The sequence below is a fragment of the Streptomyces xantholiticus genome (genome assembly GCF_014651015.1).
Taxonomy (GTDB): domain Bacteria; phylum Actinomycetota; class Actinomycetes; order Streptomycetales; family Streptomycetaceae; genus Streptomyces; species Streptomyces xantholiticus.
Window position 1 is genome coordinate 285,449 of the sequence record NZ_BMWB01000001.1, and the last position, 57,671, is coordinate 343,119.

At 71.0% G+C, this 57,671-nt stretch carries 49 protein-coding genes and 1 riboswitch (2 of these 50 running past the window's edge); of the genes, 20 read left to right on the forward strand and 29 right to left on the reverse strand.

Going from position 1 to position 57,671, the window contains the following annotated elements; translation table 11 throughout:
- On the forward strand, window positions 1–949 hold the 3' portion of the coding sequence (locus IE198_RS01315) for an STM4012 family radical SAM protein (RefSeq protein ID WP_189881719.1). Its footprint begins 398 nt before the window's first position; the window shows 949 of its 1,347 coding nt (coding positions 399–1,347); its start codon lies off the left edge, out of view; its stop codon occupies window positions 947–949.
- Between the two features lie 8 nt (window positions 950–957).
- Complete coding sequence (locus IE198_RS01320; RefSeq protein ID WP_189881721.1) at window positions 958–1,887, forward strand: STM4011 family radical SAM protein; 930 nt, start codon at window positions 958–960, stop codon at window positions 1,885–1,887.
- Here IE198_RS01320 and IE198_RS01325 read toward each other — a convergent pair.
- On the reverse strand, window positions 1,848–2,639 hold the full coding sequence (locus IE198_RS01325) for an SGNH/GDSL hydrolase family protein (protein WP_189881723.1): 792 nt from the start codon (window positions 2,637–2,639) through the stop codon (window positions 1,848–1,850). The genes IE198_RS01320 and IE198_RS01325 overlap by 40 nt on opposite strands.
- A gap of 173 nt (window positions 2,640–2,812) precedes the next feature.
- Window positions 2,813–3,760, reverse strand: coding sequence for a M23 family metallopeptidase (locus tag IE198_RS01330; protein ID WP_189881725.1), 948 nt, complete (start codon window positions 3,758–3,760; stop codon window positions 2,813–2,815).
- A gap of 2 nt (window positions 3,761–3,762) precedes the next feature.
- Window positions 3,763–3,921: riboswitch (cyclic di-AMP (ydaO/yuaA leader) on the reverse strand.
- 1,251 nt (window positions 3,922–5,172) lie between these two features.
- Here IE198_RS01330 and IE198_RS01335 point away from each other — a divergent pair.
- A complete protein-coding gene (locus IE198_RS01335; protein WP_189881726.1) occupies window positions 5,173–5,985 on the forward strand; it encodes a tyrosine-protein phosphatase in 813 nt (270 codons plus the stop codon).
- A gap of 9 nt (window positions 5,986–5,994) precedes the next feature.
- Here the strand turns inward: IE198_RS01335 and IE198_RS01340 are convergent, their stop codons facing one another.
- The 17 genes from IE198_RS01340 to IE198_RS01420 form a co-directional block, all read right to left on the reverse strand.
- On the reverse strand, window positions 5,995–6,168 hold the full coding sequence (locus IE198_RS01340; protein WP_373299759.1) for a DUF6126 family protein: 174 nt from the start codon (window positions 6,166–6,168) through the stop codon (window positions 5,995–5,997).
- Window positions 6,168–6,770 (reverse strand): helix-turn-helix domain-containing protein, encoded by a 603-nt coding sequence (locus IE198_RS01345; protein ID WP_189881728.1) that lies wholly within the window; start codon window positions 6,768–6,770, stop codon window positions 6,168–6,170. Before IE198_RS01345 ends, IE198_RS01340 begins: the two co-directional genes overlap by 1 nt.
- A gap of 64 nt (window positions 6,771–6,834) precedes the next feature.
- A complete protein-coding gene (locus IE198_RS01350; RefSeq protein ID WP_189881729.1) occupies window positions 6,835–8,229 on the reverse strand; it encodes an aspartate aminotransferase family protein in 1,395 nt (464 codons plus the stop codon).
- Between the two features lie 42 nt (window positions 8,230–8,271).
- The gene (gene hpnH, locus IE198_RS01355) at window positions 8,272–9,291 is read right to left on the reverse strand and encodes an adenosyl-hopene transferase HpnH (RefSeq protein ID WP_189881730.1); all 1,020 of its coding nucleotides are present in this window, start codon (window positions 9,289–9,291) and stop codon (window positions 8,272–8,274) included.
- 5 nt (window positions 9,292–9,296) lie between these two features.
- Entirely contained in the window at window positions 9,297–9,950 is a 654-nt protein-coding gene (locus tag IE198_RS01360) for a phosphorylase family protein (RefSeq protein WP_189881731.1), read from the reverse strand.
- The gene (shc, locus tag IE198_RS01365) at window positions 9,950–11,986 is read right to left on the reverse strand and encodes a squalene--hopene cyclase (protein WP_189881733.1); all 2,037 of its coding nucleotides are present in this window, start codon (window positions 11,984–11,986) and stop codon (window positions 9,950–9,952) included. The genes IE198_RS01360 and shc overlap by 1 nt, the downstream gene beginning before the upstream one ends.
- Before the next feature lie 168 nt (window positions 11,987–12,154).
- Window positions 12,155–13,231 carry a polyprenyl synthetase family protein gene (locus IE198_RS01370; protein ID WP_189882750.1) on the reverse strand — a complete coding sequence of 359 codons (1,077 nt, stop codon included), beginning with the start codon at window positions 13,229–13,231 and terminating at the stop codon, window positions 12,155–12,157.
- A gap of 38 nt (window positions 13,232–13,269) precedes the next feature.
- Window positions 13,270–14,658: a hydroxysqualene dehydroxylase HpnE gene (hpnE, locus tag IE198_RS01375; RefSeq protein WP_189881735.1), complete on the reverse strand. Its 1,389-nt coding sequence runs from the start codon at window positions 14,656–14,658 to the stop codon at window positions 13,270–13,272.
- A 163-nt stretch (window positions 14,659–14,821) separates the two neighbouring features.
- Complete coding sequence (gene hpnD, locus IE198_RS01380; RefSeq protein WP_189881737.1) at window positions 14,822–15,772, reverse strand: presqualene diphosphate synthase HpnD; 951 nt, start codon at window positions 15,770–15,772, stop codon at window positions 14,822–14,824.
- Window positions 15,769–16,689: a squalene synthase HpnC gene (gene hpnC, locus IE198_RS01385; RefSeq protein ID WP_189881739.1), complete on the reverse strand. Its 921-nt coding sequence runs from the start codon at window positions 16,687–16,689 to the stop codon at window positions 15,769–15,771. The genes hpnD and hpnC overlap by 4 nt, the downstream gene beginning before the upstream one ends.
- 435 nt (window positions 16,690–17,124) lie before the next feature.
- The gene (locus IE198_RS01390) at window positions 17,125–17,898 is read right to left on the reverse strand and encodes an ABC transporter ATP-binding protein (RefSeq protein ID WP_189882752.1); all 774 of its coding nucleotides are present in this window, start codon (window positions 17,896–17,898) and stop codon (window positions 17,125–17,127) included.
- Between the two features lie 13 nt (window positions 17,899–17,911).
- Window positions 17,912–18,841, reverse strand: a complete 930-nt coding sequence (locus IE198_RS01395; protein WP_189881741.1) for an ABC transporter permease — start codon at window positions 18,839–18,841, stop codon at window positions 17,912–17,914.
- Window positions 18,842–18,928: 87 nt separating this feature from the next.
- Window positions 18,929–19,813, reverse strand: coding sequence for a glycosyltransferase family 2 protein (locus tag IE198_RS01400; RefSeq protein WP_189881743.1), 885 nt, complete (start codon window positions 19,811–19,813; stop codon window positions 18,929–18,931).
- On the reverse strand, window positions 19,810–20,589 hold the full coding sequence (locus IE198_RS01405) for a CDP-alcohol phosphatidyltransferase family protein (RefSeq protein ID WP_189881745.1): 780 nt from the start codon (window positions 20,587–20,589) through the stop codon (window positions 19,810–19,812). Before IE198_RS01405 ends, IE198_RS01400 begins: the two co-directional genes overlap by 4 nt.
- Entirely contained in the window at window positions 20,567–21,628 is a 1,062-nt protein-coding gene (locus tag IE198_RS01410) for an iron-containing alcohol dehydrogenase family protein (RefSeq protein WP_189881747.1), read from the reverse strand. The genes IE198_RS01405 and IE198_RS01410 overlap by 23 nt, the downstream gene beginning before the upstream one ends.
- Complete coding sequence (locus IE198_RS01415; RefSeq protein WP_189881748.1) at window positions 21,616–22,353, reverse strand: phosphocholine cytidylyltransferase family protein; 738 nt, start codon at window positions 22,351–22,353, stop codon at window positions 21,616–21,618. The genes IE198_RS01410 and IE198_RS01415 overlap by 13 nt, the downstream gene beginning before the upstream one ends.
- On the reverse strand, window positions 22,350–24,164 hold the full coding sequence (locus tag IE198_RS01420) for a DUF5941 domain-containing protein (RefSeq protein ID WP_189882754.1): 1,815 nt from the start codon (window positions 24,162–24,164) through the stop codon (window positions 22,350–22,352). Before IE198_RS01420 ends, IE198_RS01415 begins: the two co-directional genes overlap by 4 nt.
- A 265-nt stretch (window positions 24,165–24,429) precedes the next feature.
- On the opposite strand from IE198_RS01420, the gene galE reads away from it, so the two are divergent.
- The 4 genes from galE to idi all read left to right on the forward strand — a co-directional run bounded on the left by galE (window position 24,430) and on the right by idi (window position 28,742).
- Window positions 24,430–25,413, forward strand: a complete 984-nt coding sequence (gene galE, locus IE198_RS01425; protein ID WP_189881750.1) for a UDP-glucose 4-epimerase GalE — start codon at window positions 24,430–24,432, stop codon at window positions 25,411–25,413.
- A 151-nt stretch (window positions 25,414–25,564) separates the two neighbouring features.
- Window positions 25,565–26,506, forward strand: a complete 942-nt coding sequence (locus tag IE198_RS01430; protein ID WP_189881752.1) for a cation diffusion facilitator family transporter — start codon at window positions 25,565–25,567, stop codon at window positions 26,504–26,506.
- Window positions 26,507–26,747: 241 nt separating this feature from the next.
- A complete protein-coding gene (locus IE198_RS01435) occupies window positions 26,748–27,992 on the forward strand; it encodes a bifunctional class I SAM-dependent methyltransferase/N-acetyltransferase (RefSeq protein WP_189881754.1) in 1,245 nt (414 codons plus the stop codon).
- Between the two features lie 156 nt (window positions 27,993–28,148).
- Window positions 28,149–28,742 (forward strand): isopentenyl-diphosphate Delta-isomerase, encoded by a 594-nt coding sequence (gene idi, locus IE198_RS01440; protein ID WP_189881756.1) that lies wholly within the window; start codon window positions 28,149–28,151, stop codon window positions 28,740–28,742.
- A gap of 60 nt (window positions 28,743–28,802) precedes the next feature.
- Here idi and IE198_RS01445 read toward each other — a convergent pair whose 3' ends face one another.
- Both IE198_RS01445 and IE198_RS01450 read right to left on the reverse strand, forming a co-directional pair.
- Entirely contained in the window at window positions 28,803–29,279 is a 477-nt protein-coding gene (locus tag IE198_RS01445) for an ATP-binding protein (protein WP_189881758.1), read from the reverse strand.
- Window positions 29,280–29,410: 131 nt separating this feature from the next.
- On the reverse strand, window positions 29,411–30,100 hold the full coding sequence (locus IE198_RS01450; RefSeq protein ID WP_189881760.1) for an HdeD family acid-resistance protein: 690 nt from the start codon (window positions 30,098–30,100) through the stop codon (window positions 29,411–29,413).
- Between the two features lie 82 nt (window positions 30,101–30,182).
- On the opposite strand from IE198_RS01450, the gene IE198_RS01455 reads away from it, so the two are divergent.
- The gene (locus IE198_RS01455; protein WP_189881762.1) at window positions 30,183–30,977 is read left to right on the forward strand and encodes an enoyl-CoA hydratase/isomerase family protein; all 795 of its coding nucleotides are present in this window, start codon (window positions 30,183–30,185) and stop codon (window positions 30,975–30,977) included.
- Here the strand turns inward: IE198_RS01455 and IE198_RS01460 are convergent.
- Complete coding sequence (locus tag IE198_RS01460) at window positions 30,964–31,605, reverse strand: DJ-1/PfpI family protein (RefSeq protein ID WP_189881765.1); 642 nt, start codon at window positions 31,603–31,605, stop codon at window positions 30,964–30,966. The two genes, IE198_RS01455 and IE198_RS01460, sit on opposite strands and share 14 nt — an antisense overlap.
- 28 nt (window positions 31,606–31,633) lie before the next feature.
- The gene (locus tag IE198_RS01465; RefSeq protein ID WP_189881766.1) at window positions 31,634–32,608 is read right to left on the reverse strand and encodes a GlxA family transcriptional regulator; all 975 of its coding nucleotides are present in this window, start codon (window positions 32,606–32,608) and stop codon (window positions 31,634–31,636) included.
- A gap of 122 nt (window positions 32,609–32,730) precedes the next feature.
- Here IE198_RS01465 and IE198_RS01470 point away from each other — a divergent pair, with 122 nt between their 5' ends.
- From IE198_RS01470 to IE198_RS01475, 3 genes are all read left to right on the forward strand, one after another.
- Window positions 32,731–33,594: an SCO6745 family protein gene (locus IE198_RS01470; RefSeq protein ID WP_189881768.1), complete on the forward strand. Its 864-nt coding sequence runs from the start codon at window positions 32,731–32,733 to the stop codon at window positions 33,592–33,594.
- 106 nt (window positions 33,595–33,700) lie between these two features.
- A complete protein-coding gene (locus tag IE198_RS36015; protein WP_268246454.1) occupies window positions 33,701–33,844 on the forward strand; it encodes an LPFR motif small protein in 144 nt (47 codons plus the stop codon).
- A 79-nt stretch (window positions 33,845–33,923) separates the two neighbouring features.
- Window positions 33,924–36,290 carry a Tex family protein gene (locus IE198_RS01475; protein WP_189881770.1) on the forward strand — a complete coding sequence of 789 codons (2,367 nt, stop codon included), beginning with the start codon at window positions 33,924–33,926 and terminating at the stop codon, window positions 36,288–36,290.
- Window positions 36,291–36,339: 49 nt separating this feature from the next.
- Here IE198_RS01475 and IE198_RS01480 read toward each other — a convergent pair whose 3' ends face one another.
- The gene (locus IE198_RS01480) at window positions 36,340–37,977 is read right to left on the reverse strand and encodes an ABC-F family ATP-binding cassette domain-containing protein (protein ID WP_189882756.1); all 1,638 of its coding nucleotides are present in this window, start codon (window positions 37,975–37,977) and stop codon (window positions 36,340–36,342) included.
- 470 nt (window positions 37,978–38,447) lie between these two features.
- Entirely contained in the window at window positions 38,448–39,509 is a 1,062-nt protein-coding gene (locus IE198_RS01485; RefSeq protein ID WP_189881772.1) for an oxidoreductase, read from the reverse strand.
- Between the two features lie 62 nt (window positions 39,510–39,571).
- Between IE198_RS01485 and IE198_RS01490 the strand changes: the two genes are divergently transcribed.
- The gene (locus IE198_RS01490; RefSeq protein ID WP_189881773.1) at window positions 39,572–40,531 is read left to right on the forward strand and encodes an FAD-dependent oxidoreductase; all 960 of its coding nucleotides are present in this window, start codon (window positions 39,572–39,574) and stop codon (window positions 40,529–40,531) included.
- 146 nt (window positions 40,532–40,677) lie between these two features.
- Here the strand turns inward: IE198_RS01490 and IE198_RS01495 are convergent, their stop codons facing one another.
- From IE198_RS01495 to IE198_RS01505, 3 genes are all read right to left on the reverse strand, one after another.
- Window positions 40,678–42,423, reverse strand: a complete 1,746-nt coding sequence (locus IE198_RS01495) for a BCCT family transporter (protein ID WP_229833722.1) — start codon at window positions 42,421–42,423, stop codon at window positions 40,678–40,680.
- 125 nt (window positions 42,424–42,548) lie between these two features.
- A complete protein-coding gene (locus IE198_RS01500) occupies window positions 42,549–43,841 on the reverse strand; it encodes a M14 family metallopeptidase (RefSeq protein ID WP_189881774.1) in 1,293 nt (430 codons plus the stop codon).
- Window positions 43,838–45,799 carry a Xaa-Pro dipeptidyl-peptidase gene (locus IE198_RS01505; protein WP_189881775.1) on the reverse strand — a complete coding sequence of 654 codons (1,962 nt, stop codon included), beginning with the start codon at window positions 45,797–45,799 and terminating at the stop codon, window positions 43,838–43,840. Before IE198_RS01505 ends, IE198_RS01500 begins: the two co-directional genes overlap by 4 nt.
- Before the next feature lie 191 nt (window positions 45,800–45,990).
- On the opposite strand from IE198_RS01505, the gene IE198_RS01510 reads away from it, so the two are divergent.
- From IE198_RS01510 to IE198_RS01525, 4 genes are all read left to right on the forward strand, one after another.
- Window positions 45,991–47,502 carry a M1 family metallopeptidase gene (locus IE198_RS01510; RefSeq protein ID WP_189881776.1) on the forward strand — a complete coding sequence of 504 codons (1,512 nt, stop codon included), beginning with the start codon at window positions 45,991–45,993 and terminating at the stop codon, window positions 47,500–47,502.
- 53 nt (window positions 47,503–47,555) lie between these two features.
- The gene (locus tag IE198_RS01515) at window positions 47,556–48,140 is read left to right on the forward strand and encodes a sugar O-acetyltransferase (protein ID WP_189881777.1); all 585 of its coding nucleotides are present in this window, start codon (window positions 47,556–47,558) and stop codon (window positions 48,138–48,140) included.
- Between the two features lie 4 nt (window positions 48,141–48,144).
- Window positions 48,145–48,705 carry a TetR/AcrR family transcriptional regulator gene (locus tag IE198_RS01520; protein WP_189881778.1) on the forward strand — a complete coding sequence of 187 codons (561 nt, stop codon included), beginning with the start codon at window positions 48,145–48,147 and terminating at the stop codon, window positions 48,703–48,705.
- Between the two features lie 176 nt (window positions 48,706–48,881).
- Window positions 48,882–49,907, forward strand: coding sequence for a LacI family DNA-binding transcriptional regulator (locus tag IE198_RS01525; RefSeq protein ID WP_189881780.1), 1,026 nt, complete (start codon window positions 48,882–48,884; stop codon window positions 49,905–49,907).
- 70 nt (window positions 49,908–49,977) lie between these two features.
- Here the strand turns inward: IE198_RS01525 and IE198_RS01530 are convergent, their stop codons facing one another.
- Window positions 49,978–52,755: a glycosyl hydrolase gene (locus tag IE198_RS01530; protein WP_189881782.1), complete on the reverse strand. Its 2,778-nt coding sequence runs from the start codon at window positions 52,753–52,755 to the stop codon at window positions 49,978–49,980.
- A gap of 236 nt (window positions 52,756–52,991) precedes the next feature.
- On the opposite strand from IE198_RS01530, the gene IE198_RS01535 reads away from it, so the two are divergent.
- The 4 genes from IE198_RS01535 to IE198_RS01550 form a co-directional block, all read left to right on the forward strand.
- Entirely contained in the window at window positions 52,992–54,293 is a 1,302-nt protein-coding gene (locus IE198_RS01535) for an ABC transporter substrate-binding protein (RefSeq protein WP_189881784.1), read from the forward strand.
- A gap of 114 nt (window positions 54,294–54,407) precedes the next feature.
- Window positions 54,408–55,355, forward strand: a complete 948-nt coding sequence (locus tag IE198_RS01540; protein ID WP_189881786.1) for a carbohydrate ABC transporter permease — start codon at window positions 54,408–54,410, stop codon at window positions 55,353–55,355.
- A complete protein-coding gene (locus tag IE198_RS01545) occupies window positions 55,352–56,254 on the forward strand; it encodes a carbohydrate ABC transporter permease (protein ID WP_189881788.1) in 903 nt (300 codons plus the stop codon). Before IE198_RS01540 ends, IE198_RS01545 begins: the two co-directional genes overlap by 4 nt.
- Window positions 56,255–56,301: 47 nt before the next feature.
- Window positions 56,302–57,671: the 5' portion of a GH1 family beta-glucosidase gene (locus IE198_RS01550; protein ID WP_189881790.1), read on the forward strand. 28 nt of this gene lie beyond the right edge of the window; 1,370 of the gene's 1,398 nt are visible here — the first part of the coding sequence; its start codon is at window positions 56,302–56,304; its stop codon lies beyond the right edge, outside the window.

A 57,671-nucleotide genomic window follows, 5' to 3' on the forward strand; every position in this document is an offset into this window, starting at 1 on the left:
GGCGGACCTGACGGCGGTGCCGCTCTCCGTCGAGACCTCCCCGGCGACGGCAACGGCCGACCGGCTGGCCGTGCTCGCCGAGCGCGGCACGACCCGCGTCAGCATCGGCGTGCAGAGCTTCGTCGACGTGGAGGCGCGGGCCGCGGTCCGTCCGCAGCGCCGGGCCGACGTCGAGGCCGCGCTCGGCCGGATACGGGACGCCGAGATCCCGGTCCTCAACATCGACCTCATCTACGGCATCGACGGCCAGAGTGAGCGGACCTGGCTCTCCTCGCTCGACGCCGCCCTCGGCTGGGAGCCGGAGGAGCTGTATCTGTATCCGCTGTACGTACGGCCGCTGACCGGTCTGGGCCGCCTCGGCGCCGCGGCCGACGCCGCCTGGGACGAGCAGCGGCTGCGGCTGTACCGCACGGGCCGCGATCATCTGCTCGCCCGCGGGTACGAGCAGGTGTCCATGCGCATGTTTCGCCGCGCCGGCGCCCCGCCCTCCGGCGCCGACGACCACGCTTGCCAGACGGACGGCATGATCGGGCTGGGCTGCGGCGCCCGCTCCTACACATCTGCCCTGCATTACTCCTTCGACTATGCCGTCGGCATGGGTGAGGTACGGCGCATCATCGACGACTTCACCACCACCATGGACTTCTCCCGCGCGGAGGTGGGCCGCCGGGTCGACGAGGGCGAGGCGCGCCGCCGCCATCTCCTCCAATCACTGCTGCAGGCGGAGGGTATGGAGGTGGCCGGCTACCGCGAGCGGTTCGGCGCCGCTCCCGCCGACCACTTTCCGGCGGAGCTGGAGCGGTTCGCCGCGCTCGGCTGGCTTGACTCGGCCGCCGCCCCCGGCCGGTTGCGGCTGTCTCCGGAGGGACTGGCCCATTCGGACGCCCTGGGTCCCGAGCTGTTCTCGCCCGCGGTGCGCGCCGCGATGGCCGCGTACGAGCCGAAGTGAGCGGGGCCATGGATCTGACCGTGCTGTACCGGGGCCCGCTCGCCTCGTGCGACTACGACTGCCCCTACTGCCCGTTCGCGAAGCGGCGCGACAGCCGGCAGCAGCTTCGCGCCGACCGGGCGGCGCTGGAGCGCTTCACGGCGTGGGCCGCGGCGCAGACCGATGACCGGCTGTCGGTGCTGTTCACCCCGTGGGGGGAGGGCCTGGTCCGCTCCTGGTACAGGAAGGCACTGACCGAGCTGTCGCATCTGCCGCACATCCGCCGGGTGGCGATCCAGACGAACCTCAGCTGCCGCACCGATTGGACGGCGGACGCGGATCCGGCGAAGCTCGCCCTGTGGTGCACGTATCACCCCGGGCAGACCCCTTATGACCGGTTCATCACCAAGTGTCGGGATCTGATGCGGCGGGAGATCCGGTTCAGCGTCGGCATCGTCGGCTTTCCCGCCCACCTCGCGGAGGCGCACAGGCTCCGCGCCGATCTGCCGCCGCACATCTACCTGTGGGTGAACGCGCCTGAGGGCCACGAGCTCTCCGACGCCGAGGCCGAAGCCTGGACGGAGCTGGACCCGCTGTTCCCCTACAGCCGCCGTCCGCACCGCTCCGCCGGGCTGCCGTGCCGCACCGGTGAGTCGGTGATCTCGGTGGACGGCGAGGGGACCGTCCGGCGCTGCCACTTCGTCCGCGCCGAGCTGGGCAATCTCTACGACGGCTCGTACCGCCGCGCGCTGCGCCCCCGGGGGTGCCCGCTCGCCGTGTGCGACTGCCACATCGGCTACGTCCACCTGGAGACGCTGCCGCTGTACGACGTCTTCGCCGGCGGCGTCCTCGAACGGATCCCCACGTCGATTCCCCCGGCGCACTCCCCGGTGCCCCCCGCGCTTGACCTCCTGCGCGCTCAGAGCGGTAGCAGGTCCGGGCGCTTGGCCTCCACATGATCACCGGAGCTCTCGCCGCGCAACCGCCGCCCGATCCACGGCACCAGGTGCTCACGCGCCCACTGGATGTCGTCCCGGCGGACCTCCAACGCCCCGCGCGGGGGCAGCGGCGGCCACGGCTGGTCCGGGTCGGCCGGCACCTCCAACCCGAGGACCTGCGCGGCGCGGAGCGCGACCCGGGTGTGCCCCTCGGGTGACAGATGCAGCCGGTCGGCGTCCCAAGCACGCCGGTCCTGGACGGACTTGAGCGACCACAGGTCCAGCACCGGGCAGTCGTAGCGGTCTGCGATGGCCCGCACATGGGCGGTGTACGTGGCGATCCTGCCGCGCAGATGGCGCAGGACCGGCACATCGCGAGTGTCGAAACCGGTGGTCACCATGACGGTGCCGACCGAGCCCGCGAGGTCGGCGACGGCCCGCTCGAAGCGTTCGGCCACGTCGTCCGGGTCGGAGCCGGGCCGGATGATGTCGTTGCCGCCGGCACAGAAGGTCACGAGGTCGGGTGCGAGCTCGCGCGCCCTCGGCACCTGCTCCTCGACGATCTGGTCGAGAAGCCGCCCACGGACGGCGAGATTGGCGTACCGGAAGGAGTGCTCCGGAATGCGGTCGGCGAGCAGGACCGCGAACCGGTCCGCCCACCCGACGAAGCCTCCGTCGGGTCCGGGGTCGCCCACGCCCTCGGTGAAGCTGTCACCGATCGCCGCGTACGACCCGAATGCGCCACTGTTCTCTGTTCTCGAATCGTCTGCCACGGGAGCACATCTTTCCTTCACGGATGTGACCTACGCGACCGTAAGGAGGGGTTGACGTGGAGTGATCTTTGCCACCCGTCAAGTTTCGACCAAGCCGGAATACGCGGAAGTCCCCGCTCCGCCGGTGCGGAACGGGGACTTCGCGACAATTGCCGGACGGCGTGCCGCAGGTATCAGACGGAGACTCCGTGCTCGCGCAGATAGGCCAGCGGGTCGATGTCCGAGCCGTAGGACGGACCGGTGCGCACCTCGAAGTGCAGGTGGGGACCGGAGGAGTTGCCCGTGGAGCCGGACAGACCGATCTGCTGGCCGCCGGTCACGGACTGGCCGGTGGAGACGGCCAGGGAGGAGAGGTGGGCGTACTGGGAGTAGGTGCCGTCCGAGTGCTGGATGACGACCTCGTTGCCGTACGAGCCGCCCCATCCGGCGGAGACGACGGTGCCCGCACCGATGGCCTTGACGGAGGTGCCCGAGGAGGCGGCGAAGTCCACGCCGGTGTGGTAGCCGCTGGACCACATGGCGCCGGAGGCGCGGTACGGCGTGGTGACGGCGGCGTCGACCGGAGCGGTGAACCCGGAGGAGGACGCGGGGGCCGAGGCCTCCTTCGCGGGAGCTTCCTTTGCGGGAGCCTGCTTCGCGGGAGCCTGCTTCTCCGGCGCCTCGGGCTCGGGCGCGGCGGACCGCGAGTCGTCACGCGAGGGGCGGGTCTGGGACTCCGAGCGGGGCTCGGGGTCGTTCTTCGCCTTGGACTTCGCGCCGATCGTCAGCTCCAGACCCGGGTGGATCAACGAGGGGTCGGAACCGATGGCGCGGCGGTTGTCGTTGAAGAGCTGCTTCCAGCCGCCGCGGACGTTCTGCTCTTCGGCGATCTGCGACAGGCAGTCGCCGGCGACGACGGTGTACGTCTTGGGGGCCTTCTTGGCGGCCGGCAGGGCCGACTCGGCGACTGCCGGGGCAGCGGCCTTGTGCGGCGCGGCGGCCGGAGCCGCCGCCGGGGCGGCGGTGGCGGTCGTGGCGCCGAACAGCGGGAGCGCGATGGCGGCGCCGCCCGTACCGGCGACGACGAAGCCGCGGGTGAGGGGGTTGGACTTGGGACGACGGTGCTTACCCTTTGCGGGCATGGCGCATTCCTCTCCGGCGCCTGCGAGGTGAGCTGTCGGGTTCGGGCTGGAGATGCCCGGTCGCGCATATTGCTCGACTTCACCCCAAGCCGTCCGAATTTTCCGGAATCGGCGTACTACCTGGGTCCCCCGCTCCTGCCACACGTGGGTGGGTTCGAATTCCGGCCGGCGGCAGGATTAGGCGGTCCGTCCGGATTGAGCGTGACCGTAGGTGAGTAGGGCAGTCATGGACAAGCCGCAATTTTCCGCGATCAATGGAAAGCATTGAATCACTCGGGCATTTCCGGTCACCCTCCGTGGACGACGCCCCTTCAATTACCTTGCTGCCCAAGGAATTCATCGCCCGGCTCCCGCCACACAACGTCACGGATATGACGCTGCTCACCAACCGGAACCCATCTCCCCTGCTTACGGGGCACGTTATACCGAACCAGCCAATTCGGACAGAAGCAGCATTTGACCCTCTAGTTCCGTAAAGGGGATTCGGCGAAAACGGATCATCTCCGCCACAGCATCTGGCGCCCGCGACCATCGCACAGCGTGGCGCCGGGATCCCCCTCCAGCTCGGTGTGGAGTCCGTCCATGGCGCAGCAGCGCCCCACCCCGATGGACGGCTCCGGTGTCCACGTATGCGTGAGTGGCCGCCGGGCCGATGGGCCACAGCCGGAGCGCCGGCGGCAGCGCCGTGGCGCAGCGCTTCCAGCGGCGCGAAAACGACCGTCTCGTCGCCCGGACGTACCGCACGGCGCTGGGCCCGCCTCCGGAGTCGGCAGTGGGTACGGCTCGCCGTACGGGAACTGTCCGCATTGACCATCTACGGCTCCGCACGGATGCCGAAATGCCTGCCGGGCGCGTGCACTTCACGGGCGAGCGGCGCCGGCTCTCGGGGAAGCGGTCCGGATTCGGTGTCTGCGTGCGGACCGGCGGCACCGGGCACACGAAGGAGGACCGCCTGCGACGGGGAACTCCTCACGGCGGTCCAGCGGGGACTCGAAGGCCCCCCGGGGCTTCCGGCCCCTGCGCCGCCGGCGCTTCGACGGCGGCACTTCGGCGTCGCCGTCGGCGGGGCGTCGGCGGCGGCGGGGCGTCGGCGGCGGTGACGTGCGTCCCCCGGCGCAGAGGTCAGCTCGTCCACGTCGGCGAGGGGAAAGCGCACTCACGAGCCCGGAGAGGACCCGCATACGCCCCATTTGCCGACGCTCTCGGCCACCCCACCCCTCAGATTTTCACAGAATCAAACAGCCTCGAACATCAGGGCGGGAGCCTGGCAGCCGCAACGCCATGGAGTCGCGGAGGGTGTCAACCCCCTTACCCCAAGGCCAAGATGATTGCCTGATGAATCCGTGTCGTATGGTCGAGGCCGCTCCGTCGTCGGCGAGCAGCGCCGGCCACTGTCCCCCGAAGGAGTCCCCGTGACGCAGCAGCTGCCGCAGGCCCCGTCGTCAGAGCCCGACCTGACCGGTGTGCGCAACTTCCGCGACGTGGGCGGACTGCCGACCGTGGACGGGCGGCGGGTGCGTCCCGGCAGGCTGTTCCGCAGCGGCCACCTGGCACACGCGTCGGCGGCCGACGCCGCGTTCCTGTCGACGCTCGGCCTCCACACGATCTTCGACTTCCGCAACGCCGCCGATCAGCGGCTGGAGGGGCCGGACATCGAGCTCCCCGGCGTGCGCAACATCAATCTGCCGCTGAGCGACCCGGCGGACGGGGCCGAGTTCTGGAAGATGGTCCGCGAGGGGAACCTGGACCAGCTCAAGGCGATCCTCGCCGACGGCAAGGGCGCCGGACGCATGATCACCTCTTACCGCATGATCATCAAGGAGCGGACCGGGGAACACAGCCAGGTGCTGCACGCCCTGGCCGAGGACAGCGTCCCGGCCCTGATGCACTGCGCCGCGGGCAAGGACCGTGCCGGGCTGTCGATCGCCGTCTCCCTCCTCGCCGTCGGAGTGGAGCGCGACGCCATCGAGGCGGACTACCTCAAGTCCAACGACCCGCACCGGCGTTACAAGGTCCGGCGCAGCGACAGCTCGCCCGACGCGATGTCCCCAGAGGTGATGGAGCTGCTCAGCCCGCTCTTCGACGCCCGGGCGGAGTATCTGGCCGCGGCGTTCGACGCCATCGAGGAGCACTGGGGCACGACGGAGCGCTATCTCAGCGAGGGCCTGCGACTCGCCCCGGCGACGCGTGAGCGCCTGCGGGAACGGCTCCTCGAAGAGGGCTGAGCCGAAGGGCTACCGGTTCTGGCCGCCGACCAGGAACAGCAGGTAGAGGAAGCCCGCGATGATGTGGCCCGCGATCAGATAGGCGAAGAGCCTGATCACAAGACCGCGGGGGAACCGCTCCTCATGCGGGCTGTCACCGGCTGAGCCGCGCGGGTCCAAGGGGTCGTGCGACATGTCGTGGATCACTTTCCTTGCCGGTCGGGGAGGGGGTGCAGCTCCGGTGCCTGCAGAAGAGTGTGCACGAACAGCAGTTCCGCACCCTCGGGAGAGTCCGCCGCGATGCGGTGCGGTGTGATCGAGTCGAAGTGCGCGCTGTCGCCGGGGGCCAGTTCGTGGACGGCGTCCCCGAGACTCAGGCGCAGCCGTCCGGCGACGACGTGCAGCCACTCCTCGCCGGGGTGCACCCGCACGAGGTCGCCCTGGACGCCGTGAGGGACGAACACCCGCAGGGCCTGCATCGCCCGTCCCGGGCTGCCTGCCTGGTGGTAGTCCCAGGCGCCGGCCGGCACGGGCTCGCGGTGGCGTCCCCGGATGACCGGTTCGCGTTCCGGTGGCTGTTCACCGAGCAGTTCGGCCACCGTCGTACCGTAGATTCGGGCGAGGGCGAGGAGCATCGGCAGGGAGGGCTGCCGCAGCCCCGTCTCGAGCCGTGACAGATGGGCCGGCGAGAGGCCGGCCCGCCGGGCCGCGGCCTCGAGGGTGAGCCCTCGGCGGCGGCGCAGCTCGCGCAGCCGGGGTGCCATCTCGGGCAGGCCCTCGGCCGCCGATGCGGCTGGGGTCGTCATGGCTCCATTGCGCCAGAGGATTGCCCGCGAGACAAATTTCTTGCCTCACGGGCAAATCCCCTGATCAACGGTGGGCGACCGCCTGCTTCACCAGGGTCTTCCCGAAGTCCCACATCAGACCGCCACTGCCGTGGGCGTCGTCCATCACAGCCGTGAAGGCCGCCACGAAGCGGTCGACCTCCCGCTCGCCGATGATCAGCGGTGGGATCAGCTTGATCACCTCCATGTGGTCGCCGGAGACCTGGGTGAGGATGCGGTGCTTCTGGAGCAGCGGGACCACCACCATCTGCGCGAACAAACCCTTGCGGGCCGCCTGCAGCACCGTCCAGCGGCTGCGCAGTTTGATCGAGTCCGGACGCCCGAACTCGATGCCGATCATCAGCCCGCGCCCGCGGACCGCATGCAGGAGCTCGTACCGGTCGACCAGGGCCGCCAGCCGGGCGCGCAGCAACTCACCGGTCACCCTCGCGTTGGCCACGATGTGCTCGTCCTCCAGCACCGACAGCACGGCGAGGCCCGCCGCCATCGCCTGGGCGCCTCCGCCGAAGCTCGCCGAGTGGACCAGCACCCGGTCCATCGACGAGTAGACCCGTCTGAAGATCCAATCCCTTCCGAGGGTGGCGCCGACGGGCACATAGCCGCCCGACAGGGCCTTGGCCACACAGACGAGGTCCGGCTCGACACCGGCCTCGTACTGGAACCCGTAGAAGTCGCCCGTGCGCCCCAGGCCTGTCTGCACCTCGTCCACGATCAGCAGCGCCTTGTACTTGTGCAGCAGCTCCTGCGCGGCGCGCAGGAATCCCGGCGGAGTCGGGTACACACCCTTGCCCTGGATCGGTTCCACGACGAAGGCCGCCACGTCACCGCGCACGAGTTCACGCTCGAGCGCGGCGAGATCGCCCATCGCGATCGCGGTGTCGGGCAGCAGCGGGGCGAACCCCTCACGGAAGCCGGCCTCGCCGTTGACCGAGAGCGCCCCCGCCGTCAGCCCGTGGAAGGCGTGCGTGCAGTACACGACGCGCGGCCGGCCCGTCGCGTACCTGGCGAATTTCAGCGCCGCCTCCACCGCCTCGGCCCCGCTGTTGCCGAAGTACACCCGCTCCAGGTGCGGGGTATGAGTCAGCAGCTTCTCCGCCAGCAGGCCGGGCAGCGGCTGGCAGTCGAAGCGGGTGAGATCGGCGAGCGAGGAGTCGAGCACGTCGTGCAGGGCCTTGCGTACGACCGGGTGGTGACGGCCCAGGCCCATCACCCCGAAGCCCGCCAGCATGTCGAGGTAGTCGTTGCCCTCGGTGTCGTAGAAGTAGGCCCCCTGGGCCCTCTCGTAGATCTTGTCGAAGCCGATCGTGCGCAGCATGCGAGGCAGTTGGTGGTTGAGGTACCGGGCGTGCAGCTCGTAGCGCTCACCGCCGCGCCGCGCCAGCAGGTCCGCAAGATCGAAGCCCTTGGGCTGCTCGGTCATTCCTCGGCTCTCCTGATCAGATCGCCTGCCGTTGCAGGACGCTCACCGGCCGCCCGAGAGCGTCTCGCGGGCGGCACGGAGGGACTCTTTCAGCGAGCCCATGGTGGCGAGCACGGCGGTGGGTTCGTAACCGCAGTGAGCCATGCAGTTGGCACAGCGCGGGTCCTTTCCACGGCCGTACTTGTCCCAGTCGGTCTCCTCGACGAGCTCCCGGTACGTGGGGACATAGCCGTCACTCATCAGATAGCAGGGACGCTGCCAGCCGAAGAGAGAGTAGTTGGGGATCGCCCAGGCGGTGCAGGGGAAGTCGGCCTTCCCTTCGAGGAAGTCGAGGAAGAGCGGAGAGTGGTTGAGCCGCCAGCGCCGCCGGTTGCCGCCGGCGAAGGCCTTCCTGAACAGCTCCCTCGTCTGTTCGACACCGAGGAAGTGCTCCTGGTCGGGGGCCTTCTCGTAGGCGTACGCGGGCGAGATCATCATCTCGTCGACCTTCAGGTCGTCGTTGAGGTAGTTGAGCACCTCGACGACGGTCTGCGGGGTGTCGGTGTTGAAGAAGGTCGAGTTGGTGGTGACCCGGAAGCCGCGGCGCTTGGCCTCCTCGATCGCCGCGACCGCCTCGTCGAACACGCCCTCCTTGGCGACCGATTCGTCGTGCCGCTCGCGCAGCCCGTCGATGTGCACGGCGAAGGCGAAGTACGGGGAGGGGGTGAACTTGTCGATCTTCTTGCGCAGCAGCAATGCATTGGTGCAGAGGAAGACGTACTTCCTGCGGCGCACCAACTGCCTGACGATCTCGTCGATCTGGGGGTGCATCAGCGGCTCGCCCCCGGCGATGGAAACCATCGGGGCACCGGACTCCAGCACCGCTCCGACCGCCTGCGCCACCGGCATCCGCTGCTTGAGCACCCCTGCCGGATGCTGGATCTTCCCACAGCCCTCGCAGGCGAGATTGCACGCATAGAGCGGCTCGAGCTCGACGATCAGAGGGAACTTGTCGCGTCTGCGGAGCTTCTGTTCGAAGAGATACGTACCGACCCTGATGGTCTGGCGGAGCGGCATGGCCATCTGGCTCACCTCCTGGGGAGCAGCAAAGAACGGTGCCATTCAAAGAAAGCGGGCATCACAGCACGGAGAACACGGAAAGCTGATATTCCGCCACGAAGTGTTCCGATACGCACCAGTTCGTGTTCGGGAGCGTCCACGACCACCCGGACGGCCGCAAGCGGGCGCGGTCCGGCCTCCAGGGCACTGCTGAGCGTGGCAGCGGACTCCATGTCCGCCGCGATCGCGCCCGTCCCCAGCAGCCGTGCGCGCTCATGACCTCTGACGACGTGGTCCACGCCGGTCAGCGGACCGGTGTGGACCGTGCGGCCGGGTGCGGCTCTGGCGACGGCCTCCGCCAGCAGCTCCGTGTTGGTGCAGGCGGTGGGCGACCCGCCGAGCCTGACCTCCTCCACGACCACCAGATCCCCCGGGTGCATCCCGGGGGCGAGTCCCGCACAGAAGCCGGACGCGACGACCGCCGCCTCCGCGAGCGCCGTGGTCCGGCAGGCCACGCGTACGGCACGCCCCGCGTTGACCGGCCCCATCCCCGTACGGAGAACCGTCACGTCACCCGCGGCGCCGCCACGGTCACCGGCGCGCAGGGCGAACTTCTCGATACCGAGCGCGCAGGCGATCAGCAGCGGGACGGCAGAGCCGGACGGCTTGCTGGAGTCCGCCATCAGCCCCCCTCGCGGGCGCCCGAGCGGGCACCCGCGCGGCCGGGAAGCTTCTCCCCGTACACATAGCGGCCGAGTGCGGTGAGCGGGAAGACCTGCCGGTACAGGTGGTAGTTGATGGAGAAGTCCCAGGGGAAGCCGGTGCCGGTGAAGTACGGCTCGTCCCAGGAGCCGTCCGGCGCCTGCGTCTGCGCGAGATGGGCGACGCCCCGTTCGACGGCCTTGCTCTCCCGCTCCCCCGCCGCCAGCAGCGCGAGCAGCGCCCAGCCGGTCTGGGATGCCGTGGACGCGCCATGGCCGATCGACCTCTCTTCCCGGTAGGAGCGCAGGTCCTCGCCCCAGCCGCCGTCCTCGTTCTGCACGGATTCCAGCCAGGCGACGGCACGCCGGATCGCCGGGTGGGAGCCGGGCAGCCCCGCCGCGGTCAGCGCCGGCACCACAGCGCCCGTCCCGTATACGTAGTTGACGCCCCAGCGGCCGAACCAGGCTCCGTTCGCCTCCTGATGGGCGAGCAGCCACCGGACGCCCCGCCGGGTGCGCGGGTCGTGGGCCATGCCCTCGTGGGCCAGTATCTCGACGACATGCGCGGTGACGTCCGCGGACGGTGGGTCGATGACCTCCCCGAAGTCGCAGAACGGAAGCCGGTTCGGGAACGGGCTGGTGTTGTCCGCGTCGAACGCCCCCCATGCGCCGTCGCGGGACTGCATGCCGAGGTTCCAGCGGGTGCCGCGCGCCACGGCGGCGTCGACCCGCTCCGGGTCCGGGTGCTTCACCCGCCGCAGGGCGAGGACGACCTCGGCCGTGTCGTCGATGTCCGGGTAGTTGTCGTTGTGGAACTCGAACGCCCAGCCGCCGGGGCCGAGCCCGGGCCTGCGCACCGACCAGTCGCCGGGCCGTACGACCTGCTCGCTGAGCATCCAGTCGGCCGCTTTCACCAGCGCCGGATGGTCGGCGGGCAGTCCGGCGTCGGCGAGGGCGATGGTCGCCAGGCAGGTGTCCCAGACCGGGGACTGACAGGCCTCGATCATCCGCACGGGGAGGCCTTCCTCCTCGTGGTGGACGGCGAAGCGGTCCAGCGACTCGAGTCCCGCCCGCATGACGGGGTGCTCGAGGTCGTAGCCGAGCAGGTGCAGGGCGATCACCGAGTACACGGCCGGGGGCTGGATGCCACCCCAGCAGCCGTCGTTCTCCTGGCGCTCGATGATCCAGCGGGCCGCCGCGTTCATGGCGGCCCGGCGCAGCCGGCGCGGGGCGACCTTGTGGTAGGCGTGCAGCGCCTTGTCGGCGCGCTGGAAGAAGCCGTCCCAACTCGCCGCAGGCGCGAGGCGCTTGCCCGGGTTGGGCAGGGCGCGGTCGGTGTGCAGCTCGTCCAGGGCGAACGGGGCGGGCCGTACGGGGCGCTTCGCGGAGACGACGGTGAGCGGCACGATGGTCTGCCGCGCCCAGCAGCCGAAGTCGTAGATGTTCAGGGGGAACCACTTCGGCAGGAAGATCAGCTCGGGCGGCAGCTCGGGCAGGTCCTCCCACTTCCACCAGCCGAACAGCGCCAGCCAGATCCGGGTGAAGACCCGGCTCGCGGCGATGCCGCCCCGGCTGCGCACCCATGAGGCGGCGCGCTGCATGTGCGGGTCGTCCGGCCGGTCGCCGGCCAGCCGCAGGGCGACATAGGCCTCGACGGTGGTGGAGAGCTCACCGGGCCCGCCGTAGAAGGTGGCCCAGGTGCCGTCGTCCCGCTGCTGCCCACGGATGAAGCGGGCGGACGCCTCGACGGTCGCCGGATCCTGGATGCCGAGGAACTGCCGCAGCAGCAGGTCCTCCGCGTCCATGGTCACATTGGTCTCGAGGTCGCCCTTCCACCAGCCCTCGGCGTCCTGGCGTGCGAGCAGATGCTCCACGGCGCGTTCCGCGGCCCGGGCGGCCGCTTCCCGTAGGTCTGTGCCCGGCTCTGTGGTCCGGGCGGCACTCGTAGAAGTTGTTTCGCCGGCAGTGGCGGCGCCGCCCCTCAGGGGCCCGCTGCTTCCGTCGGTCGTCGCTGTCATGTTCTCCCCTTCGTTGCAGTGGTCTCTGCTGAGCCGGGGTCTGACGTCGGCCGGTGACACGATGGTCACCGGCCGGCGACGCGCTTCATATGGTGCGGCTGTTGCTCCGGTCGGTCCTGGACCGGGTGGGACACTGCCTGGCGGCGGCAGGGGCGGTAACGATGGCGATCATCTCTTTCGTACGACGACGAAGTCCGCAAGCGCGACGAGCTGGGCGCGAACCCGTTCCGGCATGTCGACGCCGCTGAGGGCCTCGATCGCGACGGCGTGCTGGCGGCGGGCCTCCTGGGAGGTCCACTCCCGGCCGCCGGCCTCCTCGATCAGAGCCGCCCGGGTGGCGAACTCCTCCTCGGAGAAGCTGTCGACGTCGTTGCTCTTGGCGTCGGCGGCGAGCAGTTCGCCGAGCCGCTCGGAGGCCGGGCCGCCGGCGGCGAGGGCCGCGACGACCGGCAGGGACTTCTTGCGCTGGCGCAGGTCGCTCCAGGTCTGCTTGCCGGTGGCGACCGGATCGCCCCAGATGCCGAGCAGGTCGTCGACGGCCTGGAAGGCGAGGCCGAGGTGGTAGCCGTACGACTCCAGCGTGTCCGCCGTGCGGTCGTCGGCGCCGCCGAGCACGGCGCCGATCGAGACGGCGCAGGCCAGCAGGGCGCCGGTCTTGTTGCCCTCCATCTCCAGGCACTCCTCGACGGTGACCCGCTCACGGTGCTCGTAGGAGATGTCCTGGGCCTGGCCGTCGATGAGCTTGCGCGTGGCCGTGGTGAGCCGGCGGGTCGCCCGCCCGGCCTCCACGGTGCCGATCTCCAGCAGCACCTCGTTCGCGAGGGCGAACAGCGCGTCGCCGACGAGGATCGCCTGTGCGGGCCCGTGCACCTTCCAGACGGTGTCGCGGTGCCGGCGCTGCTCGTCACCGTCCATCAGGTCGTCGTGCAGCAGCGAGAAGTTGTGCACCAGCTCCACGGCGACCGCCCCCGGGACGCCGACCTCGGGCGCTGCCCCGGCGGCCTCGGCGGACAGCAGCGCCAGCGCCGGGCGTACGGCCTTGCCGCCGTCGCCGTCGGAGGGCCGGCCCTGGGCGTCGATCCAGCCGAAGTGGTAGGCGGCGACGGTGTCCATGGGCGGCGCGAGCCGGCCCACGGCGGCGCGCAGCACCGGCGTGGACAGGGTCCGTCCGCGCTCCAGCAGCGCGGAGACGTCGACGCTCTCCGCACTCTGTGCGGTGTCGTCAGCCGGGTACGCCGAGTGCACTGTCGGCACGCTTACTCCTCTGGTTCCAGTACTGGTGCTCACGCCGCCTCCTCGAGCGGATGTTCATGGCGGCGGCCGAGCGCGGAGAGCGCGGCACCCGCAGCGCTGAAGCCGCTGCGCACGGCGCCCTCCATGGTCGCGGGCCAGCCGGTGGCGGTCCACGCGCCAGCAAGGTACAGGCCGCGGGCACGTGTGCGCGCAACCGGCCGCAGCCGTCCCACGCCGGGTGACGGTGCGAACGTTGCCGTCCGCTCACGGGTGACGAAGAAGTCCCTCACCTGGGCACCGCGAGCGGCGGGCAACAGCCGTTCCAGCTCGGGCAGATACCGCTTCCGCAGCACGGACACGGGCTCGTCGATCTCGTCCTGCGCGGCCGACTGGGAGACCGCGAGGTACTGGCCCTCCTTCGCACCGGACGCCGCGGTGCGGTCGAACACCCACTGGACGTGCGTGCCGAGAGCGGCGAAGAACGGGCGGCGCAGCACCTTGCGGTCGTACAGCACATGGACGTTGAGGATCGGGGCGGTGCCGATGTCGAGCAGCCGGTCCGGGTCCTCCAGCGCGCCGTCCGGGAGCAGCGCGTGGGCCTCCCGCTGTGCGACGGCGAGCACGACAACGTCGGCGTGAAGCTCCTCGCCGTCCACGACGACCTGCCAGCGTCCGTCCGCCGACCGGTTGATCTCCCGTACCCGGGTGGACAGTTCGGTGCGCACTCCTGCGGAGTCGAGGGCCTTGCGGGCGAGCGTGTCGTGCAGCTCGCCGAGGGGTACCCGGGCCCAGCCGATGTCGGCGGCGCCGGGCTCCGAGAGCAGTCCGGTCTTGAAGACCATCGCGGCGAGGCCCATGGACGCCTGCGGTGCCCGGGCGTTGAGCGTCGCCACGCCGACGAGGTCCCACAGGGCGGCCACGGCGCGCGGTGACTGGCCGTGGCGGCCGAGCCAGCCCGCGAAGTCGATGCCGTCCAGCGCCGGGTCGGCGGGGTCGAGCCTGCCGAGCGCGAGCGCGGCGCGCCCGACACCCGCCCGTTCCGCGAGGGAGAGGTGCGGGTAGCGGGCGAGGCTCGCGCCGAGGTGCAGCGGTACGGGCAGCGCGCTGCGCCGCAGTCGGCCGAGCCGCGGGCCGCCCTTGGCGGCGACGTCGAGCACGGGCACGTCCAGGCGGTTCTGGACCGGGGCGAGGTGGGCGCCGTCGATCCGGTCGAGAAACCAGCGGTAGGCGGTGCAGCAGCGCAGGTGGACGTGCTGCCCGTTGTCCACGGTGAGCGCGCCCCGCCGGAAGGAGAAGGCGAGCCCGCCGAGCCGCGGCCGGCTCTCCAGCAGGGTGACCCCCACACCGGCGTCGGCGAGCTGAAGCGCGGCGGTGACGCCGGCGATTCCACCGCCGACGACCACGGCATGCCGTGCGCCCAGGGTGTCGGGGGCCGTCATGATCGCGCCTCCCTCGTACGGGCCGTCGTCGATCTCTTCGGGCCGGGCGCGGCGAACGGCAGGCCGACGCGCCCGTACCCGCCAGGTCGGCCCGGGGCCGCCGTGCGGCGCCGGCTCGGCAGGGTGGTGCCCCGGTGAGCAGCGGGCGCACCCGTCCGGGGGATCATCGGCGGCCCCCTTGGGTCTGGCGGCCGATGAGGCGGGCGTCGAGGCCGGAGAGGCCGCGGACGGCGACGTATGCCTTTTCGCGCCCGGGCAGCGAGACCCGCCCGCGGAGCACGGCCTCCGGCTCGCGCTCGATGCGGTCGAGGAGGCGGCGGTAGATGCCGGCCATCGCCGCGACACACGCGCCGCTGCGCCGGTCGAGCATCGGCAGCAGGCGGTAGCCCTCGGCGAACAGGGCCCTGGCGCGCCGGACTTCGAAGTGGACGAGGCCGGTGAAATCGGCGCCGGGCCGCGGGGTCGTGCCGTGGAAGCCTTCTGAGCAACCGAACTTGGCGAGGTCGTCGGCCGGCAGGTACGTACGGCCGTTGGCGGCGTCCTCGGTCACGTCCCTGAGGATGTTGGTCAGCTGCAGCGCGAGCCCCAGCGTGTCGGCGTACTCGGCGGCGCGCTCGGATCCGCGCGCGCCGGGCTGGGTGCCGAACACGCCGAGCGAGAGCCTGCCGATCGCGCCCGCCACGCACCGGCAGTAGACCTTGAGGTCGTCCCACGTCTCGTAGCTCTCGCCGCGGACGTCCATCAGCACCCCGTCGATGAGCTCGTCGAGGCCGCCGAGCGGCAGGGGGAAGCGGCGTGCGGCGTCCGAGAGGGCGACGGCGACGGGGTCGGTGTCGTCCTCGTCGACGGCGCCCCGCCTGATGCGCTCGAGCAGTTCGCGCGTTCCTTCGAGACGGTCCTGCTTGGCCTGCGGCTTCAGCTTGCCGTCGCCGATGTCGTCGACGCGCCGCGAAAACGCGTACAGCGCCGACATGGCCTGGCGCTTGTGAGTCGGCAGCAGCCTGATGCCGTAGGCGAAGTTACGGGCCTGCTGCCCGGTGACGGCCTCGCAGTAGCTGTACGCGGCCTGCACCGGCGCGGGCACCACGGTCGGTCCCTCCATCGTCCGGCTCATCCCTCTCTACGCGCTCGTCGCAAGACAGCCCCTACTTCACGCAGCAGATTCGTCCTGGTTGCTCTGGGCGGCCCGGGCAGCACATCATGTCCGGCCGCGGCGATCGCGGCGAGGGCGGCACGCCCACCGGCGACGAAACCCGCCAGCAGCAGCCGCAGTCTGCCCTCGACGCTGCCGACCAGCGGCGTGCCCTCGTCCAGCAGCGCGCGGGCGCGCCGCCCCTCGTGGGCGACCAGGGCCCGCACCGACGCGTTCGCGGTGGGCGCGGCGAGGTCGGCCTCGGCCACGTGGAAACGTTTCATGCTCTCGGCCGGCAGATAGATCCGGTCGCGCGCCAGGTCCTCGGCGACGTCCTGGAGGTGCTCGACGATCTGCAGCCCGGTGCAGATCGCGTCGGAGCGTCGGACCCGCTCGGGGGTGGTGGTGCCGGTGATGCCGAGCACCAGGCGGCCCACGGGGTTGGCGGACAGCTCGCAGTAGGCGAGGAGGTCGTCGTACGTCTGGTAGCGGCGCACCAGCTGGTCCTGCCGGTTGGCGGCGATCAGCCCGAGGAAGGGCTCGGGCGTGAGCGAGCAGCGGCGGACCGTGGGGCGCAGGGCGTGCAGCAGCGGGTGGTGCGGCGCGGCGCCGGACGCGTCGAAGACCCGGCGCAGGTCGGCCTCGAAGGCATCGAGCAGGGCGAGCCGGTCGTCGGCCAGCTCCGGTGCGACGCCGAGGTGGTGGGCGTCCGCGCCGCCGGGCGCGAGGTCGCCGTCGCCGATGTCGTCGACGAGGCGGGCGTAGCCGTAGACGGCCATGAGGTCGTCGCGCCAGGCGCGGGGCAGAAAGAAGGGGGCGACGGGGAAGTTCTCGTCGGCCGCCTTGTCGAGGGTCGCGCGGGCGGGGACCCTCGCGCCGGTCCGCGCGGTGCCCGTCACTGCGCGCTGCCAGGAGCGGGGAACGGCACACCGCCATGAGCGGGGACGGCGAAGCACTCTCGGAGCTGGAGATTTCCCGTCATGGCCGTCACGTCTCCCGTTCTACACTGCCTACCCAATGCATCCCATTTCGGACACGCCGCCGCATACTGTGCCCCCCTGTGCGCCGCGCGGCGGCGACGGGTTCGGCCGGTCGGCCCACGGCTTATCACCCGACTTGCCGCGATCAGTACCGGTACAGCTTACGTTGTGCAACGCTCCCCGATGCCGCAGGGTGCCGCGCACACCGGAACGACGCGGCAATCGCGTCCAACCTCCTCGCACCGCACGGAACTTGACCGTACCTTGCCGAACCGTCAGCTGCCCGGGCGGTCGCACACGAAGGCCCCCGCCGCTCAGCCGCGGCGGGGGCCCTGCCGTCCGTGCGGACCGGGACTACTTGCCCGTCTCCTTCTCGTACGCCTTGATGACCTCGTCGGTCGGGCCGTCCATCAGCAGTTCGCCCTTCTCCAGCCACAGGACACGGTCGCAGGTGTCCCTGATCGACTTGTTGCTGTGGCTGACCAGGAACACCGTGCCGGCCTCCTTGCGGAGCTCCCTGATCCGCTCCTCCGAGCGGATCTGGAACCGGCGGTCACCCGTGGCCAGTGCCTCGTCGATCATCAGCACGTCGTGGTCCTTCGCCGCGGCGATGGAGAAGCGCAGCCTGGCCGCCATGCCGGAGGAGTAGGTGCGCATCGGCAGGGTGATGAAGTCGCCCTTCTCGTTGATGCCGGAGAAGTCGACGATTCCCTGGTAGCGCTCGCGGATCTCCTCGCGCGACATGCCCATGGCCAGGCCGCCGAGTATGACGTTGCGCTCGCCGGTCAGATCGTTCATCAGCGCGGCGTTGACGCCGAGCAGGGAGGGCTGGCCGTCGGTGTAGACCTTGCCGCTCTCGGCCGGCAGCAGACCGGCGATGGCGCGCAGCAGGGTCGACTTGCCGGAGCCGTTGCTGCCGATCAGGCCGATCGCCTCGCCGCGGTACGCGGTGAAGCTGACGCCCCGCACGGCGTGGACCTTGCGCACCCCGCGGGACTCGCCCTTGTCGCGGCGCAGGATCCGGCTCAGCGCCGCCGTGGCACTGCCCCGGCCGCCGCCGCCCGCGTTGACCCGGTAGACGATGTGCACGTCGTCGGCGATGACCGTCGGGACGCGTGCTCCGGCCATGTTGTCGTTGTTCTCAGCCACGGCCGTACCGCTCCTCAGCCTTCCAGAAGTACACGAAGCCCGCGAAACCGACCAGGACCGCCCAGCCCAGGCCCGCGGCCCAGACATGCGAGGGCAGGTTCTCGGAGCCGTAGCCGTCGATCAGCGCGAACCGGATGAGGTCCATGTAGACGGCGGCCGGGTTGTACATGAGGACTTCCGCGATCCAGGCCGGCTTGTCGGCGAGCATCACCGGGATGGAGAACATCACACCGGACGCGTAGAGCCAGGTCCGCATGATGAACGGCATCAGCTGCGCGAGGTCGGGGGTCTTCGCACCCAGCCTGGCCATGATCATGGCGAGACCGGTGTTGAACACGAACTGCAGGACGAGCGCGGGAACGGCCAGCAGCCAGGACAGCGCGGGGTAGCTGCCGAAGCCGACCACGATCGCCAGCAGCACGATCATGGAGAACAGCAGTTGCTGGAGCTGCTGCAGCGCGAAGGAGATCGGCAGCGAGGCCCGCGGGAAGTGCAGGGCGCGCACCAGCCCCAGATTGCCGGAGATCGAGCGCACACCCGCCATGACCGAGCTCTGGGTGAATGTGAAGGCGAACACACCCGTCACCAGGAACGGGATGTAGACGTCCATCGGCATGCCCCGGCTGGTCTTCAGGATCACTCCGAAGATCACCAGATAGACGGCGGCATTCAGCAGCGGGGTCGCCACCTGCCAGAGCTGGCCGAGCTTGGCCTGGCTGTACTGGGCGGTCAGCTTCGCCTGCGAGAAGGCAAGGATGAAGTGGCGCCGGCCCCACAGCTGCCTGACGTACGAGACCAGGCCCGGACGGGCACCGCTGACCGACAGCCCGTACTTTGCGGCGAGCTGCGACGGAGACAGCCCGTCGTCGGGCGATGGTGCGGGGCTCATCGCGACGGCACCGTCATGGGTTGTGTCACTCACAAGTTGAAACTTTCGTGTTCAAGATGCGCGGCAATTCGGGGCGCGGCCTCACCGGCCTGTCGCCCGATGCTCTCAGAGCCGAGCATGTCAGATGACAGGAGGTCGGCCCAGCCTGGTGAGACGCCACACCGTACGCCACTTCATCGGACGGCGCGGTCCGCAGGGGGTTCGCCAGCCCTCGGCGAAGCCGCCGAACCACGCCTTCAGCGCCGGGAGCGACGGGCGCCGCAGCAGGGTGAGCAGCACCCACACCGCCAGGTAGACGGGCACCAGCGGCAGGGGCAGGTTGCGGCGCGCGACCCACACCCGGTTACGGGCCACCATCCGGTGGTAGACCGCGTGCCGGGACGGGGGCATGGTCGGGTGGAGGAGCAGCATGTCCGCGCGGTACTCGATGGACCAGCCGGCGTCCAGCGCCCGCCAGGCGAGATCCGTCTCCTCGTGCGCGTAGAAGAACTCGTCCGGGAGCCCGCCGACCTCGCCCAGGACCTTGGTGCGCACGGCGTTGGCGCCGCCGAGGAAGGTGGTGACCCGCGAGGAGCGCATCGGGTCGGAGGCGCGCAGCCGCGGGACGTGGCGGCGCTGGGTGAGCCCGGTCTCCGGGTCGGCGATGCGGAAGCTGACGATACCGAGCCCCGGGTCGGCGTCGAAGGCCTCACGGACCAGCCGGGCGGTGCCGGTGTCGGGCAGCAGCCCGTCGTCGTCGAGGAAGAGCAGTACGTCGACGTCACGGCCGCCGGGCCCGAAGGCCTCGATCCCGACGTTGCGGCCGCCCGGGATGCCCAGGTTCTCCGGCAGGTCCACGGTGCGCACACCCTCGGGCACGTCGACCACGGGGGCGCCGTTGCCGACGACGACCACCTGGATCGGGTCGCCGTCCTGCTTCGCGACCGAGTCGAGAAGTGCGCGCAGTTCGTCGGGCCGGGTCCCCATCGTGATGACGACGGCGCCAAGCTTCAGCGGAGCGGTCATTTCAGCCTGCTCGACGCCAGGACGGAGACCAGGTGCAGCAGCGTCTGGAGCAGCGCGATACCGGCCAGCACGGCCACGCCGAGGCGGGAGAAGAACAGGTCGCCACGGACCTGGTCCAGCACGGCCAGCAGCAGGATGAGGAGGGAGGCCTCGATGCCGAGGACCAGCCGGTGGAACTTCAGTGCGGCAGCGGCCCGGCGGGCGAGGGCCACCCCCGAGGAGCGCGGCTCGGCCGCCGCCTCCTTCACCGGCGGCAGCCCGCCCTGGTGGCGGGCGACACCGACCAGGTCGGTCTCGGCCTTGATCAGGATCGCGCCGAGCGCGGCGAGGGTGCCGAGGAAGGCCCACAGCCAGTCGATCCGCCCGCTGCCCCACAGATCGGCGGCGCGCAGTCCGAAGCCGACCAGGACGGCGGCGTCGCACAGATAGGCGCCGACCCTGTCCAGGTACACCCCGGAGAGCGAGAACTGCTGCTTCCAGCGGGCGATCTCCCCGTCGACGCAGTCGAGCAGCAGATAGAGCTGTACCGCCACCACACCGAGGACGGCTCCCCATATGCCGGGCACCAGCAGGGCCGGAGCGGCCAGGACACCGGCGAGGGTCATCAGATAGGTCAGCTGGTTCGGCGTGATCGCGGTGTTCACCAGGTACCGGTCGACGCGAAGCGAGATCTCCCGCATGTACAGGCGCCCGGCCCAGTGCTCACCGCTGCGCCGGTCCTTCACACCCGCGGGGTGAACGACCGGGCGGAGTTCAGCTACTGATGGTCTTGGCATAGTCGGCGTACGCGTCCCTGATCTGGTCGTGGGTGAGGTCGAGGTGCTCAAGGATGGTGAAGCGGCCGGGGCGGGTCTGCGGCGCGTACTCGACAGCACGCACGAACTCGTCCGGGGAGAACCCGATCTCGTCGGGCGTGACGGGCAGCCCGTGCCGCCGCAGCACCTCGGCGAACAGGCCCGCCTGTTCGTGGGCGCCGCGCAGGTGCATCGCGAAGGCGGCGCCGAGGCCGCACTGCTCGCCGTGGCTCGCGGCGCGCTTGGGGTACAGCAGGTCGAAGGCGTGGCTGATCTCGTGGCAGGCGCCGGACGAGGGCCGGGAGTCGCCGCTGATCGACATGGCGATCCCGGACAGCACCAGGGCCTCGGCGAGGACGGTGAGGAACTCGTCGTCGCCGACGCCCCCGGGGTGACGCAGCACGGACTCACCGGCGGTACGGGCCATGGCGGCCGCCAGGCCGTCGACGTTCTCGCCCTTGATCCGGTGGGAGAGCTCCCAGTCGGCGATCGCCGAGATGTTGGAGATCGCGTCGCCGATGCCGGAGCGGACGAAACGAACCGGCGCCTCCCGGACCACGTCGAGGTCGATGACCATGGCGATCGGGGAGGGGACGCCGTAGGAGCCGCGGCCGTTGTCGTTGTCCAGGATGGAGATCGGCGAGCACAGGCCGTCGTGGGCCAGGTTGGTGGCGACGGCCACGAGCGGGAGGCCCACCCGGGCCGCGGCGTACTTGGCCACGTCGATGATCTTGCCGCCCCCGAGGCCGACGACCGCGTCGTAGCGGTTGCCCTTCATGTCGTCGGCGAGCTTGACCGCCGAGTCGATGGTGCCGTCGCAGACCTCGTACCAGTCGGCGCCGGTCAGGGCCGGGGCGACTTTCTCGCGCAGCTTCTGGCCGGAACCGCCGCTGATCGCGAAGGCCAGCCTGCCGGAGGACGAGATCCGCTGGTCGGCGAGGATGCCGGCCAGGTCGTCGAGGGCACCCGCGCGGATGTCGACGACGACCGGTGAGGGGATGAGCCGGGTCAGTACTGGCACGCGATCTCACGGCCCTTCGCGAGGTCGTCGTGGTTGTCGATTTCGACCCACTTGACGTCGCCGATGGGCGCCACGTCGACCGTGAAGCCACGGTTCACGAGCTCCTGGTAGCCGTCCTCGTAGTAGAGGTCGGGGTCCCGTTCGAAGGTGGCCCTGAGCGCGTCGGCGAGGTCGGCGGCCGCGTCGGGCTCGATGAGCGTGACACCGATGTACTCGCCGGTGGCGGTGGCCGGGTCCATCAGCTTGGTGATCCGCTGGACGCCCTTGCCCTCGGCGGTGATGACCTTCATCTCCTCGTCGGCGAGGTGCTTCACCGTGTCGAGGGCAAGGATGATCTTCTGGCCGTTGCCGCGGGCGGCGAGCAGCGTCTGCTCGACGGAGACGGGGTGGACGGTGTCGCCGTTGGCGAGGATCACGCCCTCGGCGATGACGTCACGGGCGCACCACAGGGAGTAGGCGTTGTTCCACTCCTCCGCCTTGTCGTTGTCGACGAGGGTGAGCTTCAGCCCGTACTTCGCCTCCAGCGCCGCCCTGCGCTCGTACACGGCCTCCTTGCGGTAGCCGACGACGATCGCGGCCTCGGTCAGCCCGATCTCCGCGAAGTTGCCCAGGGTCAGATCCAGGACGGTCGTTTCGCCGTCCACCGGCACGAGGGCCTTCGGGAGGGTGTCCGTGTAGGGACGCAGACGCCGTCCGGCACCGGCTGCCAGTACGAGGCCGATCATGCGGGTTCTCCTTCGTCATGTACGGCGGGTGCTTGTGAGGACACCCAGAAACGGATGCTCTCCACCAGCACCACGAGGGCCACGGCCACAGCGAGGACCGTCAGCGCGATGGTGAAGTCTGTGGCGCCCGGCAGGAGGGCGAGCAGCGTGACCGCGAGGACCCGCCCTTCGTGCCCGCCGATCGTCCGCACCAGCCAGTGCGGGGGCGCGCCGGTGCCACCGCGGATGCGGTACACCGTGTCGTAGTGATGGTAGGCGACAGCCGCAATCAGGCCGAAAGCCGCGGGCAATGCCCCGTTCACCCCCGCGTGGGCGGCGAGGACGAGGATCGTGCCGTACTCGGCGGCCCGGAAGACGGGGGGGACGAGCCAGTCGAGGGCGCCCTTGAGGGGGCGGGCGACGGCGATTCCCGAGGTGGCCGCGTACCCGAGGGCGGCGACGACCGTCCAGACGCTGCCGAATCCGGTGAACGCGGCGGTCGCCACCAGCGCTGCCGCACCGGCGACGGCCGCCGCGAGCGGTGCGATTCCCGGCAGGCTCCGCGCGGTGCGCGCGGTGACGCGGGCCACGGCCTCGGCCGCCGGTCCGGAGTCCGCGAGGTCGGCGAGCGCCTGGGCCGCGCGGTCGGTCCGGTGCGCCTTGCGCGTCAGGGAGCGCAGGACGCGGCCGGCCGTGGTGTAGCAGGCGGCGAGCGCGCAGCCGACGAGCAGGGCGCAGAAGACGATGCGCGGGGTGGTCACGGCGGTGAGCACGGCGATCATCGCCCAGCGTTCACCGATCGGGAGCACTATCATCCGGCGCAGCCAGACCGTCCAACCGACGCTGTCGAGTTTGCTGGACAGGGCTGCGGTGGGACTCGTGTTCGCGGTCGCGTCGTGGTTCGCCTCGTTGAAGGAGAAGTCCACGACGTGCCGGCAGGTCTGCAGCACCATCGCGCCCAGCGCGAGCGCCCATACGTCGTCCCCGCCGCGGGCCGCGCCGAGCGCGAGGCCCGCGTAGTAGGCGTACTCCTTGGCCCGGTCGAAGGTCGCGTCGAGCCAGGCGCCCATCGTCGAGTACTGCAGGGAGTAGCGGGCGAGCTGCCCGTCGGTGCAGTCCAGGACGAACGAGAACAGCAGGAGCAGGCCGGCCGCGACGAAGCCGGCGCGGGTGCCGGTGGCCGCGCAGCCCGCCGCGATCAGCGCGGTGAGCAGGGACGCGGTGGTGACCTGGTTCGGAGTCAGTCCCCGGCGGGCGCACCAGCGGGCGATGTAACGCGAGTACGGGCTGATGCAGAAGGTGGTGAAGAAGCCGTCGCGCGCCTTCACGGCTGAACGCAGCCGTACCGCCTCGTCGTCGACCGCCTCGACGGCGGCGCGCACCCGGTGCCGCTCCGCCGCCTCCGAGGGCACGGCGGCGATCAGGGAGCCCAGTTCGGGGTGGTGCACGGCCACACCCTGCGCCTCGAGCTCGGCGATGACGCTGTCGACGACGCCGTCACCGGCCACGGCGCCCGCTCCCGCGGGCACGGTGGCGGAGACCGCCCGTACCGCGCCCGCCAGCGCGACACGACCGGCCGGCTGGGCGGTGAGCGCTCCGGTGACCGAGGCGGCGGGGAAGCGCGGGTCGGTGAGCGCCAGCCGCAGGGCGTGCACATGGCCCACGAAGCGCGGATCGACCAGGGCGACCCGCTCGGCAGCGGGCACGGCCGAAATCAGTGCGGCGGTGTGCTCGGGGCCGTTGGCGACCCGCACGTCGAAGCCCAGCGACCGCAGATCGCCCTCGAGCGACGATCCGGGTGCGGGCGGACCGGTGAGGATGGCGGTCGACAGACGAACTCACTCCTTGGAGCTGACGGTGCTGGTGCACGGCGGCCCTGTCCGGCCCGGCGGTCGGGCGGCGGCACGTCGGCTGAGGCTATCGGATGAACGGAAGCCCGAGTTCACCGGCCGTTCACGCCCTGGCGGCCCGCCGAGATCATCATTGTCGATCGATGCCCCGCCCTCCAAACCGCGGGTTGCCCGAGGCGCCGGGAAGCACGGTGGGGCGGTCGCAACCGGCCCGGGCCGAGGCGGGGCACCCCATAGGGTGGCCGTCATGACTTGGCTGATCACAGGTGGAGCGGGATACATCGGGGCGCATGTGGCGCACGCCATGACAGCTGCCGGTGAACGGGTCGTCGTGCTCGACGACCTGTCCTCGGGGATTCCCGGGCGGCTGCCGGCCGGCGTCCCACTGGTGCGCGGATCTGTGCTCGACCGCGACGCGGTGGACCGCGTACTCGCCGGGCACGCCGTCACGGGTGTGGTGCACCTCGCCGCGAAGAAGCAGGTCGGCGAGTCGGTGGAACAGCCGCTCAGGTACTACCGGGAGAACGTGTACGGGCTCACCGTGCTGCTGGAGGCCGTCGTCGCCGCCGGTGTGCAGCGGTTCCTGTTCTCGTCCTCCGCCGCCGTGTACGGGGTGCCGGACACGGACCTCGTGTCGGAGTCGGCCGCGTGCGAGCCGATCAACCCGTACGGGGAGACGAAGCTCACGGGCGAGTGGCTGGTGCGGGCCGCCGGGCGGGCGCACGGCCTGTCGACCGCCTGTCTGCGGTACTTCAACGTCGCGGGTGCGGCCGCTCCCGAGCTGGCGGACACGGGGGTGTTCAACATCATCCCGATGTTCTTCGACCGGATCACCCGTGGGGAGGCGCCGCGGATCTTCGGCGCGGACTACCCCACCCCGGACGGGACCTGCATCCGCGACTACATCCATGTCGCCGATCTCGCCGACGCGCACCTGGCGGTGGCGCGACGGCTCGCCGGGACCGAGGCCGGCAAGGACCTCACCGTCAACATCGGCCGCGGGGTCGGCGTCTCGGTCCGGGAGCTCGCCCGCGTGGTGGGCGAGGTGACCGGCCGCCACTTCGATCCGGTGGTCGAGCCGCGGCGGGCCGGAGACGCCGCGAAGGCCGTCGCATCGGTCGAGCTGATCGCCGAGGAACTCGGGTGGACCGCTTCGTACGGGGTACGCGACATGGTCGCGTCCGCCTGGGCAGGCTGGTCGGCCAGGCACCCGGAAACGGCTGCTCACTGATCGTCCCGAGGCTCTGACCTGCGAGCATTTCCGCAGGTCAGAGCATATGACAACGGTGTTCAGTGCCGTGTTGCCCGATACCCCCCGCCCGTAGTTGACTGGGGCTCGACCGAGCGATGCAGCGGATGCGGGCTGACGGAAGGGCACCGACATGGGGGCTGGGCACGACCACGGGCACGGGCACGGCGGCCCCCCGCCGACGGGCACCGCCGCCGCCCTCTACAAGGGCCGGCTGAGGATCGCCCTCGCGATCACGCTGGGCGTGATGGTGCTGGAGATCATCGGTGGCGTGCTGTCGGGCTCACTGGCCCTGATCGCGGACGCCGCCCATATGGCGACGGACGCGGTGGGGCTCGCCATGGCGCTGCTGGCGATCCACTTCGCAAACCGGCCCGCCGGGCAGAACCGCACGTTCGGCTTCGCCCGTGCCGAGATCCTCGCGGCGCTCGCCAACTGTCTGCTGCTCATCGGTGTGGGCGGCTTCCTGCTCTTCGAGGCGGTGGAGCGTTTCATCGAGCCCGCGCAGACCCGGGGCGGTCTGACCGTCGTTTTCGCACTCGTCGGCCTCGTGGCAAACATGGTCTCGCTGACCCTGCTGATGCGGGGACAGAAGGAGAGCCTCAACGTGCGGGGCGCGTACCTGGAGGTGCTGGCGGACGCGCTCGGTTCGGTGACCGTCCTGATCTCGGCGGGGATCATCCTGGGGACCGGCTGGCAGTACGCCGACCCGATCGCCTCCCTGGCCATCGGGCTGATGATCGTGCCGCGCACCTGGCGGCTGCTGCGGGAGACGCTGAACGTACTGCTGGAGGCGGCCCCCCAGGGCGTCGACATGGGTGACGTCCGTGCCCACATATTGGCGCTGCCGGGTGTGGAGGACGTGCACGATCTGCACGCCTGGACGATCACGTCCGGGATGCCGGTGCTCTCCGCGCACGTGGTCGTGAGCCAGGACGTGCTGGACTCGGTGGGACACGAGAAGATGCTGCACGACCTGCAGGGCTGTCTCGGTGCGCACTTCGACGTCGAGCACTGCACCTTCCAGCTGGAGCCCGTGGGCCACGCGGAGCACGAGGCGAAGCTCTGTCACTGACGGACCCCGTCACCGAGCGGCCCGGCCGCTGCTAGGGTTCTTCGCGGGGGCAACCACGTCCCACCGCCCTTGAGAGGAGCTGAGGTTGATGACCGTCGCGATGGACGCTGCCCGGCGCAGCGCCCGGTCCTTCCTCAACCTCCGGGCCTCCGTCCGACCCTGACCCGACCCCGGTCCGGTTTTCCCCCGGTCCCACGGTCGCGCACGTCGGCCGGAGCCCCTTCAGACAAGGGTTTCCACGTTGTCCGACAACGCTCTGCACGACGCTTTCTTCGCCCTGCACCACGGTCTGCCGCGGCAGGGACCCGGTTCCGACGCCACCTCCGCCCGTCTGCTCGCCATGGCGGGCCCGCTGCCGGCGCGTGCGCGGGCCCTCGATCTGGGCTGCGGCCCGGGTCGCAGTGCCCTGCTGCTGGCCGCACGGGCCGGCGCACAGGTGACGGCAGTGGATCTGCACGAACCGTTCCTCGACGAGCTGCGGCGCAGCGCCGAGGCGCGCGGCCTCGGTGAGGCGATCCGCACCGTCCACGCCGACATGGGTGCGCTCCCCTTCCCGGACGGCTCCTTCGACGCCGTCTGGGCGGAGAGCTCGGCGTACAGCATCGGTTTCGACACCGCCCTCGAGAAGTGGCGCAGGCTGATCGCCCCCGGAGGCAGTCTGGTCCTCACCGAGTGCGAGTGGACGGCCGAGACGCCGTCGGCCGAGGCCCGCGCCTTCTGGGATCGGCACTACGCGCTGCGCACGACCGCACAGAACTGCTCGGCGGCCGTCACGGCTGGCTACGACGTCCTCGGCCTGTACCGACAGCCGGAGAGCGACTGGGACGAGTACTACGGCCCGTTGGCCGAGCGGGTCGACGCGGCGGACGCCGGCGCACCGGGGATGGCCGAGGCGCTGGCCGCGACCCGCGAGGAAATCGCCGTGCGCCGCGAGCACGGCTCGGAGTTCGGCTACACCGGCTACGTGCTGCGTCCCGCCGATCCGCGCTGGCGTACGCGTCCCGAGACCGCGGCCGACATCCCGGCGGTGCGCGCCGTCAACGCGGCCGCGTTCCCCTCCGCCGAGGAGGCCGCTCTGGTGGACGCGCTGCGCCTGGACGGCGACGCATGGCTGCCTGGGCTGTCGTACGTGGCCGAGGCGGCGGACGGGTCGGTGGCCGCCTACGCGCTGCTCACCAGGTGCCGCATCGGCGGCGTGCCGGCGCTGGCTCTCGCGCCGGTGGCGACCGCGCCGCGTCATCAGCGGCAGGGCGCGGGACAGGCGGTGGTGCGGGCGGTGCTGGATGCGGCGCGCGTGCGCGGTGAGGGCCCGGTCGTCGTCCTCGGGCACCCCGAGTACTACCCGAGGTTCGGTTTCGAGATCGCTTCCGGGCACGGCATCAGGACTTCGTTCGCAGCATGCGAGGAGGCCCTGATGGTGCTGGCGCTCGACGGCAGGGACGTGCCGCGGGGCACGATCACCTGTCCGGCGGCCTTCGGCGTCTGAACGTGCGCCCGCCCCGCCACGGGCGCGCGTGGCGGGGCGGACATGCCAGGTTGCCGCCGAAGTACGGACAAGCCGCTTTTGTACGGCAGACTGAGCGGGGCCCAGGGATCTTCCACCGGAAGGCCGCAGGGCCGAGGACCGATGCGAAGGACGGTTATGCCGATCACACCAGCCACCGCGGCGACCAGTGCGTCGAACGGCACATCACCAGCGATCCTGCTCGAGCTGGTCGACGAGGAGGGCAATACCGTCGGTACGGCGGAGAAGCTCGCCGCCCACCAGCCGCCCGGCCGGCTCCACCGCGCGTTCTCGGTGTTCCTCTTCGACGAGCAGGGCCGGCTGTTGCTGCAGCGCCGTGCGCTCGGCAAGTACCACTCCCCCGGTGTCTGGTCGAACAGTTGCTGCGGCCATCCGTACCCGGGCGAGGCGCCGTTCGCCGCGGCCGCCCGGCGTACGCACGAGGAGCTGGGGGTCTCGCCGTCGCTGCTCGCCGAGGCGGGGACGGTCCGCTACAACCATCCGGACCCGGAGTCGGGCCTGGTCGAGCAGGAGTACAACCATCTCTTCGTCGGGCTGGTGCAGTCCCCGCTGCGGCCGGATTCCGAGGAGATCGGCGAGACGGCCTTCGTGACGCCGGACGAGCTGGCCGACCTGCACGGGTCGGCGCCGTTCTCGGCGTGGTTCATGACGGTGCTGGACGCGGCCCGGCCCGCGGTCAAGGAGCTGACGGGACCGTCCGGCGGCTGGTAGCGGTAGGCTCCCGCGGCACGGCGCCTCGGACCTGTCCGGCCTGATCGCCGGAACGCGGTTTCACAAGGCCGCCACGCCGCTCTGGAACCGCGGCAGCAGCGGCAGCTCGGCCCAGATGACCTTGCCGCCGCTCACCGTGTGCTCGACGTCGCAGGTTCCCCCGGCCTCCCGGGTGATCTCGCGGACCAGCAGCAGTCCACGGCCGCCCGTCTGCGCGGAGTCGGTCTCCAGCGCCTTCGGCCGGTAGGGGTGGTTGTCCTCCACCGAAACCCGCACCCAGTGCGCGCCGATGGCGACCTCGACGGCGACCTCCGGCGAGAGCAGGGCTGCGTGCCGCACGGAGTTGGTGACCAGTTCGGAGACGATCAGCAGCAGGCCCTGCACCACGTCGTCGGCGACCGGCACGCCCTGGCGAGCGAGGAGGTCCCGTACGGCGTGCCGTGCCTGCGGGACGGACACATCGAGCGCGGGAGCGGTGAACCGCCAGGCGCCCTCGTACGACAGCGGCCGGGCCGGCACGCTCCCGCGGCTCTCCATAGTCCGGCACCACCTTCGGCTCGTCCCACTGACCTTCGGCAACAAGTGTTGGTAGTCAGTTGGTCCGTGCCGTACCGCTGATCGGAAATGAACGGCTATCGACGCCCTTTGATCGGATGCGTATGACAGGGTCAGTTGTGTGATTGGTCGGAATCTCCTTCTGCCCGCTTCGCCTGGTCAATCGTTTCAGCACTCTTATCCGCGTTTTCCCGGGTCCCGCGGTCCCCACGGTCCACCGGCTGCTCCGTGACCATGCTGACGACCCGCCGGCCGCCGACGCCGATCGCGATCAGACCCAGACCGTCGAAGAGCAGCGCCAGGGAGAAGAACGTACCGAGGACGTAGAGGCTGCTGTCCGGCCAGTCGGCGAGCACCAGGACGCCCAGCAGCAGGCCGAAGGCGCCCTGCACCAGGGTCCAGCCGAACTGCGGGCCGCGCACGACCACACTGCCCACCAGCCGGAAGAGCCCGCCGGTGAGGAAGAGCAGCGCGGCGAACATCGTGAGGCCCTCCGCCGTGGTCTCCGGGTAGCGGATGACGACCGCGCCCGCCGCGATGTTCAGCGCCGCGACCACGACGGCCAGCCAGAAGAAGTTGCTGCCGCGCGACTCGACCGCGTGCAGCAGGCCGACGACGCCGCAGATCAGCAGCAGCCAGCCGAACAGGAGCATCGAGGTGAGTGTCGCGACGCCCGTGTAGACGAGTCCGACGAGACCGCCCAGCGCCAGGATCGCGCCCAGCGCGGCCAGCCTGCCGAAGCCGCGGCGCAGCTTCTTCTCCCGGCGGTGCTGGTCCTTCTCCGCCCGGGTGGTACCGGCCATCAGACGCCTCCTTGGCAATCCCCCTGCGAGCGGCACCCCCTTCTTGATCATAGGTTCGGGTCCTGGGGATAGCATCCGGCGCATGGAGTCCCCGAAGGCGCAGCCGCCACGGCTGAGGCACACCGTCGCGGACGGTGTCGCCACCGTCGTCATCAGCAACCCCGCCAAGCGCAACGCCATGACCGCCGGCATGTGGCGCGCCCTGCCCGAACTGCTCGAGCAGTTGGCGGTGCAGGAGGCCGTACGGGCATTGGTGCTGACCGGTGAGGGCGGGACGTTCTGCGCGGGCGCGGACATCTCCTCGCTGCAGGCGCCCGGCGAGGACCCGCAGTCGCTGGCGGTACGCGCGGAGGAAGCACTCGCCGCCTTCCCCAAACCCACGCTTGCCGTGGTGCGCGGCTACTGCGTGGGCGGCGGCTGCCAGCTCGCCGCGGCCTGCGATCTGCGTTTCGCGGAGCAGGGCTCCCGGTTCGGTGTGACACCGGCGAAGCTCGGCATCGTCTACCCGGCGGCCTCCACCCGCCGGCTCGCCGCGCTGGTGGGTCCGGCGGCGGCCAAGTACCTGCTGTTTTCCGGAGAGTTGATCGGTACGGAGCGGGCGCTGCGGACCGGGCTGGTCGACGAGGTGCTGCCCAAGGACGAGCTGGGCCGGCGGGCCGCGGAGTTCACCCGGATCCTGGTGTCGCGCTCGCAGCTGACGCAGTGCGCGGCGAAGGAGTTCGCCGCGGGCCGAACGGACCGGGACGCGTACTGGGCGGAGCAGGCGCGCGGCAGCGGCGACACCGCGGAGGGGGTCGCCGCCTTCCTGGAGCGGCGCGCGCCGCGCTTCACCTGGGCGCCGGAGGCCGCCGACTTCCCTGCCTCTACCGGGAGATGAAGCGGCCTCCGGTACGGAACTCCTCGACCAGGTGCGCCGGGGCCTTCTCGGGCGAGCCCGCGTCGTAGGGCGGCTGGGGGTCGTACTCGGTCAGCAGTTGCACGGCCTGGGCGTGTTCGTCACCGGCCAGCCTGCCGACCAGCGTGAGTCCCATGTCGATGCCGGACGAGACACCGGCGGCCGTGACGTATTTGCCGTCGGTGACGACCCGGCGGCCGGTCGGCTCGGCGCCCAGCCGCTTGAGTTCGTCCAGGGCGAGCCAGTGCGAGGTCGCCTCGCGGCCCTTCAGCAGTCCTGCCTCCGCGAGCAGCAGTGAGCCGGTGCACACCGACGTCGTCCAGGTACTGGTCGCGTCCACGGCACGCAGCCATTCCAGGAGCGCCTCGTTGTCCATCTGCCCGTCCTGGCCGGGGCCGCCGGGCACGACGACGACGTCCGGTTCGGTCACCTCCTCGAACGTCCTGGTGGCGACCAGATTCAGTTCGTCACGGTCGTTCGGCACCGGGCCGGTCCGCTCGGCGACGAAGACGACCTCGGTGTCGGGAAGGCGGCACAGCACTTCGTAGGGGCCGACGGCGTCCAGAGCCGTGAAGCGGTCGAAGAGGAGGACGGCGATCTGCGTGGTCACGGGGCGTTCCCTTTCGTCGGGTGCGTGCTCAGTGGGCGGGTTGCCGCGCGGGGCCGCGGAAGCGGCGGCGGTACTCGGCAGGTGCGACGCCGAGGGCTTTGACGAACGCCCTGCGCATGGCCTCGCTGGTGCCGTAACCACAGGCGCGCGAGATCTTGGTGACCCCGTCGGCGGTGTCCTCGAGGAGCCTTCTGGCGTGCTCCAGCCGTACCCGCTCGACATAGCGGCCCGGTGTCGTACCCGTTTCCGCGTGGAAGGCACGGGCGAAGTGGCGGGGGGACAGTCCGGCGCGGTCGGCGAGCGACTCGACCGACAGGTCGGCCTCCGGGTGCTGGGTGACCCAGTGCTGCACCGCGCGCAGCGGTTCGCGGGTGGCGGTCTGGGCCGCGAGCTGGGCGCTGAACTGGGACTGGTTGCCGGGCCGGCGCAGGAAGACGACGAGATGGCGGGCCACGGTGAGGGCGATGTCCCTGCCGAGGTCCTCCTCCACCAGGGCCAGCGCCAGGTCGATCCCGGCCGTGACACCCGCGGAGGTGGAGATCCGGCCGTCGCGTACGAAGATCGGGTCGGGCTCGACGTCGACCTTCGGATAGGCGCCGGCGAGGTGGTCACAGGCGCGCCAATGGGTGGTGGCCCGGTGGCCGTCGAGCAGTCCTGCCTCCGCGAGCAGCAGGGCCCCGGTGCAGACGGAGACAAGGCGCCCGGCTTGCGGCGCGTTGGCACGCAGCCAGTCGACCAGGCGCGGATCGGGGCGGCGGGTGCCCTCGCCTCCGGGGACGAGGAGGGTGTGCGGGGTGACGGCGTCCATGAGGCTGCCGTCGGGAACCAGCGTGAGGCCGCTGGAGGTCCGTACCGGCGAGCCGTCGAGCGAGGCGGTACGGATCCGGTACGCGGACCCGTCGCCGCAGGCCAGGGCGGCCCCTTGGAAGACCTCGACCGGCCCTGTCACATCGAGGCTCTGCACGTCGTCGAAGAGGACGACGAGCAGTGTTCGCTCCGTCATGCCCTTCATCCTTCGCACCTCCGGGTGCGGCCGCAATGACGAGAACCCCACCTTTCCTGCCATGGCGGTCCTGTGGATGCCCGGCACTTCCAGGCGTACCAACCAGTCGGTAACGTGCACTCATGAGCTCTCTGCACCCGCGCGCCGGACGCCGCTGTCACAACGTCGTCAATCCACTGCACTCCACGGTCTACTTCTCGCCCGACTTCACGGACGAGCTCGGCCGGATCGGCATCGAGGATTCGGATGCCGCGTACTTCGCGGGACGCGCCGCCGCGTTGGGCGCGGTCGGGCCCGGCGCGGTCGCCGCCACGTTCTACAACTTCAACCACGACCTGATCGCCAAGCACCTGCCGGCCGTGTGGGACACCGCCTCGCCGCAGACCGTGCTCGACGCGCGGATGCGGGCCGCCGACAGCACCCTGCGTCGGCTGCTCGGCGACGACGTCGTCTCCTCCGCCGAGATGGCGGAGGCCGCCGAGCTCGCGCTGCACGCGGCCGAGGCGTGCACCAGGCACGCCCGCCCTCTGTACGCGGCCCACGCGGACCTGCCCGTGCCCACGGAGCCGCACCTGGCGTACTGGCACGCGGCGACGCTGCTGCGCGAGCACCGCGGCGACGGCCATCTGGCGGCGCTGCTGGCGGCCGGATTCGACCCGCTGGAGGCGCTGGTGAGCCACACCGCCACGGGCAAGGGCATGTCACCGCGCTGGATCCTGGCCACGCGCGGCTGGGGCCGGTCCGACTGGGAGGCGGCCGAGGCGCGGCTGCGGGAACGCGGACTGCTCGGCGCCGAGGGCGGGTTGACGGAGAGCGGCACCGCGCTGCGGGCCGAGGTGGAGGAGCACACGGACCGCCTGGACCGCGCCCCCTACGAGCACCTGGGCGTGACGGGGGTCGAGCGCCTGACCGAACTGGGCCGGGGCTTCCTGATGACCGCGGCGGCCGCGGGCGCTTTCCCGCCGGATCTGGTCGGCAAGGCCTGACACGGGCGGCCCCGGCGGCGGTCGCACCGGCGACGACGGGGACGTTTGGCCAGGGGGGATCCCGGTTACCCGACCGAGCCCAACGTCCCCCAACAGGAGGTCGATTGTGCTCCGCTCCATAGCTGACGCTCTCCGAATGATCGGCTCTGCGATCGCCACCGTGGTGACGCTGCCCTTCCGTCTCCTCGCCCGGCTCTTCGGCGGCGCCTCCCGCAGTGCGTCCCGCGGCGGGCGGACACGGCACGTCTGAGGCACGCGACACGGCGCCCGGCCACCCGGCACAATGCACTCTCAAGCACAGCGAGCACGAGAAGGCGAGTCGGACAACCGTGACGACGTCCATCGAAGGCAGGATCGCCGAGGAGCTCGGCGTACGGGAGCGGCAGGTGAAGGCGGCCGTCGAGCTGCTCGACGGCGGGTCGACCGTGCCGTTCATCGCGCGCTACCGCAAGGAAGCGACCGAGATGCTCGACGACGCGCAGCTGCGCACGCTCGAGGAGCGGCTGCGCTATCTCCGGGAGCTGGAGGAGCGGCGGACCGCGATCCTTGAATCCGTGCGCGAGCAGGGCAAGCTCACGGACGAGCTCGAGGCGCAGATCCGGGCCGCGGACACCAAGGCGCGGCTCGAGGACATCTATCTGCCGTTCAAGCCCAAGCGGCGCACCAAGGCGCAGATCGCGCGGGAGGCGGGCCTCGAGCCGCTGGCCGAGGGGCTGCTCGCCGACCCGTCGGTCGAACCGCTCGCCGCCGCGGCTGCGTTCGTCGACGCCGACAAGGGCGTCACGGACGCGCCCGCTGCCCTGGAGGGGGCGCGGGCCATCCTGGCGGAGCGTTTCTCCGAGGACGCCGACCTCATCGGCGAGCTGCGCGAGCGGATGTGGACCCGTGGCCGGCTCGCTGCGAAGGTCCGGGAGGGGAAGGAGGAGGCGGGCGCCAAGTTCGCCGACTACTTCGACTTCACGGAGGGCTTCACCGAGCTGCCCTCGCACCGGATCCTCGCGATGTTCCGCGGTGAGAAGGAGGAGGTCCTCGACCTGGTGCTGGAACCGGAGGAGCCGGTCGAGGGCCCCTCCTCCTACGAGGGCATCGTCGCGGCCCGCTTCGGCGTGTCCCAGCAGGGCCGCCCCGGCGACAAGTGGCTCGGCGACACCGTGCGCTGGGCCTGGCGCACCCGGATCCTGGTGCACCTGGGCATCGACCTGCGGCTGCGGCTGCGTACGGCCGCCGAGGACGAGGCGGTGCGCGTCTTCGCGGCGAACCTGCGGGACCTGCTGCTCGCCGCTCCGGCCGGCACCCGCGCCACGCTCGGGCTCGACCCCGGCTTCCGTACGGGCGTGAAGGTCGCCGTGGTCGACGCGACCGGCAAGGTCGTCGCCACCGACACGATCTATCCGCACGTCCCCGCGAACAAGTGGGACGAGTCGCTCGCGAAGCTGGCGCGCCTCGCCGAGGAGCATGCCGTCGAGCTGATCGCGATCGGTAACGGCACCGCCTCCCGCGAGACGGACAAGCTCGCCGGCGACCTGCTCGCCAGGCACCCGGAGCTGGGCCTGACCAAGGTCATGGTCTCGGAGGCGGGCGCCTCGGTGTACTCGGCCTCGGCGTTCGCCTCGCAGGAGCTGCCCGGCCTGGACGTCTCACTGCGCGGCGCCGTGTCGATCGCGCGCCGGCTGCAGGACCCGCTGGCCGAACTGGTCAAGATCGACCCCAAGTCCATCGGTGTCGGCCAGTATCAGCACGACCTGTCCGAGGTGAAGCTCTCGCGCTCGCTCGACGCCGTCGTCGAGGACTGTGTGAACGGTGTCGGCGTCGACGTCAACACGGCCTCCGCGCCGCTGCTCTCACGGGTGTCCGGCATCGGCGCCAGCCTCGCGGAGAACATCGTCGCGCACCGCGACACCAACGGCCCGTTCCGTTCCCGCAAAGCGCTCAAGGACGTGGCGCGCCTCGGCCCGAAGGCGTACGAGCAGTGCGCGGGGTTCCTGCGCATCCGCGGCGGCGACGACCCGCTGGACGCCTCGAGCGTCCACCCGGAGGCGTACCCCGTGGTGCGGCGGATGGTGAAGACCGGCGGTGGCGAGGTGGCCTCGCTCATCGGCAACACATCGGTGCTGCGGTCGCTGCGCCCCGCGGACTTCGTGGACGAGACCTTCGGTCTGCCGACGGTGACGGACATCCTGCGCGAGCTGGAGAAGCCGGGCCGCGACCCGCGTCCGGCGTTTCGGACGGCCACCTTCAAGGAGGGTGTCGAGAAGATCGGTGACCTGGTCTCCGGGATGGTGCTGGAGGGCGTCGTCACCAACGTGGCCGCGTTCGGGGCGTTCGTGGACATCGGTGTCCACCAGGACGGTCTGGTGCACGTGTCGGCGATGTCCAAGACGTTCGTCAAGGACCCGCGGGACGTGGTCAAGTCGGGCGACGTGGTGAAGGTGAAGGTTCTCGACGTCGACATCCCGCGCAAGCGGATCTCGCTGACGCTGCGGCTGGACGACGAGGCGTCTCAGACACAGGCGCCGCGGCGCGAACGCGGCGGCCGGCCCCCGCAGCAGCGCCAGGGAGGCGGCGGCGGACGTGAGCGCCGCGGCGGAGGCGGCGGCGACCGGCGCGGCGCGGCGCGTCAGGCCCCGGCGCCGTCGAACGGCGCGATGGCGGACGCCCTGCGCCGCGCGGGTCTGGTGGACCCGAAGAACCGCTGACGCCCGACCGTCCCTACCGGCCGGGAAGTCCCCGGCCGGTAGGGACGTGTCAGAGCTCGGTCACCTTGCCGTCCGCCACTTCCACGCGGCGGGTGACACGGACGGCGTCCAGCATCCGCCGGTCGTGCGTGACCAGCAGCAGCGTGCCCGTGTACGAGTCCAGCGCCGACTCCAGCTGCTCGATGGCGGGCAGGTCGAGGTGGTTGGTCGGCTCGTCCAGCACGAGCAGATTGACGCCGCGGCCCTGGAGCAGGGCGAGCGCGGCGCGGGTCCGCTCCCCCGGTGAGAGGGTCGTCGCCGGGCGCAGCACATGGTCGGCCTTGAGACCGAACTTGGCCAGCAGCGTGCGCACTTCGGCGGGTTCGGTGTCGGGGACGGCCGCGCAGAAGGCGTCCAGGAGGGACTCGTCCCCGTAGAACAGGCGGCGGGCCTGGTCGACCTCGCCGACGACGACACCCGACCCCAGCGAGGCGTGTCCCTCCTCGAGGGCGATCCGGCCGAGCAGCGCGGCGAGCAGCGTGGACTTGCCGGCGCCGTTGGCGCCGGTGATCGCCACCCGGTCCGCCCAGTCGATCTGGAGCGAGGCGGGCCCGAAGCGGAAGCCGCCGCGCAGGACCACTGCGTCCCGGAGGGTGGCCACCACCGAACCGGAACGCGGGGCGGCGGCGATCTCCATCCGCAGCTCCCACTCCTTGCGGGGCTCGTCCACGACGTCGAGCCGCTCGATCATGCGCTGCGTCTGGCGTGCCTTGGCGGCCTGCTTCTCGCTGGCCTCGCTCCGCATCTTGCGGCCGATCTTGTCGTTGTCGGTGGCCTTGCGGCGGGCGTTCTTTACGCCCTTGTCCATCCAGTTGCGCTGCATCTGGGCGCGGCCTTCGAGGGCGGCCTTCTTGTCGGCGTACTCGTCGAACTCCTCGCGGGCGTGCCGGCGGGCCCTCTCCCGTTCGTCCAGGTACGCCTGGTAGCCACCGCCGTAGAGGGTGACCTGCTGCTGCGCGAGGTCCAGTTCGAGGACCTTGGTGACGGTACGGGTAAGGAACTCACGGTCGTGGCTGACGACCACCGTGCCGGCCCGCAGGCCCTGGACGAAGGTCTCGAGGCGTTCGAGGCCGTCCAGGTCGAGGTCGTTGGTGGGCTCGTCGAGCAGGAACACGTCGTAGCGGGACAGCAGCAGCGACGCGAGCCCTGCGCGGGCCGCCTGGCCACCGGACAGGGCCGTCATGGGCTGGTCGAGGTCGACGGTGAGACCGAGCGACGCGGCGACGTCCTCGGCACGCTCGTCCAGGTCGGCGCCGCCGAGGTCCAGCCAGCGCTCGAGGCCGACGGCGTAGGCGTCGTCCGCTCCGGGGGCGCCGTCGGCGAGGCCCTGGGCGGCGGCGTCCATGGCCGTCTGGGCGGCAGCGACGCCGGTGCGGCGGGCGAGAAAGTCCCGTACGGTCTCCCCTTCGCGGCGCTCGGGCTCCTGCGGGAGGTGGCCGACGGTCGCGGTCGGCGGCGAGAGCCGCAGCTCGCCCTGCTCGGGCCGGTCCAGGCCGGCGAGCAGCCGCAGCAGCGTGGACTTGCCCGCCCCGTTGACGCCGACGAGCCCGATCACGTCGCCCGGCGCGACGACCAGGTCGAGCCCGGCGAACAGCGGGCGGTCGCCGTGGCCGGCGGCGAGATCCTTGGCGACGAGAGTTGCAGTCATCAGGGGGTGCATCCTAATGGTTCGCCGCGCAGTGCCGAGCCGGACGGCCTCGTCGGCGAGCTCGACGCCCACGATCCGGGCCCCTCGTTCCCGCTGCCCGGCCGGCCGACCGAGGGGGTCGCCGGTCCAGTGCGTGCACAGCGGCTTGCGCAGGGTGTTGCCGCGGGCGGGCGCGGCCGACACCCAGGGGAAGCGCGGGACGGTGATACGGGCGCCCACCGCATCGCAGGTGCGGGCGTGGGCGTGGGCGCCGAGATTGGCCCCGTGCAGGGGCCACAGGGGCGCGACACAGAGGTGGTCCCAGCAGGAGTGGGTGCGCGGACGGCGGCTGCGGCGCAGCTCACCGGGCGTACGGGGGCGGAAGGCCGGTCCGCCCCCGCTCGCGCTCATCGGCGCGGTGAGGCGGACCTCCGGTTCTTCGGCCGGGCCGTGGCAGGCAGGTCAGGTGTGTGGTGCATATCGGTGGCGATTCAGCGGCTCGCCCGGGCATTCGGGTCGGTCCGTCGCACCACCGGCGCGGCGAGCACGCCCCCCATGGTGCGTGCCACGAGGAAGGATCGCCCTTTGACGGCCTTCGCGTCCAAGGGAATTCGGTGGGTTCCGGCCTCCAGGGTGCCGTCGAAGATCTCCCGTACGTGCGGCCGGTGGAGCCGGTCCAGCCGGTGGGCCAGCAGCCGTACGCGGCACACCGAGGTCACTTCGATCCGGGCCTCCTCGCCGGTGGCGACGAGACAGGTGAGCCGCCGCTGTTCCACGGGGCTGCGGTCCAGGGCCGATTCGATCTGCGCGACCAGCAGCGGGATGATCGGCGCCAGCCCGTCCACGTACACCGCGTCGGCCCCGGCACGGTCGAACGCCTCACGTACGGCGGCCCGTTCGCCTGTGCCGACCGCGCGGCCGAAGGCGACCGCCCCGTAGGCGCGCAGCTCCTCGGCCTGGACACCCGCCGCGTCGTGGGCGATGTCCGCACCGATGCCGATCTGCCGCAGGGCTGCGGCCAGCTTGGCGAGCACGGCGGCACGGGCCCCGATCAGCAGCACCCGGCGACCGGTGGCGCTGTCGCCTCCCGGATCACCCACCAGGAGCTGTTCCAGGGCGGCGCGGTACTCGCGACCGCGGAAGCGGAACGGTCCGATCCCGTGGTAGCCGTTGAGCTCGAGGTCCGTACGCTCCTGCGTCTGCCAGGCGAAGTCACGCCAGACGACGTCCTCCCCGTCCCGCTCGATGACGGCGGTCACCGCACCGCAGCCCAGGGACTCGCACTCCGGGCAGCCGTAGATGACGTGTCTGCCGTCGGCCAGGGGCGCCTGCACCTCCAGGAGGAGCGCGCGGACATGATTGCGGAAGATCGCGGGCGGGACGTCGGCGGCCAGGGGCGAGACGGCGTCGAGGTCACTGAGCCGGAACAGCAGTGGCCGGCCGTCGATGATGAAGTCGGTGAAGGTGCGGTGCACTTGGTGGGCACCGTCGGCGAGAACTCCCCCGGCTCGCATCGCCGGCGCCAGCCCGAAGGTCGCGTACTCGGCAGACATGTCGTGATTCTGCCCGGCGACGCGGGGTTCTGAGCATCGCGGCCGTCGGTTACGGTCCCGGCATGAGCGAGGACGTACTGGTGCTGGGCGGCGGCGTCATAGGACTGACGACCGCCGTGGTGTCGGCGGAGAGCGGCAGGCGGGTGCGGGTCTGGGCCCGGGAGCCCGCGGACGCGACCACGTCTGCGGTCGCGGGCGGATTGTGGTGGCCGTACCGCATCGAGCCCGAGGCGCTGGTCGGCGCTTGGTCGCTGGCCTCGCTGCGCGTGTACGAGGCGCTGGCGGACCGGCCCGAGGAGACGGGCGTACGCATGGTCCCCGGGGTCCATGCCGGCACCCGCCTCGCCGGACTCGGTCCGTGGGCCGCCCGGGTGGACGGACTGCGTGAGGTGGGCCACGCGGGACTGCCGAGTGGATACGGCTTCGGGCTGTGGGCCCGGATCCCGCTGATCGACATGCCGGTTCATCTTGGGTGGCTGATGCGGCGGCTGGAGGCGGCCGGCGGTCATGTGGAGACGCGCGAGGCCCTGTCCCTCCCGCAGGCCGAGAGGGAGAGCGGAGCGTCAGTCGTGGTGAACTGCACGGGCCTGGGGGCGAGGGAGCTGGTGCCGGACTCGTCCGTCCGGCCCGTGCGGGGGCAGTTGGTGGTCGTGGAGAACCCGGGCGTCGAGGAGTGGTTCACGTCGGTGGACCATGCGTCCAGCGCGACGACGTATCTCATTCCGCAGCCCGGGAGGCTGCTCCTCGGCGGTACGGCGGAGGAGGACGACTGGGACACGGCGCCGCGCAAGGCCACGGCGGACGCGATCGTCGAACGGTGCGCCAGGATCCGCCCCGAGGTCGCAGGAGCGAGGGTCCTCACGCACCGAGTGGGGCTGCGCCCCGCACGGGACGCCGGGGTACGGATCGACTCGGAACGCCTGCCGGGCGGGGCGCTGCTGGTCCACAACTACGGGCACGGCGGTGCCGGTGTCACGGTGGCGTGGGGCTGCGCGGAGGCGGCGGCCGCGCTCATCGGGTAGAGGCCGGTCCGCCCGCCGTGGTCCAACGGCCTCCGGCTCACGCCCGCAGCGGCGCCGCCCGGCGGTGCCTGGCAGCCCACGGACCCGGGCAGCGGCCCGGCCGCTGCCCCCGCCGCCGGGGCGAACCGGGCCGACGCGCCCCCCGGTCAGCCCGATTCCGGGCGGCCCTTGCGCCGTTCCGGGTCCTCGTCCGCCTCCCGGCGGGGTTCCGGCTCCTCCGCGGGGATCCGGCCGGCCTCTGGGCCCGTGCCGGAGCCGATGCGGATCTCGAACTCCCCGGCGTACTTCTCGTGGCCCGCGATCACGGCCGTCTCCAGCGCCTCCTCCGCGATCTCGCCACGGACGATCAGCGGATCCTGGCGGAGGTCGCGCATCAGCGCCACGCACATACCGATCATCACCAGCACGAAGGGAGCCGCGACCAGGATGGTCAGATGCTGCAGGCCCGCGAGCGCGTCACCCTTGCCCTCCCCGACGAGCAGCATCACGGCGGCCACCGCACCGGTCACCACACCCCAGAAGACGACGACGAGCCGCTGCGGTTCGAAGGTGCCCTTCTGGGAGAGTGTGCCCATCACGATCGACGCGGCGTCCGCGCCGGACACGAAGAAGATGCCGACGAGGATCATGACGAGAAGGCTCATCACCCCGGCGATCGGGAACTCCTGCAGCACACCGAAGAGTTGACCCTCCGGGGTCGTCTCGCCGCCCAGTCGGCCGCGCTCCTCGAGCTGCATGGCCGTGCCGCCGAAGACGGCGAACCAGATCAGGCTGACCGTGCTCGGCACCAGAATGACGCCGCCGACGAACTGGCGGATCGTGCGGCCGCGGCTGATGCGCGCGATGAACATGCCGACGAACGGCGTCCACGAGATCCACCACGCCCAGTAGAAGACCGTCCAGCTGCTCAGCCAGTCGGCGACGTCACCGCCGCCGGTCGCCGCCTCCGTACGTCCGGCCAACTGCGGCAACTGGCCGAAGTAGGAGGCGAGCGAGGTGGGGATCAGGTCGAGCACGAGGATCGTGGGGCCGGCGACGAAGACGAAGAGGACGAGGACCACCGCCAGCACCATGTTGGTGTTGGACAGCCACTGGATGCCCCGCTCCACACCCGAGACGGCCGAGAACACAAAACACACCGTCAGCACCCCGATGATGGCGATGAGCAGCCCCGTGCCCGCCTTGGCCATCCAGCCCAGCTCCTGGAACCCGCTGCCGATCTGCAGGGCACCGAGGCCCAGCGACGTCGCGGATCCGAAGAGCGTGGCGAAGATCGCGAGGATGTCGATCACCCGGCCCGGAGCGCCCTCGGCACGCTTCTTGCCCATCAGGGGCTCGAAAACGGCACTGATGTTCTGCCGCCTGCGACGCCGGAAGGTGCTGTACGCGATGGCGAGGCCGACGACCGCGTAGATGGCCCACGGGTGCAGCGTCCAGTGGAACAGCGTGGTGGCCAGGGCGGTCTGCATGGCGTCCGCCGCGTCGATCGGGTCGGTGCCGGGCGGAGGCGTCGTGTAGTGCGCCAGCGGTTCGCTGACGCCGTAGAACATCAGGCCGATGCCCATGCCGGCGCTGAACATCATCGCGACCCAGGAGGCGGTCCGGAACTCCGGCCCCTCGTGCTCCTGCCCGAGCGGGATGCGGCCGTAGCGGCTGACGGCCAGCCACAGCGCGAAGACGACGAAGCCCGAGGCGGCAAGGACGAACGCCCAGCCGCCGTTGTGCATCAGGCCGTTCAGCAGCGTGTCGGAGGCGCTCTCCAGCGTCTCCGTGAACACCGAGCCCCAGAACACGAAAGCGAGGGTGAGCACCGCCGACACACCGAAAACCACCCGGTCCGTGACGGCAGGTCTGTCCTCGTGCGGATGGCGGCCGGGCAGCGCCGCCTTCACCGGATACCACAGCCGATTGCCCGGCTTCTGTACTTCGTGCGACACGGGGGCACCTTTCACGAATACGCGGAGCGTGGTGTCACTCCCCGCTACCCCCTACCACACGAGCCACTCTCCCCCCGGCTTCAACAGGCCTCCACCGGTTCCCCCACAGTGAGGTGGTAGGCCGCGCGGGTGTCGAGCAGCAGCGGCACGAGTGCGCGTTGCGACTGCCGCAGCGGCACGAGAACGCCTTCCCCGTCCGGCCGGAACAGGACGCCGTGAAGCGCGAGTTCGTCCCCGACTTCGGCGTGCTGCGCGGCGTCGAGCCGGTAGCCGCAGGGCGGGTCCTCGAGGGTCTCCTCCGGCGCGGGCGGGTCGTTGTCCGCGCCGCCGAGGTGGACCGGCCCCCGGTCCTTGTGGCCGGACAGGCGGGCGGCGGTCGTGACGGCCTCGATCCGCAAGCGCCGCTCGTCCGCGTACCTCAGCAGTCCGTCGAGTGCCGCGAGCTGGCTGTCGACCCGGCGGCGATGGTTCCGTGCGGGATCGGCCTGCTCCGCCTCGCTCAGTGCGTCGACGCGGCTCTCGACGAGCAGGCCGACCGCGTTCTTGATGCCGGAGGCGTTGCGCAGGATGCGTTCCTGGCCGTCGCCCGCGGTCTGCCTGATGGGATCGCCGGTGACGGGGTCGGTCCAGATGCCGTACGTGCCGGTGCTGTACCCGGCGCGGCCGGCGGCAGGGCGGACGTAGGAACCCGAGAGGGCCTGCGCCTCGTCGTGCACACGGGTGTCGGTGTTGAGGTTGCGGGGCCACAGGTCGAACAGGTCCTTGTCGTAGTACGGCGGTGTGGCGCCGTACTCGTGAAGGTCGTGAACGACGTCCGGCCGCCGGTCGCGGACGACGGCGGCGAGGGCCCGGCCCTCCGCCGTCCTGAGCGCGATGTGGTCGCGGTTGATGTCGGCGCCGTCCGCGTTGCCCCGGGTGTCCGCGGCCCGGCCGTCGGGGTTGGCGGTCGGCACGACCATCAGGTGCGTACGGGACAGCAGCCTCAGCGTGTGACCGTCCCGCGCGAAGGCGAGGTCGCGGATCGTGGTCAGACATGCCTCCCGGCCGGCCGGCTCGTCGCCGTGCTGAGCGCAGATCAGCAGAACGGTGTGCGGGGAGCTGCCGTTCCCGAGGTGGACCAGTTGCAGCGGGCGGCCCTGCTTCGTCGTGCCGATGTGCTCGTACGACATCCGGTCGCTGCCGCGCTCCACGGCGGCGAGGAACCGCTGCTCCTCCGGCTGACCGGTCCAGCGCGCTCCCCCGCTGGTCTCGAAGCCGGTGCGGGGCGGGGTGTGCGCAGCTTGGGCGTTCCCCGTGAGCAGCGGTACGGCGAGGGCGGCGGCGGCAGCCGTCAGGGCGAGGGTTCGGGCGCGGACACTGATGGTGGTCTTCATCGGGTGCTGCCTCCCGGAATCGGGCGGATCGGACGCGGCTCTGCGACTCCCCCGAGGCCGGAGACGGCCGGAGCGGGCACCGGGCCCTCCACCGCACGGGCGAAGGCCTGCCTGCCGCCGACGACGGGCAGATCCGCAGCGGTACGGGCGAGTTCGAGGGAGATCCGCGGTGTCGTGTCGGGCGGGTCGACCAGGTCCCTGTCGGTGCCGGCCACGATCAGCGCTAGCCGGTGGCCCGCCGGGACGACGTGGTCGCTCGCATGCAGGTCGACGGTGACGGTGTACGGCTTGCCGGGAGTCAGCACCTTGTCCCGGTGGCCGCCCAGGTCGGCCCAGCCGCGGCTGAAAATGGTGTGGCCGACTGCGGTGGTCCGCGCCTCGGTCTCCTTGTAGCAGGAGCTGTCGCCCGTGGTGCTCGCACCCCAGCAGGTGCGCTCCGTGAGGGTGGTGATGCCTTCTCCCGGTGCCGCGTAGTCGCGGATGGTGTCCGGGCCGAGGTCGACGAGGACGGCGGACAGATGGGCACTGGTCGTCGACGGTGTGGCGGTCACGGTCACCCGGGAGGAACCGGACAGGCGCAGGTCGCGGCCGAGCGGGCGGGTGACAAACCCGGCCTTGGCGGCTGTCGGGGTGTCGATCGCTGCGGCCCAGTCGGTCTCGTCCTCGCGCGGGTCGTCGGTGAACGTCTCCACGGTCCCCGGGTGCGCCGGCGTCAAGGACAGCGTTCCCACGCCGGGCCTTTGGCCACTGTCCGGGCGCAATGCCGCGGTGGCGGTCGTGCGGGGCGGCCAGTGACGGTCGGTGGTCCAGCGGTCCGGTGCGCGTTCGATGTCGGCCATCGGCTCCCGGTCGATTCCGTTGTCGTAACCGAGGAGGTAGTGGTCGAACCAGCGGTGCAGGGTGCGCACCCATGCGCCGCGCCGGAAGTCGAACGGGTCGACATGCCCCGTCTGCGACAGCCACACCTTGCGCTCCACGCCCATCTCGGCGAGGGCGACCCACCACTGGCCGAAATGCTTGGAGCGGACGTTCAGGTCCTGCATGCCGTGCACGGCGAAGACGCTGGCCGTGACCCTGTCCGCGTCGGGCACGTAGTCGCGCTCCGCCCACAGCGGGGTCAACTCGCCGCTGCGCGGGGCCCCGTCGACCAGCCGCTGCTGGACGGCCCGGCAGTGCTCGCGGGCCCCGGGGCTCTCCACGTAGTCGGACAACCACTCGGGGCCGGAGTTGTAGAGCGGCGCGCCCTGGGCGAAGTAGTAGTCGTACCAGGAGGAGATCGCGCCGATCGGGACGATGGTCCTCAGCCCGCGTACCCCGGTGGCCGCCACGCCGTTGGCAACGGTGCCGTCGTAGCTCTTGCCGATCATCCCGGTTGCGCCGGTGGACCAGCCGGCGCTCGCCCGCTCGACGCCGGTGCGGGTGGTGTATGCGCGGGCCCGGCCGTTCAGCCAGTCGACGACGGCCCTGGCCGACTGGACGTCGGACCGCCCGCCGACGTCCACGCATCCGTCGGACCGGTTGGTCCCGGCCAGGTCGACGGCGACGAAGGCGTAGCCACGGGGTACGAAGTAGTTGTCGTAGTACAGCGGGAACTGCACGGGGCGGCCGTCCGCGTCGTACGTCTTGCGCTGGCTCTCGTTGCCGCGCCCGCAACAGGCGTAGTAGGGACTGGCGTCCATGATGACCGGCACCCGCCGCTCGCGCTGCGCCGCCTCCCGAGGCCGCACGATGTCCACGGCGACCCGGTCGGTCCTGCCGTCACCGTCCCCGTCGAGCCGGGTGTCGACCCAGACGGACTCGCGGATCGCGTCGTCGTAGGAGTACACCGGTCTGCTCTCCCTGGCCGGCGTCGCCCCCTGCGCGCCGGTGGGCGCGACCGTCAGGGCCACGAGGACGGCCGAGGCCGCCGCCACCAGCGATCTGCACGTCAAGCGGGTTCTCCGCGCACGTTTCGGCATGGGCGGAAGCTACTCCGGTCAACTGCCGGTGCGACAGAGGGCGTACGGGCGTCGGCTGCGCTCCCCTGTTCGGCGGCGGGCCATGTCGGCCGGATGGCGGTCATATGAAAGGCCGAGGTTCGCTCCTGACCGGAGGGCGGGGACGTGTCTAGGGTCCAAGAGATCATCCGTTCCAACGACTTGGAGCATCCGTGCACCGCAGACTGATCGTCCCGAGCGCGCTCGCGGCCACCCTTGTGCTGGCGATCCCGGCTTCCGCCGCGAACTCCTCGGCAGGAGCACCGGGCATCGGCGACCCGTACTACCCGGCTGCCGGCAACGGCGGATACGACGTGTCGCACTACGACCTTCGGCTCAAGTACCAGCCGCAGACGGACCTGCTGGAGGGCACGGCGACCCTGCTCGCCACCGCCACACAGGACCTGAGCCGCTTCAACCTCGACCTCGGGCTCGAAGTGAGCGAGGTCAGGGTGGGCGGCAGGAAGGCGAGGTTCACGAAGGAGGGCGACCAGGAACTGGTCGTCACTCCGGTCGCGCCGCTCGCGAAGGGCAGCGCGACCTCCGTGGTGGTGCGGTACGCGGGCAAGCCGTCACAGTTGAAGATCGGCGGCTGGACGGCCTGGCACCGGACGCCGGACGGCGGCGTGGCGGCGCAGGAGCCGGATTCGGCCGTGTGGTGGTTCCCGAGCAATGACCATCCGCTGGACAAGGCGACGTACGACATCTCCGTATCCGTGCCGGACGGTTCGCAGGCCATCAGCAACGGGGTGCTCGTCTCGCAGAGCTCCAGGCTGGGCTGGACCCGCTACAACTGGCGATCGAACAAGCCGCAGGCGTCGTATCTGGCCACGCTCGCGGTCGGCAGGTTCGACATCACCACCGAAAAGACGTCCGACGGGCTCCCGATCCTGAACGCCTACAGCAAGGATCTCGGCGACAACGCGGGCGCCGCGCGGGCCAGCATCGAGCGGACCGGTGAGGTGGCCGAGTGGCTCACCGAGGTGTTCGGGCCGTACCCGTTCAACGCGCTGGGCGGCTACGTCCCGAACGTGACGAGCGGATACGCCCTGGAGACCCAGACCCGCCCGTTCTACAGCCCGCGGCAGTTCGCAGCAGGCGCCAACGTGTCGGTGGTGGTGCACGAACTGGCACACCAGTGGTACGGAGACAGCGTCTCCGTGAAGGGCTGGAAGGACATCTGGGTCAACGAGGGCTTCGCCCGGTACAGCCAGTGGCTGTGGTCGGAGAAGGAGGGCGAGGGCACGGCGCAGGAGCTGGCCGACTGGGTCTACGCCCAGCACCCGGCGGACGACGCGTTCTGGACGGTCGCGCCGGGCGACCCCGGCCCGCAGAACCAGTTCCATCTGGCCGTCTACGACCGCGGCGCACTGGCCCTGCAGACACTGCGCAACGAGATCGGCGACGAGGACTTCTTCGCGATCCTGAAGGGCTGGCCGGCCGAGCACGCGTACGGCAACGCCGAGGTGGGCGACTTCGTCGCGTACGCGGAGCGGGTCTCGGGCAAGCCGCTGGCCGGGCTGTTCGACACCTGGCTGTACGAGCCGTCGAAGCCGGGCGCGCCGGCCGCGGCCGAGGCGCGCATCGCCCGGCCGGAGGGCGCCGAGCCGGAGAGGCCGAGGTCCTGGAAGGCCATCGCGTCGACGAACACGATCCACGAGCACGGACGCGGACACGAGCACTGACGCAGCCGTGGGCATGCGTACGATCGTACGCCTTATGGTGTACGATCGTACGCGTGCCCGACCACTTCGCAGGTGACGCCCGCACCAACCGCGAGCGCATGCTCGCGGGCGACCTCTACATCGCCGACGACCCCGACCTCTCCCGCGAGGCGCAGCGCGCCGTGCGCCTGGCCGCCGAGTACCTGGCCGCGTACGCACAGGACTCGGACGCCGCACAGGCGGTCGTCGCCGAGCTGATCGGCAGCCTCGGCGCGGGCGCCCACATCAAGCCGCCGCTGTTCGTCGACTACGGGACGTACATCACGATCGGCGAGGGCACCTTCGTCAACTACAACCTCACGGCACTGGACGTCGCGCCGATCACCATCGGCAGGGACTGCCAGATCGGCCCGAACGTCCAGCTGCTGACCCCGACGCACCCCGTGGAGCCGGGTCCGCGCCGGGACAAGCTCGAGGCGGCGCTGCCGATCACGATCGGCGACAACGTGTGGCTCGGCGGCGGGGCGATCGTCCTGCCCGGCGTGACGATCGGCGACAACAGCGTCATCGGCGCGGGCGCCGTGGTCACCAAGGACGTACCGGCGAACGTCATCGCCCTCGGGAACCCGGCCCGCGTGGTCCGCCCGGTCGAGGTGTAGGGCGATGGCGACGGGACAGGTGGACCCCGAGCGGCGGGAACGCATCATCGCCGCCACCCTCGACCTCATCGCCGAGGAGGGCGTCGCGGGCACCTCGCACCGCAAGGTCGCGGCCCGGGCGGGCGTGCCGCTCGGCTCGATGACGTACCACTTCCGCGGCATGGACGAACTGCTGCGCGAGGCATTCACCCGCTTCTCCCACACCGTCGTGGCGCTCTTCGAGGAACACCTCGGGGCCGCCGCCTCCCCCGAGGAGGCACGGACAGCGGTCGCGGACCTGATCCACCACCTGTCCGGGGCCGACGAGCGCGAACTGGTGCTCACCCACGAGCTGTACACGCTCGCCGCCCGGCAGCCGGCCTACCGCGAGCTGACCCGGGAGTGGATGCGCAGCAGCCGGCGCGCCCTGGAGCGGCACTTCGACGCGGCGACGGCCCGTCAGCTGGACGCGCTGATCGAGGGCCTCTCGATCCACCGCGCGCTCGAGATCGAACCGCACGACCGTGCGCTGACCGTCGACGCCGTTGCCCGTATTACCGCCGCAGGGCTGCCCTCCGGCACGTGATCCCCGAGCCGCCCGGCCGGTGCCCGACCTGACGAGGGTGCCGGCCGGGCTCACCTCCGCCGGGCATGGTGGGAGCGCTCTCAAACCGTCCGGGAAGGCGGATATCCTGTCGGCGTCAGATCATGTCGCCGACCGGCGCACTGGACGACCACTGGAGCAGACGAGGAGCGCCTCACGTGCCGGAGCAGACCGCTGGGTCCCGTCCCACTCTGGAAGCCGTCGCGGCGCGCGCGGGTGTCTCCCGTGCCACGGCCTCCCGGGTCGTCAACGGCGGTGAGGGGGTGCGCCCGCCGCTGGTCGACAAGGTGCGCCAGGCGGTGGAGGAGCTCGGTTACGTGCCGAACCACGCGGCGCGCAGCCTGGTCACCCGGCGCAACGGCGCGGTCGCCGTGGTCATCGCGGAGCCCGAGATGCGGATCTTCTCCGACCCCTTCTTCGAACAGCAGGTGCGGGGGATCAGTCGTGAGCTCACGGCGCACGACTCCCAGCTGGTACTGCTGTGGGTGGAGGGGCCCGGGGACCACGACCGGATCGCGCGCTACCTCGGCGGCGGGCATGTCGACGGCGCCCTCGCCTTCTCCCTGCACAACGACGACGAGCTGCCCGCGCTCATCGGCAGGACGAAGATCCCCATGGTCTTCGGCGGGCGCCCGGCCGCGGGCGCCGACCTCACCGTCCCGTACGTGGACGCCGACAACCGCGGCGGCGCCCGGGAGGCCGTGCGCCATCTGGTCTCCCGGGGCTGTAGGAACATCGCGCACATCGCCGGCCCACGCGACCAGACCTCGGCCCAGGACCGGATCGACGGTTATCACGACGTGCTCGTGGACGCCGACCCAGACCTCTTGTGCCAGGGCGACTTCACGGAGGCGAGCGGCGCGCGGGCGATGGCGGAGCTGCTGGACCGCCGGCCGGACGTCGACGGTGTCTTCGTCTCGAACGACCTGATGGCGTCGGGGGCCCTGCGCACCCTCCGGGAACGCGGACTGCGGGTGCCCGAGGACGTGGCCCTGGTCGGATTCGACGACATGGTGTCGGTCGTCGGCACGACCGAGCCGGCCCTGACCACGGTCCGGCAGGACATCGAGGGCATGGGCCGGCTGATGGTCCGACTGCTGATGCGGCTGCTGAACGAGTCCGGCGGCGCCGCCCCGGCGTCCGTGATCACCCCGACCACGCTGGTGCGGCGGGCATCGGCCTGATGCCCGCCGCCTCTGCGGTGTGCGGCTGTCAGCTCTCAGCAGTCAGCGGTCAGCGGTCAGCGGTCAGCGGTCAGTTGTAGGGGATCACCAGGACGGACTTGTCCGTGCCGGTCTGCAGCTTCGAGGTGCCGTTGCCAATGGCGCTCCACACCTCGAGGCGTACGGTGCCGCCCACCAGGTTGCCCGGGCTGCCCGTGGACGCCTTGAGGCCGCGTGAGTGGCTGTACTCCTCCCAGCCGGCCACCGGGTCGGTTGCGAAGTACTGGTACGTCTCGGTCCGGTCGAAGCTGCCGTCACCGGTGAGGTCGTAGCTGATCCGGGCCTGCTGACCGATCCCGACCGTGGTGCCCGCGTCCAGCTGGAGGCGGAAGGCGGTCTGCGCACCCGGATTGAGCGTGCCGTTGACTCCCCGGACCTCGTAGACGAGCGGCAGGTGCGGGGTGCCGTCGTAGTTGGCACCGCCGGCCGAGGCGATGGTGTCGCTGCCGGCCGTTCCGCCGGTCGCCGTGGTCAGGGTGCCGCCGCTGCGCAGTTGGAAGACGTTGCCGGTCGGCGGCTCCGGGTCGGGGTCGGGATCGCCTCCACCGGTCCCGGTGCCGGTCGCGGTGGAACGGGCCGGCACGGAGAGCGTCTTGCCGTCGGAGAAGGTCACGGTGCGGGCCGTCGAGCCGTGGTTGTGGGCCGCGTAGGTGCGCGTGGTGCCCTTGGCGAAGACGGCGGAGGTGGGAATGTCGCCGGTCACGGTGGCGTCGGGCGCGCCGAGGGTGTCGAGGGTGCTGATCCAGTGGTACGTGTGCCCCTTCGACTCGCCCTGCTCCGGGGTGTATCCGGCGTGGCCCGCATCCCACTTGGCCTTTGCCGTGGCGGGGTCGGCGAGGGACTGGAACTCCCACAGGATGTCGCGCCATTCGACGGCCGGGCCGCCGTTCTCGCGCTCCATCTCGGCGATGTTGCGCCGGATCGCGCTCTTCGCACCGCCGAGGTGCAGTGAACCGCCGGTGACGGGCAGGACGTTGATGCCGTGGATCTCCTCGGGATTGGCCGTCCACCAGGTGGCGTAGGCGGCGCCGCTGCCCCAGACCATGCCGGCCGTGTCGTGGCCGAAGGTGGAAGGGAAGACCTGCTCTTCGGCGTCGAACCAGTACTGGGCGATCGCCTGTGACTCGGTGGTCAGCAGATAGGTGCCGAGGTCGCGCAGCGTGGTGTCACCGGTGGCCGAGCCCCACAGGACCAGAGCGGCGCTGAGATTGGTGGACTCTGACGACGACTCCTGGTTGTTGCCTGCGGCGAAGCCCTGGTGGCCAGAGGCCCAGCTGTGGCCGGCGTAGACGTCGAAGCCGCGCAGGAAGGGGAAGGCGGTGTCGGTGCGGCTGGGGTTGGCGGTGTCGCGTACGAGGGTCTTGACCATGCCGCCCCAGGCGGAGTCGGCGGCCCAGGCCTGGTCGTACTGGGCGACGATCGCCGCCGCACAGACGTAGTAGCTGTAGTGGAAGTGGTGGTCGTTGAGTTCGGTGTCGCTGCCGTAGGAGGCGGGGTAGCCGGTGAGGGTCTTCCAGTCCTTGTCGTAGGAGAACTCGCCTGCACCGCCCGCCGTGAACCAGTCCTGCAGCTTGCCCTTGATCAGGGCGAGGAGCCTGTCGCGGGTACCGGTCTCGCCGATCTGGTCGGCCACCGGTACGAGCTGGGCCAGACGGCCGAGTGCCTTGCCGGTCCAGTAGGTGTCGGAGGCTCCGGAGAAGGGGTCGGAGGCGTTCACGACCTCGTTGAGATGGCCGCGCAGCCGGGCGGCGTCCACGCCGTTCGTCCTCGGCAGCGCGGGCAGCACCGCGGCGGCCCTCTGGCTCGTGGTGAAGGTGGCCGACTCGCGGACCTTCATGGTGCCGCGCGGCGAGAGGTAGGTGTAGGAGGTGAGCGGGTCCGTCGTGCTGCGCCACTGGTGCCGGTAGAGGGCCTGGAGCGTGCCGCGCTCGGTGCCTTCCTTCGCCTCGGTGGTGAGCGTGTAGGTGGCCCTGACCGTGCCGCCGGCGTAGCTCCAGGCGACCTTGGAGCCGGTGACGAAGCTGTGGGCGTACTTCCGATAGGTCGCCAGCGCGCTCGTGGACGGCAGGACGGCGACGGAGAAGTAGTCCTTGCCGCCGAGGCCTGCGGTGACGGTGGAGCCGGAGACGTTCCAGTCGCTGCCGGTCGGCGCGAAGAGGGCGTAGTGGTGTCCGGCGACGGTGATGCCGAGGACGTTGCCCTGGTCGGCGAAGACGGCGGGCGCGCCGGCGGTGGTGATCTGCGCGTTGCCGCCGGAGCCCTTGGCGTACACGAACGGGGAGCCGTGGCCGATGGTGGTGCGCAGGGTGCGGGCGCCGTCGGACCAGTAGGGGGTGACGGTCCAGTCGGACCAGTCGTCGGCCTTGGTGTCGGGCGAATTGAGACCGGTCAGGCCGATGGTGAGGTCGCGCTTGTGGGCGTACTCGTACTGGCGGCCGTCGCCGACGATCGCCGGGTTGGTCGGGTAGCCGATGTCGAGGCCGCCGGCCGTGGCCTGGTAGGTGAGGGGGTGGCCGTACATGGGGGTCGAGTACGGGTTGTCGCCGTAGCGCTGGAAGGCCAGGGAGGACCACCAGTCGTTGGTGGGCACCGGCCGGTTCCTCGCTGCGGCGGTGACCTTGGGGGTGACCGGCGTGCCGGTGTTGGTGGTGGGGCCCGACGTGCCGGCGGGGCGGGTGTCGGAGTAGCTGCCGGCGCCTACGGGGACGGTGGCGGCGGCCGCCGGCGCGGCGGCCGGGCCCAGGCCGAAGGCGGCCATGGCGGAAGCCAGGACCAGTGCGGCGGCCGGTCGGGTGCGGGGGGCTGGCATGCGGCACCTCAAGTCATCACGGGAAGGGTGGCTGAGAGCGCTCTCAGATGGCCGAAACGTAAAACCCCCGAAACGCAGGTGTCAATACATCGAACACGAACGGAAGTTGGCCCCGAGTCCAAGCCGTTACTCCTTCGAGTCTTGACGGGACGAGCGCCGAGCGGGCAACCTCCAAGCGCAGCTTTGAGAGCGCTCTCAAAGGCTCTCGTTCCACCTCGAAGCCAAGGGAGGCTTCCATGCCCATCGCCAGAGCCGCCAAAAGGGCCGCCGTCCGCCTGGGTGCGGTCGCGCTCGCCGGGGCACTCCTCGCCGCATGCGGATCCGGTTCGTCGGGCACCTCGTCCGACGGTGAGAGCGGGAAGGTCACGCTCACCGTCGACCTCTTCGGCTCCTTCGGTTACAAGGAGGCCGGCCTCTACGCCGAGTACGAGAAGCTGCACCCGGACGTGACGATCAAGCAGACCGACACCGAGGACGAGGCGGACTACTGGAAGTCGCTGCAGACCCGGCTGGCCGGCGGCGGTGGTCTCGCGGACGTCCAGGGCATCGAGGTCGGTCGGATCGCTTCGGTCACCCAGCAGCAGTCCGACAAGTTCGAGGACCTGACGAAGTACGGCGCCGACAAGCTGAAGAGCCAGTTCGCCGAGGCCAAGTGGGCTGCGGCCACCAAGGACGGCAAGGTCCTCGGTCTCGGCACCGACGTCGGCCCCGAGGCCATGTGCTACCGCACCGACCTGCTGAAGCAGGCGGGTCTGCCGACCGACCGCGAGGAGCTCGCGAAGAAGTGGTCGACCTGGGACGGCTACCTCGAACTGGGCAAGCAGTACAAGGCCAAGGCGCCCGCCAAGAGCGCCTGGCTGGACAGCGTCGGCAGCCTCTTCTCCATCATGATCGGTCAGGAGAAGGAGCGTTACTACGACGCCTCCGGCAAACTCGTCTGGGAGACCAACCCGGCGCTGAAGAGCGCGTGGGACACCTCCGTCGAAGCGGCAGAGGACGGCCTGAGCGCCAAGCTCGACCAGTGGTCGCCGCAGTGGAACCAGGCATTCGCCGCCGGTTCCTTCGCCACCATCCCCTGCCCGGCCTGGATGCTCGGCTACATCAAGGGCCAGGCCGGCGACAGCGGAAAGGGCAAGTGGGACATCGCCAAGCTGCCCGGCGGCGCCGGCAACTGGGGCGGCTCGTACCTCTCCGTCCCCCGCGCGGCCAAACACAAGAAGGAGGCGTACGAGCTGATCCAGTGGCTCACCGCCCCCGAACAGCAGGCCAAGCTCTTCCAGAAGCAGGGCAACTTCCCCTCCTCGACCGGCGCCATCGAGAAGGTGGCGGACGCCACCGACCCGTACTTCTCCGGCGCGCCGATCGGCCAGATCTTCGGTGACGCGGCCAAGGCGGCCCCGGTCCAGGTCCTCGGCGTACACGACCAGAACGTCAACCAGCAGATCACCAACGCGCTGAACGAGGTCGAGCGCAAGGGGATCTCGTCGGACAAGGCGTGGGGGAACGCGAAGAAGGGCGTCGACAACACCATCGGCTGACGTTTCGCCCCGCCGCAGCCCCTTCGGGCCGGTCCGTCGTCCTTCGACCGCCCGCACCGGACCGGCCCGAAGGCCACCCCCGCCCCGTACCGACTCATCCCGAAGGGCCGCCCCGTGACCCTCACCGCTTCCGCCAAGCCGGTCGCACCGTCCCGGCCGCCGGCCGTGCGGCGCGCCTGGCGCAAGCTCTCGCCGTATGCCTACATCGCCCCGTTCTTCACGCTGTTCGCCGCCTTCGGGCTCTTCCCGCTGATCTACACGGCGTTCGTCTCGCTCTACCGGGTCGAGCTGCAGACGCCTGGCGACATGGAGTGGCGAGGGCTCGGCAACTACACCGCGCTGCTGGGCGACGAGTTCTTCTGGACCGCGCTGCGCAACACCTTCACCATCGGGGTGATCTCCACGGTGCCGCAGCTGGTGATGGCGCTCGGTCTGGCGCATCTGCTCAACTACCGCCTGCGCGGGCGCACTTTCTTGCGCACCGCGATGCTGCTCCCGTACGCGACGTCCGTGGCGGCAGCCACGCTCGTCTTCGCCCAGCTCTTCGGCCGGGACTTCGGGTTGATCAACTACGTGCTCGGGCTGGTCGGATTCGGTCCCGTGGACTGGCAGACCGGCACCGTCGCCTCACAGATCGCCGTGTCCACCATCGTCATCTGGCGCTGGACCGGCTACAACGCGCTCATCTACCTGGCCGGCATGCAGTCCATCCCCACCGAGCTGTACGAGGCGGCGGAGATGGACGGCGCCTCCCGATGGCGGCAGTTCCTCCATGTCACGCTGCCGGGGCTGCGTCCCACGATCCTGTTCACCGTGGTCGTCTCCACGATCGGCGCGACGCAGCTCTTCGGTGAGCCGCTGCTGTTCGAGGGCTCCATCTCCGGCGGCATCTCGCACCAGTACCAGACACTCGGCCTCTACATGTACGAGCAGGGCTGGGGCTTCTTCCACCTGGGGCGCGCCGCCGCCATCGCCTGGGTGATGTTCCTGCTGATCCTGGTGCTCGTCGGGGCCAACGCCCTGATCGCGCGCCGCCGTTCCCGCAAGGAGGCCGGCCGATGACCACGCTCGCCGCACCGCCGACGAAGCAGCCGGCCCCCGAGAAGCCCGCCCCGGCCACGCGCGGCCGCTCCCGCGCGGGCCGCACCATGAAGGGCGGCAAGCTCGCATACGCCATCCTGATCGCCGCCGTCCTCGTCTCCGCCTTCCCCTTCTACTGGACGATCGTCGCCGCCAGCCGCTCCAACGCCGATCTGGCGAAGGTGCCGCCGACGCTGCTGCCCGGTCCCAACCTGATCCGCAACTTCGAGGCGGTGATGGAGGAGGCGGACATCGGCAAGGCGCTGCTGAACTCCTTCATCGTGTCCGGGTCCATCACCGTCGGCACCGTCCTGTGCTGCACGCTCGCCGGTTTCGCCTTCGCCAAGCTGCGTTTCCGCGGCCGTGGCGCGCTGCTGGCCGTCACGGTCGGCACCATGATGATCCCGCCGCAGCTGGGCGTCATCCCGCTGTTCATGCTGATCGCCGAACTGCAGTGGGTGAACCAGCTGCAGGCCGTGATCCTGCCCGGCCTGGTGAGCGCGTTCGGCGTGTTCTTCATGCGCCAGTACCTGGTGCAGTCGCTGCCCGACGAGCTGATCGAGGCCGCCCGCGTCGACGGCGCCTCTACCGCCCGGATCTTCTGGTCGATCGTGGTCCCCGTCGCGCGGCCCGGTATGGCCGTCCTCGGCATGCTGACGTTCATGGCCGCCTGGAACGACTTCTTCTGGCCGATCGTCGCGCTCTCCTCGCAGGAGCCAACCGTCCAGGTGGCGCTGCGCCAGCTCGGCGGCGGTTACGTCCACGACCAGTCCGTGATCATGGCGGGCACCCTGCTCGGCACTCTTCCGGTGCTGCTGGTCTTCGGTCTGCTCGGTCGGCAGATCGTCGGCGGCATCATGCAGGGCGCTGTCAAGGGCTGACATCCACTCCTCTCGCTCGACGTCTCACCCCCTGGGAGTTCCACCTCATGACCGCGCTCGACGCACGCCCCGACACCACGACGACACTCCGGTTCCCCACCGGATTCCGCTGGGGCACCGCCACCGCCGCCTACCAGATCGAGGGTGCGGCAGCCGAGGACGGCCGCACGCCCTCCATCTGGGACACCTTCAGCCGCATCCCGGGCAAGGTCCGCAACGGCGACACCGGTGACATCGCGGCCGACCACTATCACCGGATGCGCGAGGACGTCGCCCTGATGCGCCGACTCGGGGTCACCGACTACCGGTTCTCGGTCGCCTGGCCACGGGTGCAGCCGACCGGCCGCGGCCCCGCCGTGCAGAAGGGTCTCGACTTCTACCGCCGGCTGGTCGACGAGCTACGGCACGCGGGCATCCGGCCGGTGGCCACGCTGTACCACTGGGACCTGCCGCAGGAGCTCGAGGATGCGGGCGGCTGGCCGCAGCGCGAGACCGCCCAGCGGTTCGGCGAGTACGCGGGAATCATGGCCCAGGCGCTGGGCGACCGGGTGGCGACCTGGACGACGCTGAACGAGCCGTGGTGCGCCGCCTTCCTCGGCTACGGCAACGGGGTCCACGCCCCCGGCCGCACGAGCCCGACGGCCTCGCTGCGCGCCGCCCACCACTTCAACCTGGCACACGGCTGGGCCGCTCAGGTGCTGCGCACCGAGCTGCCCTCGGCCGCCGAGATCTCGCTGACGCTCAACCTCCATGCGGTGCGTGCCCACACCGACTCGCCGGACGACCTGGACGCGGCCCGCCGTATCGACGCGGTGGGCAACCGCATCTTCCTGGACCCGGTCTTCCGCGGCCGGCTGCCCGAGGACCTGGTGCGGGACACGGCGCAGGTCACCGACTGGTCCTTCGTCCTGGACGGCGACCTGGAAGTGGCAGCCGCGCCGATCGACTCGCTGGGCATCAACTACTACTCCCCCACCGTCGTCGCCGCCGGTTCCTCCGAGTCGCCCTCACCGTGGGCGGGCGCAGAGCAGCACGTACGCTTCCTGCCCGCACCCGGGCCGCGCACCGCGATGGACTGGCCGGTCGACGCCGACGGCCTGCACGAGCTGCTGATCCGGCTGCGTGACGACCTGCCCGGCGTGCCGCTGGTGATCACCGAGAACGGGGCGGCCTACGACGACTACGCCGACCCGTCGGGCGAGGTGCACGACCCGGAGCGGGTTGCCTATCTGCACGCCCATCTCTCGGCGGTGCACCGCGCGATCGGCGAAGGCGCGGACGTGCGGGGTTACTTCCTGTGGTCGCTGCTGGACAACTTCGAGTGGGCGTACGGCTACAGCAAGCGGTTCGGCATCGTGCACGTGGACTTCGCCACGCAGCGCCGCACCTTCAAGGACAGCGCGCGCTGGTACGCGGA

Coding starts and splice junctions, on each gene's coding strand:
- IE198_RS01320 (WP_189881721.1), top strand. CDS start 958: ATGGATCTGACCGTGCTGTACCGGGGCCCGCTCGCCTCGTGCGACTAC.
- IE198_RS01330 (WP_189881725.1), bottom strand. CDS start 3,760: ATGCCCGCAAAGGGTAAGCACCGTCGTCCCAAGTCCAACCCCCTCACC.
- IE198_RS01345 (WP_189881728.1), bottom strand. CDS start 6,770: ATGACGACCCCAGCCGCATCGGCGGCCGAGGGCCTGCCCGAGATGGCA.
- IE198_RS01350 (WP_189881729.1), bottom strand. CDS start 8,229: ATGACCGAGCAGCCCAAGGGCTTCGATCTTGCGGACCTGCTGGCGCGG.
- hpnH (WP_189881730.1), bottom strand. CDS start 9,291: ATGGCCATGCCGCTCCGCCAGACCATCAGGGTCGGTACGTATCTCTTC.
- IE198_RS01360 (WP_189881731.1), bottom strand. CDS start 9,950: ATGGCGGACTCCAGCAAGCCGTCCGGCTCTGCCGTCCCGCTGCTGATC.
- shc (WP_189881733.1), bottom strand. CDS start 11,986: ATGACAGCGACGACCGACGGAAGCAGCGGGCCCCTGAGGGGCGGCGCC.
- hpnE (WP_189881735.1), bottom strand. CDS start 14,658: ATGACGGCCCCCGACACCCTGGGCGCACGGCATGCCGTGGTCGTCGGC.
- hpnD (WP_189881737.1), bottom strand. CDS start 15,772: ATGAGCCGGACGATGGAGGGACCGACCGTGGTGCCCGCGCCGGTGCAG.
- IE198_RS01390 (WP_189882752.1), bottom strand. CDS start 17,898: ATGGCCGGAGCACGCGTCCCGACGGTCATCGCCGACGACGTGCACATC.
- IE198_RS01400 (WP_189881743.1), bottom strand. CDS start 19,813: ATGACCGCTCCGCTGAAGCTTGGCGCCGTCGTCATCACGATGGGGACC.
- IE198_RS01405 (WP_189881745.1), bottom strand. CDS start 20,589: ATGCCAAGACCATCAGTAGCTGAACTCCGCCCGGTCGTTCACCCCGCG.
- IE198_RS01415 (WP_189881748.1), bottom strand. CDS start 22,353: ATGATCGGCCTCGTACTGGCAGCCGGTGCCGGACGGCGTCTGCGTCCC.
- galE (WP_189881750.1), top strand. CDS start 24,430: ATGACTTGGCTGATCACAGGTGGAGCGGGATACATCGGGGCGCATGTG.
- IE198_RS01430 (WP_189881752.1), top strand. CDS start 25,565: ATGGGGGCTGGGCACGACCACGGGCACGGGCACGGCGGCCCCCCGCCG.
- idi (WP_189881756.1), top strand. CDS start 28,149: ATGCCGATCACACCAGCCACCGCGGCGACCAGTGCGTCGAACGGCACA.
- IE198_RS01445 (WP_189881758.1), bottom strand. CDS start 29,279: ATGGAGAGCCGCGGGAGCGTGCCGGCCCGGCCGCTGTCGTACGAGGGC.
- IE198_RS01450 (WP_189881760.1), bottom strand. CDS start 30,100: ATGGCCGGTACCACCCGGGCGGAGAAGGACCAGCACCGCCGGGAGAAG.
- IE198_RS01455 (WP_189881762.1), top strand. CDS start 30,183: ATGGAGTCCCCGAAGGCGCAGCCGCCACGGCTGAGGCACACCGTCGCG.
- IE198_RS01465 (WP_189881766.1), bottom strand. CDS start 32,608: ATGACGGAGCGAACACTGCTCGTCGTCCTCTTCGACGACGTGCAGAGC.
- IE198_RS01470 (WP_189881768.1), top strand. CDS start 32,731: ATGAGCTCTCTGCACCCGCGCGCCGGACGCCGCTGTCACAACGTCGTC.
- IE198_RS01480 (WP_189882756.1), bottom strand. CDS start 37,977: ATGACTGCAACTCTCGTCGCCAAGGATCTCGCCGCCGGCCACGGCGAC.
- IE198_RS01485 (WP_189881772.1), bottom strand. CDS start 39,509: ATGTCTGCCGAGTACGCGACCTTCGGGCTGGCGCCGGCGATGCGAGCC.
- IE198_RS01490 (WP_189881773.1), top strand. CDS start 39,572: ATGAGCGAGGACGTACTGGTGCTGGGCGGCGGCGTCATAGGACTGACG.
- IE198_RS01500 (WP_189881774.1), bottom strand. CDS start 43,841: ATGAAGACCACCATCAGTGTCCGCGCCCGAACCCTCGCCCTGACGGCT.
- IE198_RS01505 (WP_189881775.1), bottom strand. CDS start 45,799: ATGCCGAAACGTGCGCGGAGAACCCGCTTGACGTGCAGATCGCTGGTG.
- IE198_RS01520 (WP_189881778.1), top strand. CDS start 48,145: ATGGCGACGGGACAGGTGGACCCCGAGCGGCGGGAACGCATCATCGCC.
- IE198_RS01530 (WP_189881782.1), bottom strand. CDS start 52,755: ATGCCAGCCCCCCGCACCCGACCGGCCGCCGCACTGGTCCTGGCTTCC.
- IE198_RS01535 (WP_189881784.1), top strand. CDS start 52,992: ATGCCCATCGCCAGAGCCGCCAAAAGGGCCGCCGTCCGCCTGGGTGCG.
- IE198_RS01545 (WP_189881788.1), top strand. CDS start 55,352: ATGACCACGCTCGCCGCACCGCCGACGAAGCAGCCGGCCCCCGAGAAG.